41 protein-coding genes (2 of these 41 running past the window's edge) are annotated in these 57,671 nt (G+C 38.7%); 25 read left to right on the top strand and 16 right to left on the bottom strand.

Features of this window, described 5'->3' with window-relative positions:
* Positions 1–6,388 carry the 5' portion of a hypothetical protein gene (locus HXT24_RS05935; RefSeq protein WP_422119347.1) on the bottom strand. Its footprint begins 2,081 nt before the window's first position, so 6,388 of the gene's 8,469 nt are visible here — the first part of the coding sequence; it begins with the start codon at positions 6,386–6,388; its stop codon lies beyond the left edge, outside the window.
* 471 nt (positions 6,389–6,859) lie between these two features.
* Positions 6,860–6,991 carry a hypothetical protein gene (locus HXT24_RS05930; RefSeq protein ID WP_415698512.1) on the bottom strand — a complete coding sequence of 44 codons (132 nt, stop codon included), beginning with the start codon at positions 6,989–6,991 and terminating at the stop codon, positions 6,860–6,862.
* Positions 6,992–7,321: 330 nt separating this feature from the next.
* Here HXT24_RS05930 and HXT24_RS05925 point away from each other — a divergent pair, with 330 nt between their 5' ends.
* The 11 genes from HXT24_RS05925 (at position 7,322) to HXT24_RS05875 (ending at position 24,361) form a co-directional block, all read left to right on the top strand.
* Positions 7,322–7,897, top strand: coding sequence for a hypothetical protein (locus HXT24_RS05925; RefSeq protein ID WP_422119346.1), 576 nt, complete (start codon positions 7,322–7,324; stop codon positions 7,895–7,897).
* 282 nt (positions 7,898–8,179) lie between these two features.
* A complete protein-coding gene (locus HXT24_RS05920) occupies positions 8,180–11,827 on the top strand; it encodes a BspA family leucine-rich repeat surface protein (RefSeq protein WP_422119345.1) in 3,648 nt (1,215 codons plus the stop codon).
* 586 nt (positions 11,828–12,413) lie between these two features.
* Positions 12,414–14,957: a hypothetical protein gene (locus HXT24_RS05915; RefSeq protein ID WP_422119344.1), complete on the top strand. Its 2,544-nt coding sequence runs from the start codon at positions 12,414–12,416 to the stop codon at positions 14,955–14,957.
* Positions 14,958–15,201: 244 nt separating this feature from the next.
* Positions 15,202–17,148 carry a SpaH/EbpB family LPXTG-anchored major pilin gene (locus tag HXT24_RS05910; protein WP_422119343.1) on the top strand — a complete coding sequence of 649 codons (1,947 nt, stop codon included), beginning with the start codon at positions 15,202–15,204 and terminating at the stop codon, positions 17,146–17,148.
* A 603-nt stretch (positions 17,149–17,751) separates the two neighbouring features.
* Complete coding sequence (locus tag HXT24_RS05905; protein ID WP_415681023.1) at positions 17,752–18,651, top strand: class C sortase; 900 nt, start codon at positions 17,752–17,754, stop codon at positions 18,649–18,651.
* A 453-nt stretch (positions 18,652–19,104) separates the two neighbouring features.
* Positions 19,105–19,275: a hypothetical protein gene (locus HXT24_RS05900; protein ID WP_422119342.1), complete on the top strand. Its 171-nt coding sequence runs from the start codon at positions 19,105–19,107 to the stop codon at positions 19,273–19,275.
* The gene (locus HXT24_RS05895) at positions 19,268–19,531 is read left to right on the top strand and encodes a hypothetical protein (protein ID WP_422119341.1); all 264 of its coding nucleotides are present in this window, start codon (positions 19,268–19,270) and stop codon (positions 19,529–19,531) included. The genes HXT24_RS05900 and HXT24_RS05895 overlap by 8 nt, the downstream gene beginning before the upstream one ends.
* Before the next feature lie 963 nt (positions 19,532–20,494).
* On the top strand, positions 20,495–21,598 hold the full coding sequence (locus HXT24_RS05890) for an ABC transporter ATP-binding protein (protein WP_410311805.1): 1,104 nt from the start codon (positions 20,495–20,497) through the stop codon (positions 21,596–21,598).
* A gap of 10 nt (positions 21,599–21,608) precedes the next feature.
* Positions 21,609–22,388, top strand: coding sequence for an ABC transporter (locus HXT24_RS05885; RefSeq protein ID WP_410311804.1), 780 nt, complete (start codon positions 21,609–21,611; stop codon positions 22,386–22,388).
* Complete coding sequence (locus HXT24_RS05880) at positions 22,385–23,323, top strand: ABC transporter permease (protein ID WP_422119340.1); 939 nt, start codon at positions 22,385–22,387, stop codon at positions 23,321–23,323. The genes HXT24_RS05885 and HXT24_RS05880 overlap by 4 nt, the downstream gene beginning before the upstream one ends.
* 405 nt (positions 23,324–23,728) lie before the next feature.
* Complete coding sequence (locus HXT24_RS05875) at positions 23,729–24,361, top strand: helix-turn-helix domain-containing protein (protein WP_410311802.1); 633 nt, start codon at positions 23,729–23,731, stop codon at positions 24,359–24,361.
* Between the two features lie 780 nt (positions 24,362–25,141).
* On the opposite strand, the gene HXT24_RS05870 is transcribed toward HXT24_RS05875, so the two are convergent.
* The 3 genes from HXT24_RS05870 to HXT24_RS05860 form a co-directional block, all read right to left on the bottom strand.
* Positions 25,142–27,115, bottom strand: a complete 1,974-nt coding sequence (locus tag HXT24_RS05870) for a DUF2075 domain-containing protein (protein WP_422119339.1) — start codon at positions 27,113–27,115, stop codon at positions 25,142–25,144.
* 330 nt (positions 27,116–27,445) lie between these two features.
* Positions 27,446–27,583: a hypothetical protein gene (locus tag HXT24_RS05865; RefSeq protein ID WP_422119338.1), complete on the bottom strand. Its 138-nt coding sequence runs from the start codon at positions 27,581–27,583 to the stop codon at positions 27,446–27,448.
* 240 nt (positions 27,584–27,823) lie between these two features.
* The gene (locus HXT24_RS05860; RefSeq protein WP_422119337.1) at positions 27,824–28,156 is read right to left on the bottom strand and encodes a hypothetical protein; all 333 of its coding nucleotides are present in this window, start codon (positions 28,154–28,156) and stop codon (positions 27,824–27,826) included.
* A gap of 922 nt (positions 28,157–29,078) precedes the next feature.
* Here HXT24_RS05860 and HXT24_RS05855 point away from each other — a divergent pair.
* From HXT24_RS05855 to HXT24_RS05840, 4 genes are all read left to right on the top strand, one after another.
* Positions 29,079–29,870 (top strand): DUF3800 domain-containing protein, encoded by a 792-nt coding sequence (locus tag HXT24_RS05855; RefSeq protein ID WP_422119336.1) that lies wholly within the window; start codon positions 29,079–29,081, stop codon positions 29,868–29,870.
* A gap of 750 nt (positions 29,871–30,620) precedes the next feature.
* Positions 30,621–31,880, top strand: a complete 1,260-nt coding sequence (locus HXT24_RS05850) for an MFS transporter (protein WP_422119335.1) — start codon at positions 30,621–30,623, stop codon at positions 31,878–31,880.
* Between the two features lie 209 nt (positions 31,881–32,089).
* Positions 32,090–33,346, top strand: coding sequence for a serine/threonine transporter SstT (gene sstT / locus HXT24_RS05845; protein ID WP_410311795.1), 1,257 nt, complete (start codon positions 32,090–32,092; stop codon positions 33,344–33,346).
* 100 nt (positions 33,347–33,446) lie between these two features.
* Entirely contained in the window at positions 33,447–33,869 is a 423-nt protein-coding gene (locus HXT24_RS05840; RefSeq protein WP_004138275.1) for a GNAT family N-acetyltransferase, read from the top strand.
* Positions 33,870–33,876: 7 nt separating this feature from the next.
* On the opposite strand, the gene epsC is transcribed toward HXT24_RS05840, so the two are convergent.
* Both epsC and cysK read right to left on the bottom strand, forming a co-directional pair.
* On the bottom strand, positions 33,877–34,734 hold the full coding sequence (epsC, locus tag HXT24_RS05835) for a serine O-acetyltransferase EpsC (protein WP_422119334.1): 858 nt from the start codon (positions 34,732–34,734) through the stop codon (positions 33,877–33,879).
* A 140-nt stretch (positions 34,735–34,874) separates the two neighbouring features.
* Positions 34,875–35,807 (bottom strand): cysteine synthase A, encoded by a 933-nt coding sequence (gene cysK / locus HXT24_RS05830; RefSeq protein WP_020761107.1) that lies wholly within the window; start codon positions 35,805–35,807, stop codon positions 34,875–34,877.
* Between the two features lie 632 nt (positions 35,808–36,439).
* Between cysK and HXT24_RS05825 the strand changes: the two genes are divergently transcribed.
* Together HXT24_RS05825 and HXT24_RS05820 are read left to right on the top strand one after the other, a co-directional pair.
* Positions 36,440–37,249, top strand: coding sequence for a nucleoside phosphorylase (locus tag HXT24_RS05825; RefSeq protein WP_020761106.1), 810 nt, complete (start codon positions 36,440–36,442; stop codon positions 37,247–37,249).
* Between the two features lie 272 nt (positions 37,250–37,521).
* Positions 37,522–39,306, top strand: coding sequence for an ABC transporter ATP-binding protein (locus HXT24_RS05820; protein ID WP_422119333.1), 1,785 nt, complete (start codon positions 37,522–37,524; stop codon positions 39,304–39,306).
* A gap of 159 nt (positions 39,307–39,465) precedes the next feature.
* Here the strand turns inward: HXT24_RS05820 and HXT24_RS05815 are convergent, their stop codons facing one another.
* From HXT24_RS05815 to HXT24_RS05800, 4 genes are all read right to left on the bottom strand, one after another.
* Positions 39,466–40,281, bottom strand: coding sequence for an energy-coupling factor ABC transporter ATP-binding protein (locus HXT24_RS05815; RefSeq protein WP_422119332.1), 816 nt, complete (start codon positions 40,279–40,281; stop codon positions 39,466–39,468).
* Positions 40,278–41,132 (bottom strand): energy-coupling factor ABC transporter ATP-binding protein, encoded by an 855-nt coding sequence (locus HXT24_RS05810; protein ID WP_422119331.1) that lies wholly within the window; start codon positions 41,130–41,132, stop codon positions 40,278–40,280. Before HXT24_RS05810 ends, HXT24_RS05815 begins: the two co-directional genes overlap by 4 nt.
* The gene (locus tag HXT24_RS05805; protein ID WP_422119330.1) at positions 41,114–41,914 is read right to left on the bottom strand and encodes an energy-coupling factor transporter transmembrane component T family protein; all 801 of its coding nucleotides are present in this window, start codon (positions 41,912–41,914) and stop codon (positions 41,114–41,116) included. Before HXT24_RS05805 ends, HXT24_RS05810 begins: the two co-directional genes overlap by 19 nt.
* 77 nt (positions 41,915–41,991) lie before the next feature.
* Positions 41,992–42,591: a sensor histidine kinase gene (locus tag HXT24_RS05800; protein ID WP_004114802.1), complete on the bottom strand. Its 600-nt coding sequence runs from the start codon at positions 42,589–42,591 to the stop codon at positions 41,992–41,994.
* A gap of 381 nt (positions 42,592–42,972) precedes the next feature.
* Here HXT24_RS05800 and HXT24_RS05795 point away from each other — a divergent pair, with 381 nt between their 5' ends.
* The 4 genes from HXT24_RS05795 (at position 42,973) to HXT24_RS05780 (ending at position 46,376) form a co-directional block, all read left to right on the top strand.
* Entirely contained in the window at positions 42,973–43,959 is a 987-nt protein-coding gene (locus HXT24_RS05795) for a DUF3137 domain-containing protein (RefSeq protein WP_004114803.1), read from the top strand.
* A 112-nt stretch (positions 43,960–44,071) separates the two neighbouring features.
* Positions 44,072–44,650 (top strand): LemA family protein, encoded by a 579-nt coding sequence (locus tag HXT24_RS05790; RefSeq protein WP_004123027.1) that lies wholly within the window; start codon positions 44,072–44,074, stop codon positions 44,648–44,650.
* A 280-nt stretch (positions 44,651–44,930) separates the two neighbouring features.
* Complete coding sequence (locus HXT24_RS05785) at positions 44,931–45,536, top strand: type IV toxin-antitoxin system AbiEi family antitoxin domain-containing protein (RefSeq protein WP_116691979.1); 606 nt, start codon at positions 44,931–44,933, stop codon at positions 45,534–45,536.
* Positions 45,537–46,376, top strand: coding sequence for a nucleotidyl transferase AbiEii/AbiGii toxin family protein (locus HXT24_RS05780; RefSeq protein ID WP_415685716.1), 840 nt, complete (start codon positions 45,537–45,539; stop codon positions 46,374–46,376).
* A gap of 205 nt (positions 46,377–46,581) precedes the next feature.
* On the opposite strand, the gene HXT24_RS05775 is transcribed toward HXT24_RS05780, so the two are convergent.
* The 3 genes from HXT24_RS05775 to HXT24_RS05765 all read right to left on the bottom strand — a co-directional run bounded on the left by HXT24_RS05775 (position 46,582) and on the right by HXT24_RS05765 (position 50,770).
* Entirely contained in the window at positions 46,582–48,750 is a 2,169-nt protein-coding gene (locus HXT24_RS05775) for a hypothetical protein (RefSeq protein WP_422119329.1), read from the bottom strand.
* Positions 48,751–48,998: 248 nt separating this feature from the next.
* Complete coding sequence (locus HXT24_RS05770) at positions 48,999–49,205, bottom strand: hypothetical protein (RefSeq protein WP_101887927.1); 207 nt, start codon at positions 49,203–49,205, stop codon at positions 48,999–49,001.
* Positions 49,206–49,438: 233 nt separating this feature from the next.
* A complete protein-coding gene (locus HXT24_RS05765) occupies positions 49,439–50,770 on the bottom strand; it encodes a Na+/H+ antiporter family protein (RefSeq protein WP_004138216.1) in 1,332 nt (443 codons plus the stop codon).
* A 278-nt stretch (positions 50,771–51,048) separates the two neighbouring features.
* Between HXT24_RS05765 and HXT24_RS05760 the strand changes: the two genes are divergently transcribed.
* From HXT24_RS05760 to HXT24_RS05745, 4 genes are all read left to right on the top strand, one after another.
* Positions 51,049–51,801: an SDR family NAD(P)-dependent oxidoreductase gene (locus HXT24_RS05760; RefSeq protein WP_410312869.1), complete on the top strand. Its 753-nt coding sequence runs from the start codon at positions 51,049–51,051 to the stop codon at positions 51,799–51,801.
* Positions 51,802–51,812: 11 nt separating this feature from the next.
* On the top strand, positions 51,813–52,775 hold the full coding sequence (locus HXT24_RS05755; protein WP_020761270.1) for a 2-keto-3-deoxygluconate permease: 963 nt from the start codon (positions 51,813–51,815) through the stop codon (positions 52,773–52,775).
* Positions 52,776–53,385: 610 nt separating this feature from the next.
* Positions 53,386–54,153, top strand: a complete 768-nt coding sequence (locus HXT24_RS05750) for an ATP-binding cassette domain-containing protein (protein ID WP_020761271.1) — start codon at positions 53,386–53,388, stop codon at positions 54,151–54,153.
* The gene (locus HXT24_RS05745; protein ID WP_032836538.1) at positions 54,143–56,221 is read left to right on the top strand and encodes a YhgE/Pip domain-containing protein; all 2,079 of its coding nucleotides are present in this window, start codon (positions 54,143–54,145) and stop codon (positions 56,219–56,221) included. Before HXT24_RS05750 ends, HXT24_RS05745 begins: the two co-directional genes overlap by 11 nt.
* A gap of 108 nt (positions 56,222–56,329) precedes the next feature.
* Here HXT24_RS05745 and HXT24_RS05740 read toward each other — a convergent pair whose 3' ends face one another.
* Both HXT24_RS05740 and nox read right to left on the bottom strand, forming a co-directional pair.
* The gene (locus HXT24_RS05740) at positions 56,330–57,460 is read right to left on the bottom strand and encodes a 4-hydroxybutyrate dehydrogenase (protein ID WP_103013178.1); all 1,131 of its coding nucleotides are present in this window, start codon (positions 57,458–57,460) and stop codon (positions 56,330–56,332) included.
* A 185-nt stretch (positions 57,461–57,645) separates the two neighbouring features.
* Positions 57,646–57,671 carry the final stretch of a H2O-forming NADH oxidase gene (gene nox / locus HXT24_RS05735; protein ID WP_422119328.1) on the bottom strand. It continues 1,315 nt past the right edge of the window, so 26 of the gene's 1,341 nt are visible here — the last part of the coding sequence; its start codon lies beyond the right edge, outside the window; the stop codon is at positions 57,646–57,648.

The raw sequence follows: 57,671 nt of genomic DNA, 5'->3' as shown, positions 1-57,671 counted from the left end.
CTGCTGGTGTTACGTCAACGGAACCATTATCTTGAGGCGTGACGGTTGGAGCAGCTGGTGTAGTTGCTGGAGTAGTTGGGTTTTTCTTGGCTTTACCAGTGGTTTCGCTGGAAGTGTTGTTACCCTTCTTATCTTTAGCTTTTACATCACTACCGTCTTTGACTTTGTTTGCTGGAATAGTGACTTTACCAGTTCCTTCATCAACGGTTACGCCATCTGGAGTGTTTCCATCAATCTTCCACTTGTTGTCATTGCCTTTATTGACAGTGATGGTCTTCTCGCCGGTTCCATCTTCTGGCGTATAAGTGATTACCAGACTATCAGTATCGGCTGCTGGTGTTACGTCAACGGAACCATTATCTTGAGGCGTGACGGTTGGAGCAGCTGGTGTAGTTGCTGGAGTAGTTGGGTTTTTCTTGGCTTTACCAGTGGTTTCGCTGGAAGTGTTGTTACCCTTCTTATCTTTAGCTTTTACATCACTACCGTCTTTGACTTTGTTTGCTGGAATAGTGACTTTACCAGTTCCTTCATCAACGGTTACGCCATCTGGAGTGTTTCCATCAATCTTCCACTTGTTGTCATTGCCTTTATTGACAGTGATGGTCTTCTCGCCGGTTCCATCTTCTGGCGTATAAGTGATTACCAGACTATCAGTATCGGCTGCTGGTGTTACGTCAACGGAACCATTATCTTGAGGCGTGACGGTTGGAGCAGCTGGTGTAGTTGCTGGAGTAGTTGGGTTTTTCTTGGCTTTACCAGTGGTTTCGCTGGAAGTGTTGTTACCCTTCTTATCTTTAGCTTTTACATCACTACCGTCTTTGACTTTGTTTGCTGGAATAGTGACTTTACCAGTTCCTTCATCAACGGTTACGCCATCTGGAGTGTTTCCATCAATCTTCCACTTGTTGTCATTGCCTTTATTGACAGTGATGGTCTTCTCGCCGGTTCCATCTTCTGGCGTATAAGTGATTACCAGACTATCAGTATCGGCTGCTGGTGTTACGTCAACGGAACCATTATCTTGAGGCGTGACGGTTGGAGCAGCTGGTGTAGTTGCTGGAGTAGTTGGGTTTTTCTTGGCTTTACCAGTGGTTTCGCTGGAAGTGTTGTTACCCTTCTTATCTTTAGCTTTTACATCACTACCGTCTTTGACTTTGTTTGCTGGAATAGTGACTTTACCAGTTCCTTCATCAACGGTTACGCCATCTGGAGTGTTTCCATCAATCTTCCACTTGTTGTCATTGCCTTTATTGACAGTGATGGTCTTCTCGCCGGTTCCATCTTCTGGCGTATAAGTGATTACCAGACTATCAGTATCGGCTGCTGGTGTTACGTCAACGGAACCATTATCTTGAGGCGTGACGGTTGGAGCAGCTGGTGTAGTTGCTGGAGTAGTTGGGTTTTTCTTGGCTTTACCAGTGGTTTCGCTGGAAGTGTTGTTACCCTTCTTATCTTTAGCTTTTACATCACTACCGTCTTTGACTTTGTTTGCTGGAATAGTGACTTTACCAGTTCCTTCATCAACGGTTACGCCATCTGGAGTGTTTCCATCAATCTTCCACTTGTTGTCATTGCCTTTATTGACAGTGATGGTCTTCTCGCCGGTTCCATCTTCTGGCGTATAAGTGATTACCAGACTATCAGTATCGGCTGCTGGTGTTACGTCAACGGAACCATTATCTTGAGGCGTGACGGTTGGAGCAGCTGGTGTAGTTGCTGGAGTAGTTGGGTTTTTCTTGGCTTTACCAGTGGTTTCGCTGGAAGTGTTGTTACCCTTCTTATCTTTAGCTTTTACATCACTACCGTCTTTGACTTTGTTTGCTGGAATAGTGACTTTACCAGTTCCTTCATCAACGGTTACGCCATCTGGAGTGTTTCCATCAATCTTCCACTTGTTGTCATTGCCTTTATTGACAGTGATGGTCTTCTCGCCGGTTCCATCTTCTGGCGTATAAGTGATTACCAGACTATCAGTATCGGCTGCTGGTGTTACGTCAACGGAACCATTATCTTGAGGCGTGACGGTTGGAGCAGCTGGTGTAGTTGCTGGAGTAGTTGGGTTTTTCTTGGCTTTACCAGTGGTTTCGCTGGAAGTGTTGTTACCCTTCTTATCTTTAGCTTTTACATCACTACCGTCTTTGACTTTGTTTGCTGGAATAGTGACTTTACCAGTTCCTTCATCAACGGTTACGCCATCTGGAGTGTTTCCATCAATCTTCCACTTGTTGTCATTGCCTTTATTGACAGTGATGGTCTTCTCGCCGGTTCCATCTTCTGGCGTATAAGTGATTACCAGACTATCAGTATCGGCTGCTGGTGTTACGTCAACGGAACCATTATCTTGAGGCGTGACGGTTGGAGCAGCTGGTGTAGTTGCTGGAGTAGTTGGGTTTTTCTTGGCTTTACCAGTGGTTTCGCTGGAAGTGTTGTTACCCTTCTTATCTTTAGCTTTTACATCACTACCGTCTTTGACTTTGTTTGCTGGAATAGTGACTTTACCAGTTCCTTCATCAACGGTTACGCCATCTGGAGTGTTTCCATCAATCTTCCACTTGTTGTCATTGCCTTTATTGACAGTGATGGTCTTCTCGCCGGTTCCATCTTCTGGCGTATAAGTGATTACCAGACTATCAGTATCGGCTGCTGGTGTTACGTCAACGGAACCATTATCTTGAGGCGTGACGGTTGGAGCAGCTGGTGTAGTTGCTGGAGTAGTTGGGTTTTTCTTGGCTTTACCAGTGGTTTCGCTGGAAGTGTTGTTACCCTTCTTATCTTTAGCTTTTACATCACTACCGTCTTTGACTTTGTTTGCTGGAATAGTGACTTTACCAGTTCCTTCATCAACGGTTACGCCATCTGGAGTGTTTCCATCAATCTTCCACTTGTTGTCATTGCCTTTATTGACAGTGATGGTCTTCTCGCCGGTTCCATCTTCTGGCGTATAAGTGATTACCAGACTATCAGTATCGGCTGCTGGTGTTACGTCAACGGAACCATTATCTTGAGGCGTGACGGTTGGAGCAGCTGGTGTAGTTGCTGGAGTAGTTGGGTTTTTCTTGGCTTTACCAGTGGTTTCGCTGGAAGTGTTGTTACCCTTCTTATCTTTAGCTTTTACATCACTACCGTCTTTGACTTTGTTTGCTGGAATAGTGACTTTACCAGTTCCTTCATCAACGGTTACGCCATCTGGAGTGTTTCCATCAATCTTCCACTTGTTGTCATTGCCTTTATTGACAGTGATGGTCTTCTCGCCGGTTCCATCTTCTGGCGTATAAGTGATTACCAGACTATCAGTATCGGCTGCTGGTGTTACGTCAACGGAACCATTATCTTGAGGCGTGACGGTTGGAGCAGCTGGTGTAGTTGCTGGAGTAGTTGGGTTTTTCTTGGCTTTACCAGTGGTTTCGCTGGAAGTGTTGTTACCCTTCTTATCTTTAGCTTTTACATCACTACCGTCTTTGACTTTGTTTGCTGGAATAGTGACTTTACCAGTTCCTTCATCAACGGTTACGCCATCTGGAGTGTTTCCATCAATCTTCCACTTGTTGTCATTGCCTTTATTGACAGTGATGGTCTTCTCGCCGGTTCCATCTTCTGGCGTATAAGTGATTACCAGACTATCAGTATCGGCTGCTGGTGTTACGTCAACGGAACCATTATCTTGAGGCGTGACGGTTGGAGCAGCTGGTGTAGTTGCTGGAGTAGTTGGGTTTTTCTTGGCTTTACCAGTGGTTTCGCTGGAAGTGTTGTTACCCTTCTTATCTTTAGCTTTTACATCACTACCGTCTTTGACTTTGTTTGCTGGAATAGTGACTTTACCAGTTCCTTCATCAACGGTTACGCCATCTGGAGTGTTTCCATCAATCTTCCACTTGTTGTCATTGCCTTTATTGACAGTGATGGTCTTCTCGCCGGTTCCATCTTCTGGCGTATAAGTGATTACCAGACTATCAGTATCGGCTGCTGGTGTTACGTCAACGGAACCATTATCTTGAGGTGTGACGGTTGGAGCAGCTGGCTTCACGGTTATGGTTAGAGTTACGTTGCCGGTTTTTCCTGCCGAGTCGGTTACAGTGAGGGTTAGAGTATGTGTACCGACTTCCTTCGGCTGCATCTTCGTAACAGTGAGATCCAACACTTGTTCCTGATCGCTGTCTTTGGTTTTTGAAACACTCGCACGACCACTAAGGATATCAGCTTGTTGAAGCAGATTGGCGCCCATTAGCGCGTCTATATAGTTGATTTTTTCAACCTTCACATCATCTGTAGCAACAATGTGAATCTTCAGATCTTGCCCAACTGTTACAGACGATGACTCGGCAGTAGCAATAATTGTTGGGTCTTGAGCATCCTTAGGCGCAGTAGCTTTCTTTTTCTCACTGTTTTTTGAAGTTAGTTCAAATCCTGGAATTGGTATTTTGCCGCCAGGTGTCGTTCCAGGCTGCTTCGTGACAGTCGTTGTTGCATACACGTCGCCTTCAGGGATTCCATCCTTAACAGTAATCTCCGCTTTACCATTGTTAATCGTTGTAGTAGAGCCGATCTCGTTGTTATCTTTATCAAACAGTTTAACTGTTGTAGTAGTGCCTTCAGGAATGCCGCTTCCAACAGATACTGTTACTTTCTGCTCTTTCCTTCCAGCAAGATTAGTCAGATCAGTGTCGATAACTGGCTTCTGTGGTTTAACCTTGATGGTTACATCTGTTGTTTTCGTGGAGCCATCGGAGTATGTTCCCTTAATACTATGGGTAATTACGCCAACTGTCTCAGTGTTTGGAGCAGGAGATTTGCCATTCCACATTAATGTTGGCTTCTTTTCAAGCTTGTCTCCGTCTGTAATATCAACAAATTTGTCAATGTCTGTCAATTCCGGTAATTGTTCACCAACGGTAATTTCAATGGTTTTACCGGTAATAGGATGTTCTTTAGAAAGTTTTGGTCTTGTAGTAACTGTGACTTTAACTTTGCGCGTTGTGACGTTGCCAGAGCCATCCTCGGAAGTAATAGTTACTTCCTTGTTTTTCATGTTTTTATTAACAGGGATGTCACCTGATGGAAGTGGTTTGTCTTTGCTTCCAGCGCCTTTCGTGACTGTAGGATCTTTTGCTAAACCAGAAATGCTAAACTTCTCAATATAACCCTTGTTATCGGTGGTAGTGAAGCTTAGTGTATCGCCTTTATAAAGATTAATGGTCTGGCTGTCGTCGGTTATTTCATTGCCATTGTAATAAATTTTTGGCGCTATTCTGTCAGTTTTATTGCGCTTTAACTTATCATCTTTGTCTGCATCGTTTTCTGGGTCTCTACCAGAAATAACCGTGTATGCAGAACTTGTAGTTTTTCCCCAAGAACCGCTATTTGCCCATGTCCATGCGTTTTGAATGTTTGCATACTTTTCGTTATAATTGTCTGCGTTTTTATTAATGGCTCCTGGACGAAGCTTTAATTCTGCATGCATATGATACGCAACATCGTCATACGGTTTAGCAACTGTTATACCCAAACCGTAATTTTTGTTATACTGCTTACCATTATAATAAGCATACGTTGCTTGATCTCCAGCCATTCGACTAATGAGTGGGTCATTTGCGTTTCCATGGAAGATTTGACCTAAATCAGTATTAAGTTTATTACCAGGATTAAGTCCTATACCTACCTGATAAAGAGCATAATCATCTTTGCCAAAATGCTGATCAGTTGTTTTCATGTTAGGCACAGAGAATGATAGGGAATCATCTTTCTCAAAAGCTTCCGGATCTTGCGAAAGAATGTGATCTTCTTTTTCTTTTTTCGGTCTGTACGCATCGTATTTAAGATTAGTAACTGTATCAGATTTATATAGCCCATTTTGATCCAAGTCTGCAACTGCATATGGTACCTGCCATAAGTACCATTGCTTGTTAGATTTATCTATCATTGACTTAGCATTGTTGTTGAAGAAAACATCGAAAACAAGATAGTCAGAGTTGTCACGCGTTTCCACATGCGCATACATAGCTGTTTTATCATTAACAGCTTTCCAATTCTTATCAGACCCTTCCTCGTCTGATGTTATTCCTGTCGCATCGCTGTTTCTACCGCGTAATCTTCTAAATTCAAGAATATTTGGATGCTGCAACCAAGGTTTCTTTTCGCCTAGTGGAACATATTCACGATTTTGAGACTCAGGATCGGCGGCTTTCGTAAGACTTTTAGCTGTTGCAGTGTACGTTGGTGTAGGAAGTGGTGTGCGCGCCGTAACAGCCATTGCAGGCTGGCTGCCTAAGCAGGTTGCTGCTGTCAGTAAAGCAGCCATTGTTGCTAACGGAAGCGTGTGTACTTTGTGTGCAGAACGCTTTTTAGAAGATTTTGATGATGATGTATGTTTCGAAGGATTAGCGGTAGTCATAACAATCTCCTTAATTTTTCCTAATCTTTAACGAATTTTTAAACAAATAAATAGAACGAATTCTATGACAAATCTCTCCAATGCCAGTAATAAAACTCTCTATTTAAACGGGTCTATTTAAAATTCTATCATTTTTGTTATTTTTTATAATATTTTTCAGTTTGAAATTAGTTTAGACTGTAAAATTTCCTACGGGGGGGGGGGGTGCTCTAAATGAAAATTTCTTGCAAAATGTTATAACAATATAACTTTTTATAAAATTTCTTATTATTTTCGTAATCTGTTATACGTCTTATGGTGTGTCGCAGATTTGTGATTGGGTAATCACTAAACAAATGTTTGTAGTTCATTACCTCACTATAATTTTGATACTAAATCGTTTAGTACTTTGTCGAATACAGACATTCTGTTTTCTTGATTAAAGAATGGAAGACCTATAATCTTGTATCCTCTTCCTAGAATATCGTTAATCTAGTTGTTCTCGATTCGCCCTAAGAATTTTTCTTTCCACTCATCTTCAAATAAAAGTTGACTACCTTTAGGCTCAACATATGCTTGATATGTTTTAACATCCTCATACTCTTTCTCACGAATAAAGAGCAAGAAATCAGGCTATCAAGCCAATCTTAAACCTTTTTAACGTTGCTCGCTTCTATCGTTAAAGCGTGTACTCATTTTGCCACACATCTGTTTATGTATGGAAATAAAATCCTGTGGATTATCGGATGATTTTTAGTTACAATTATTTTATAGGCTGCAGATCTGCATTCTTTGTCCATAATTTACATCCCGTCAGTTTTATTAAACTCAAAGATGATTTGTACTACGAGATGAATGAATATTGGGCAGATGATAGTGAATAACAGAGTGAAGATTGAACATGATAATCGTATCTGCAATTAGGTAAAGATTAAGTTGTAGGTGGAGGTATAAATGAAGCATATCAAGCATTATGCTTTTTTGACTATTGTAGTTTGCCTTATGTCACTTATTTCAGGTTGTAAGAATCAGAATAGTTTTAGTGATAATAATAGAGAGCAAAAAACAGAAAATCAAAAGTCTGCAAAAAATGAAGGAAATTCAGAAAATAATGAAAATGTTGACTGGAAAGAGGTAAGTAAAAATGGTGTTGATGAAACTTTGCTTATAAAAAACATAGATAAAAAGGTTCTCACGTATGTGGCTAAACAATTACAAAATCTATGCGATGAGATTGGTGAAAAGGGGCGCAGAGATAAATTCTATTGGCTGACAGGACAATGGTATAACGATGTAATGTATTCTAAACAATATATTAGTGTCATATTATTAGGTAAAAAAGCAATGAAACCATTGTTCCTAATAATATATAAAAGCAAACAGGCTGGAATGTATGAATGGGTTTGTAGTAAAGCTTTAGATGAAATATCTGGTTTTGATTTCTCGGGATTAAACAATGGCGTAGGCTGGAGCAATTCTAAAGAATTTTTACAGGCATTTACCGATAAAATTATTGAACAAAAAAATTAACAACTCTCTGTTTCTAATTGTCTTGGAGTATAAACCAAAAATATTAATCATCCTAGCTTTACATACTTTTGGACCTATAACCCACATATCAATTGGTAATGTCAAACAAATTCGCGCATAGTTTGTGGATATTTACTGATTAGTGTTATAGGAGTATACTATGAAATGTATAGCGAACGCAAATAGTGTGGTTCACGGTAGAACTTCATCAGTGCGCAAAATAAGGAATATGTGCCATTTTACGTGAATTAACGATTATTGCGTATCACGAGGGTGAGGGATATGAAGAAAAATATGAAGCATCGTGTGTTAGCAGTGTCTAGTGCTGTTTTGTGTGTTGTAGCTATGACCTTGAGCGTGACCGTGCTGCCTGGACTGGCTTATGCAAAAATAACGAAGAATCCATTGTTTGCTGCTGTTTTGGCTGCTGCTGCCGAGAATAATAGGGGTCAAAGTAAATCGGGTGAAGGGGGAGCTAAGGGGGGAGCTGGTAAAGAAGGAGCCGGTAAAGAAGTTAAAGGGGATAAGACTAAAGAGGTAGATAAAAAAGAAGGAAACAGGGCAGCTAAAGGGGAAGCTGCTAAAGATAGTGAAGGAGTAGACAATAAAGGTAGTAAGGGGAATAGTGAAAATCCTAATGGGGTGGGGTCTGTAAGTAACAGCAATAGTAATGGCAATGGCGCTGGCGATACTACTGTGAATGGCACTGGCGATGCTGCTGGGAATGGCGCAAAATCTGGCAAAGATGCCAATGGTGAAAATAAAAAGCCTAATGTTCCTGCGAATGCTCCTAAGAATAAATCAACAGAAAAAGACAAGCAGGCAGATAAGAACAAGAAAAATAACGAAGCTAATGGCAAAGACGCAAAAGAGAAGGCTAAGAAAAAGACTGAGGAAAAGGCTAAGTCTAAAAAAGAAAAAGAAAAAGCTAAAAAGGAAAAGGCTAAAAAAACTAAGGGTCAAGATCGTGATGCAGATACTCTTGAGAAATTAAACCTAGACCAAGTTAAAAAGCTTCCTGCTTGCGTGGCTAAAATTAACGAGGATAATACTAAAGTTACGATTACGTCTCCATCAGGGGAAGATAAATGTGCTATCAGTGCCGAACGGAGTGAGGCATTTGATGCTATTCGTGAAGAAATTAAGAATCTCTCTGCTGATGGTAGCGAAATCGATTTTGTAGACGGTGTTAAAGCGTATGGCTACGGTAGTTTGTCAAAAGATAAGGAAGGTCTTTTTTCAGGGGAAAATATTAGTAGCATTGGCAACGACGACAGGTTTGATGTAAGTAACGTTACAGACATGTCCTATCTATTTAAGGATTCCTCATTAACTGATTTTAGTTTTTTGAGTGAGTGGGATGTGAGCAAGGTTACGAATATGGAGAGCATGTTCGAGGGGTGCGCTGGTTTAAGTGATATTAGCGGTTTGGCTAATTGGAAGGTTGACAATGTTACGAACATGAGTGGCATGTTCAGTGGTTGTGCTAGGCGTATCTACGATGATGATGGCAAGATCACTGGTGTAACAGGATTGACTGATATAAGTGCGTTGAGTAACTGGAATGTCGGCAATGTTAGAAATATGTCTGGAATGTTCGCGTCTGTTATTAAGGACCAAGATAAACATGATGCTTTGAATCCAGTAGAAGGGTATGCAAGTGAGATGGCGATTACTTCGGTTGAACCTCTAAGTAAGTGGAATGTTAGCAAGGTTATGAACATGAACAGAATGTTTGAGGGTTGCACCGAGATAAAAGATTTTGACGGTTTGAAAGAATGGAATACTAAAAGCGTTTCGGCAATGAGCGGTATGTTCGAATATTGCAAGAGTATGAGTTCGCTTAAATTTTTGGAAAAGTGGAATGTAAAGAACGTTGAATACATGATGGTAATGTTTGCGCTGTGCGGCAACATCGAAAGTACTGAAGGCTTAGGAAATTGGGGTGTAAGTAACGTTAAAAAAATGGATGGCATGTTTGCATATTGCTCTAAGCTCAATAGTATCAGTGGATTATCTAATTGGAATAAAACAGGTAAGAGCAGTACAGACCAATTAGCTAGCACGTTTAGAATGTTCTATGGCTGCAGTTTTCTTACTAGTCTTCAACCTTTGAGAGGCTGGAATGTTGGCAGTGTTGAGAACATGAGCAGCATGTTTGACGGTTGTGGCAGTCTTACTAGTCTTGAACCTTTGGAAAAGTGGAATGTTGACAATGTTACGAAAATGAGTAGCATGTTCAGCAGTTGTAATAGCTTAACCAGTCTTCAACCTTTGAGCGGTTGGAATGTTGGCAGTGTTACGGACATGAGCAGCATGTTCAACGGTTGTAATGGCTTAACCAGTCTTCAACCTTTGAGCGGTTGGAATGTTGGCAGTGTTACGAAAATGAGTAGCATGTTCAGCGGTTGTCATAGCTTGAGTAATCTTAAAGGTCTAGAAAAGTGGAATGTTGGCAGTGTTGAGAACATGGGCAGCATGTTCTCCGATTGCTACTTTGAGCATACAAACAAAAAAGGTGATGTAGTAAAAATAACAGGATTGACTGATATAAGTGCATTGAGTGGCTGGAATGTTGGCAGTGTAACGAATATGTTTAACATGTTCAGTGGTTGTACTCGCTTGGGTAATCTTAAAGGTCTAGAAGGGTGGAATGTTAGCAATGTTACGAATATGTCTAGCATGTTTTCTGATTGCAAAAAACTTACCGGCGCTGCGGATTTAAGCAAGTGGGATATTTCAAAAGTTACGGATTTTACTTTGATGTTTTCCAATGCAGGAGCAGAAAGCGGCGACAGTCTTATATTAGATTTCAGCAATAAGAACTTTACAAAACCTACTAATTCTGAGTCTACTACTGTTTCTGTTGATGGTATGTTTGGTGGTTTTAAAGGCACGTTGATTGCGAATGGATGGGAGTCTCAAGGTTTTGATGATCATCCTGATGATGATCCTATCAAAAGTAATTTTGCTACGGGTGGAATATTCTCCCTCGATGAGAATTATCACAGCAATAATATAGTCGTAACTAATAATGTTACGATTTTAGATACAATTTCAAACGATGATGATTTTAAAAATATTGCATACTACATTCCTGTTAAAGCCAAGCTAATGGAGCCTGGCGATATAAAAAATGACAATATGACATGTGATTGCAATATAGACTCGGGTGGCACTACTTATACTTACTATGTTCCTGCACTTTATAATTCGAGTAATTTAGAGAAGGAGCAGGATGAAAAATCGCAGGATTATGCGTACAGAATTGTAAAAAATAGTTTCGCTTCAAAGTTGCGGTATGCTATAGATAATAATCAAAAGGAAGAGCCTCCTGAGACTGAGTCGCGTAGTGCAAAGCTGGAGTCGCGATCTGTAAAAGAAATGCGATCTGTAAAAGATGGCGATTCCGGAGATACCGGAGATAGCGGAGAACAGGGCAATACTTATAAAATCATGTTTAAGAAGCCAAGCGAAGGTGGTTGCACCTGGACAGAACTTGGCGAAGGTGAAGGTGGTGCTGTGCCTGTTAGTAATCCAAAGTCGCCTTTAGTGTTCTTCACTACAATGTACTATTTGGAGACCTTTGTTCAGCCAGTGCCTTTGCCGCATACTGGCGGCCAGTCGGCTGTTATGTTTACGTTCTTGTCTATTGGACTGTTCTCAATGTTCGCTGTTGCTGGCGCGTTCGGTCGTCATGGATGGGTCGCGTCTGTGCTTCCAAGCACCGCTTTGGCTGGGTTTGCAAAAGTTTTTAGCGGCGGTGCGCTCGATGTTGCCTCTGGTGCTAAACACTGCTTTGCACATTCTGTTGCACATTCTGTTGTAAGTGGTTCTATGCTTAAAACCGCTGTAAGTGCAGCAATCGGCTTCTTTGCTCGGTTCCGAGGCGACGGATCCACCTTCTGCAAGCATGCTAAGCAGCTTTAATATCGCTGCGCTCCTACCTGCTTGAGAGCGCAGAGCACAAGAGCGTAGCGCGCGCGAAAGCAACTCGGAGCGCCGAGCTTGCTCAGGGTTGAAAGCACACTGTGCTTTCAACGCAAGCGAGGTCTGCCTTCGTCTCGATTGACGAAGGCAGGGCTGAGTCGTAGGGTGGCGCTTTAGAAATTAGTTTTTGTGGTTGGTGTGCGCATGGCTGCGTGAATACTAACCAGCATATATCCAGCATATATTGTGGTTGTGCTTATTTTAAATGACTGTATATTGTGGTTATGACACGCCCGAAGTTTGCGACAATAAAATTGTTTGTAGCAAAATATTCTAAAAATGTGTGTTATTTTGAATATTTTAAAGTATTTAGCGATTATTTTCATAAAATATAAGAATTTTTAAAAATGTTATCAAATTCGTATATTTGACTTGAAATCCAGCATGGGGGGGGGGGTATGCTTACAGCTGTGCATTACGAAAGGGGTTACATTCTGCCTGATTGTTAATGTGAGCCTTTGTGTTTCGTTAATTTTTAGGCCATTAAGTTTAAAAATTGTTTACGATGATATAAGGCGAGTATGCTATGACTGCTCCGGAATCTAATACATTTTTAAAGCGTGTACGTGCAATTCGAGATTTTGTTGCTCGTCACATTGACTCTGGCGTTGCAAGAGAGTCTAAAAAGGCTTCTTGCGCCGCTTTGCGCTCAAACGCGTCCAAAAACGCGTCTAAAAATGTATCCAAAAGCTCGTTCGTAAAATCATCTAAAAATTCGTCTCGAAAAGCGTGTGGTTCGTGCACGAGTCGAGCGTTACTTTCGTTATTTGTAGCATCTGCAACGTTGCTTGCTACTTTTGTGATTGCTCCAACTTCTGCTTTAAGCGCTGGTGAGAATACTGGTGAGAAAGTTAGCACTGGGGAGACTGTTGGTGCTAAGTCTGATTCTGCTAAGAGTGAGGGAGAGAATAAGCAGCAGCCTAAGCAGAGTGAATCTAATAATACTGAACTTGATAAGAAAGATACTGGCTCTTCAAGCACTTTAACTAATAATAAGGAATCGAATCCTGTTGAAAAGCAGCAGAATGCTGGTAACAAGGTTGATGATAAGGCTAAGTCGACTGATTCTGATGTAAAGAAAAACGCTAAAGATGCCCAAAAGAAAGCTGCTTCTGCGGATGCTGTTAACGGCACTGACAGAAGTGTGAAAGACGCTGGTCTCTCGGAAGAGTGTGGTAGTAAGCCTTTTAAAAGATGCTATGTTGTTAGCTACTATAATGATAAGATTGTTGTCGATAATAATCATCCTGTTTTAATACAGCCTGGTAACACTATAACTATTAAGCCAAAGTTCAAAATTAAAAGTACAAATAAACAAGCTGATATGCCGAGCGGCGTGTGGTTTAAATTAGAACAATATCTTAAATATCCTGTACCAAGTTGGGCGAATTTTGAAAAAGATAATGGTGCCACTAAAGTTAAGGATACTAGTAAAGATAAAACAGGCTTTGATGGTTCTGTTAAGTTGCGCCCAGGCAAATGGGATCGCGGTAGTTATAAATTTAGAGTTTATGCATATTACGAAAGCGAAAAAATATACGCTACAATAAGTGTAAAAGTTGATGTATCTGACGTGCAGAATGATTTAAAGCTGAGCTTATATGATTTTGTGAATAAGCAAGCTGGTGCTCAGATAAAAGATAATAAAATTATTATAGAGCCAAAGTCTAATAGTCAAGGTGCTGGCGTTACTGACAAGAAAGATACTTACGATTCTATTAATAAGCTTTTTATTGATTCGCGATCGAAAGATAAGCTTGGTTTTATTTATCATCGTATGATTTGCCATGAAACTGGTAGTGATGATAATGCCAGTTATACGTTAGACAGTGTTAATGGTTTGAGTCTAGGTACGCAGACTCAGTTCGAGCATAAGGAAAATCAGAATCGAACTGATGAAAATTCAGAGAATTCTGCTGTGTATGAAAATGATGATTATATTGAGCGCTCTCAAAGTTGGATTACTGGCACGCCTACAAAGGCTGGGACTTTTGTGTGCGAAGTGTTTGCTTTGAAGCCTTCTGAATTAAAAATAGAAGAATATATTTCTGGTGCTAAATTCCCTAAAGTTAAAGAAACGTCTACAATGATAAAAGAGTTTGACGAAAGAGTCAAAACTAATAAAGATATGAAGTTATTGTTCGATGATCCAAAACAAAACATAGTTGAAGATAAGTGGACTAATAAGGCGGATATTCAACAAGGCATTGACTGGGATTATAAGTCAGTTACGATTGAGGTGAAGTCGAGTGAGCCGCCAAAACCAACAATTGGTGATAATGATCTTACGCTGAAAGTGTATCCGTTTAATGGTTCTAAAACAGCGTTGACTAGCGACAATAACAAGATTTCTGCGATACTCGGTATGAGTCTTAAGCCGTTTGTTGATGCTACTTCTGCGGCGGATAGCGCGAATAAGATTACGTTGCGCGTGCTCTGCTCGAAGGGCGAGAAGAAGGATTCTGGCTCGCAACCAACTCAGCCTTCTGGATCATCGCAACCTGCTAAACCGTCGCAAGCTGAGGAGCCTCTTGAATACAAGACTTGGAGCAGTAATCTTGCTGAGCTTGGGTTGAGTGTGCCTGCGGATGATAATCAAAATACGTGCCACTCTAATAAAGAAGGCGAGAAGACTTGCGAGTCGGTTGATCCAAATAAAAAAGTGGCTGCGCGAACTGATATGGAAGTGAGTATAAAGCCGACTGATGTTGGCAATTACCAGTGCGTTGTGTTTGCGCTGAAGCCTAAAGCGCTCACTACGTTTGATGATGCAATAAACAAATTAGCTCAATCTGGCAGTTTAACTCCTGATTCAATAAAATCTGCGCTAACTACTGCTAAGCCAACGGCTTTTAAAGAAAATAAGGATTTTGCTGCTTTTAAGCTCAATATTGATTCGGTGAGTAATTTTACTTTGCCGCACACGGGCGGTCAGAGTTGGAATTTGCAGCTTGGTATTCTTGCCGCATTATTGGTGAATCTGTTGGCTGCTGGCTTTGTGGTAAGTCAAAGTGAGCGCGGTCGCAAATTAATTTTGGGAAGGTGGCGAGGCTTATGCAATCACGTATAAAGCAGTTGTATATGCATTTACTCGCGGTGCTTCGCATAAGGCGACTACGTACGCATTTGCGCATAAAGCCTTCCTGTTTAGCGCATTGTTTTATTGCGTATTGTTTTATTGCGCAGTCTTTCGGGATTCGGGAGCGTGATAACACAAGGTAAATGCCAAAAATTTTAAAACTTTACTCGTATGAGCATGATAAATGCAAACTAACTCTCTACTTGCCGTAAAACGGCAAATGAAAGGAGTGAACATGAAAAAGTTCACTAATAAATTCGTGGCGGCGGTTGCGTCGCTTGCGATGGCTGGCACGCTGTGCGTAGCCGGCGCTGTAACCGTATCTAGTGTTGCGTGGGCGAAGGGTAATAACTTGATTTCAGGAGGGCCGAGTGGACCTGCTCCGGCTCCGTGGGAGAAGGTTGCTCCTAAGAAAGGTACTATAACCATTCTTAAGTGCGTGAAGGATAAGGACGCTAAAACTCCTTCTACTCCTTCTTCTACTACTTCTGCTACTTCTACTAGAGGTGGTGGGAAGCATGTTCCTCAGGGATCAACGGTTTCTTGCATTGCTGGTTTTAAGCCACTTCAAGGTGCTGAGTTCAAATTGACTAAGGTCACTTCTGTTAAAGAAGGCGGTAAAGATGTTACTTTAGATCTTAAGTCGTTTGAGTCTTGGCAGAAGATTGCGAAACTTGTTACTAAGCTTAACGATCACACTATCGCAGATAGTGGTGAAAACGCTGAAATTACACTCGGTACCGTGACTGAAGGTACTGGTAAAAATGTGTTCACTGCCACAACTAGCGATAAGGGTATAGCCAAGTTTGGTACTAAGGATTCTCCTATTGATCTTGGCTTGTATAAGGTTGAGGAAACTAGCGCGCCTAAGGGCTATGGTGTTTCTGACTTGCAATCCTTCTATATGACGCTTCCTTTGCCAGAGTACACCACGACTGGCAAGGATGCTAAAACCAAGACGACTGTGTCGTACAACTATAATCCTACTGTGACGCCGAAGAACAAGGATCTATCGTCTACTATTCAGAAGGTTTACGATAAGACTAAGTTCGCTAGCGTGAAGGATAAAGTGCCTTTCACGATTACTGCGGAAGTGAACAAGGCTAAGCCTAAAGATGGTAAGTTGACTGCTGCTAATCTTCAGGGCTATAAGGTCTTCGATGATGCTCCAACCGCTGCCTTGACAGTACAAAAGCCTGCTGGATCAGCAACTACTCCAACTCTTGCTGATGCTGTGAAGACTGTGAAGATTGGTAAAACGACTCTTGAAAAGGGTACTGCAGCTGAAGAGAAAGATTACAAAGTCACTTTAGTCACTGATAGTAATACAGATGAAGGTAAGGATCTTGCTGCTGGTCACACTCGTATTCTTGTAACGTTTACTAATGGTGGCTTAGGTAAGATTGCTGATGCTTTGAATAATGTTCAGGATGGTCAAGAAGTTCCTAAGGTTACGGTAGATCTTGAGTTTGAGATTGATCCTAATTACCAGACTGCTTCTGTTTCTGAAACTGGCACTGCTACCGACACCACTAAGGATCAGATTATAAACAAGTCTGGCTTCTTCCAGGCTCATGAGAAGAATGAGAGTGACCTGCCACCAATCATTCCTGATAATGAGCATTCTAAAGCGACTATTGACTTTGGATTCCTTCAGGTTAATAAGTACTACATGAAGGATGGTAAGCAAGAACCGCTTAAAGATGCTGAGTTCAGGATTTTCGCTGATGAGAAAAAGGCAACTGCTTGCGCTCAAGGTCTTAAGGAAAATAAGGAACTTGACAAGATTAACGCTTGCAAGGCTGCGTCAACTATTGGTGATGCTGCTGGCGCTACTACTGACGTACAGACTGCTACAACAAATGATAGCGGTAACTTCGCGACTGTATACAAGACTCGCGCTGGCGTGCCTGTTTATCTTGTTGAGGTTAAAGCTCCTAAGGGTTATGCGATTTCTCCTGTAGTCCACGCTGTGACTGTTACGAAGGATCAAACTACGACTGAGCCGTTTGAGGACTTCCCACTTAAGGGTGGCGAAGACGGCAAGAGCTTCTGGTTCAACCTTCCTGCAACCGGTGCTTACGGCGTGCTGATTTTCGCATTGGCTGGTATTGGTTTGATCGTTGCTAGTGTGATCCTTTACGTGCGTAATCGTAAGGAAGAAGAACAGCAGAACGCTTGATTAATGCGTTAGCCGATGTTGATTAGATGACGTTCGGCTTAGCGTTCAAAAGATTTAGGCACTTTGTACCAGGACACGCCAGCGTAGAAACAAAATGCTAAATGCATTTTGTTTTAAACGCTGCGGCGTGTCTTCTGGTACAAAGTGCTCTAATCTTTTGCGCACTACATGGTTGAATGCATTACGCCAAGTAAGGTGGAGATTCGAGATTTTTCGCAGCGGATGAAGCGAACCTCAGCATGAAATGGTGATTCGCTGAAGTAGCAAGAAAAATCGAGAATCTCGGTGATGAAAGATACGCAAAAGTTTTAGATATTCAGAAGGTTTGATGTATTTCTCTACGAGCAATAAATAGCGCCAACCTGAAGCCTTAGAATATTAACGTTCATAAGCTATCCGTAAAGGTGCGCGTCACTTGCGAGGAGAGAAATACTCAAACCTCGCGCAACAGTAAATAGAGAATGTCGCTCGCGCGGTCTAAGCGCGCTCGTGTCTTCGCCGCACGTAAAGTCCACTGGACTTTACGTTTGAGCGGCTCAGCGAATCGAGGTGACTTCTCGCGCGCTATGCAGCTCGAAGTCGTCGATTCGCATTGGAGTAGGAATGAAGCCTAATAAGAAGGAAAAGCAAGCAAAACGCAAGAAATCGCATTTGCGCCGCATCTTAGAGCCAATCGTCCTAGCGCTTGCAGCAATCCTGTGCTTCACGTATCCGGTGGCGTCAACGCTGTGGAATAACAAGGTGTCGAAAGAGATTTCTGTAGCTTATGATCGGTTGAGTCGTAAGCAAACTGCTAGCGCTAGAGAGAAGATTTTGAACGCGGCTCGTCGTTATAATGCGCGTCACAAGTCGATTATTACGGCTGATCCTTACGATGGCACAACGGATTATATGAAGACGCCGGAGTATAAGGAGTATGCGAAGCAGCTGGATGAGCCAATGGGGATTATGGGAATCGTAAAAATCCCAAAGATTGGCGTTAAGCTGCCGATTTATCACGGTAGTTCGCAGGATGTTTTGGCATATGGAGCTGGCCATTTGTATGGCACGGATTTGCCGGTTGGTGGAAAAACTCGTCACGCTGTTGTGACGGCGCATACTGGTTTGCCGAATGCGACCATGTTTGATGATTTAGTGGAGTTGAAGAAGGGTGATTTCTTCTACTTTGACGTACAAGGGGAGACGCTACGTTACAAGGTGTTCCGTATTAGCGTTGTTGATCCGCATGATATTAGGTTGTTGCAGCGCGAAAAGGGGCGCGATTTGGCGACGCTGCTTACTTGTACGCCGTATGGTGTGAATACGCAGAGGCTGCTGGTTACGGGCTATCGCGTGCTACCGGATCCAGTTTCAGTGCCGGGCGATAAGCTGCAGTGGCCGCTTTGGATGACGCTGTTCGTGCTCGCGCTTATTGGATGTTTCGTGATTCTTGCCACGATGATTATTGCCGCGGTTCGCAGGCATCGTAAGAATATTGCGCCGCATGGAAGGCATTTAAACTAACGCTGGCTATAGCGCGGTTTGTGATGCGAGGTTTGTATTTTGTGACCGAGCGTTAGCGTGCTTTCTGCGTATGTGCCGCGGTTTGTAGAATACGCTTGCGTGTAACGCGCGTATATGTAACGTGTGTATATGAAACGCGGTTAAAAAATTTTTAATAGTTTTATTGTAGTGAGTTAGTGTAGTTGATTACTTTGAGCGTATTTTAGGCGTAAACTCACGGTTTTACATACTCTATCGGGGTATGTTTTTATATTTCTTGATTTCGTAAATAGTATTTTTTAGCTGTCTTAATTTTAATGAATTTTTGGTGTTTTTCTTGATTTTTGCCTACGGGGGTCTTAAGAGTTAACTAGCCATTTAGTGGCTATGACTGTATCAGGATTACGTGGTTATTCTGGCAGTCATATTCTTCGCACGCGTAAACGTTAGAAGGAAGAAGAAAGGAAAAAGATTATGTTAAATAAGAAAGCGATTGCCGCATTCGCTGCCGGTGCCACACTCGTCTCCGGTTTAGCAATTGCCGCGCCAAGCATAGCCAACGCTGATAGTAGTAATAGTGCTAATCAGAATCAAAATGTAAACACGCAAACTGACAAATTAGCTCAAGAGAGAGGCTTTGGCTAAGAAGGCTGATGCTGAAGGCTTCACTTTCGTTGCTAAGCAGATTCGTAAGGCTAAGACTGTTGAAGGTGCTCGTAAGGCTTTAGCTAATGCTAAGGCTCGTGCTGGCGAGGCTACTGGTGATAGTGGTAAGAAGAATAAGCTTGGTAATACTGGTAGCGCAGTGTCCTTGGTTGGCATGTTTGCTGCTGTTGTTGCTGCTGGTGTAACACTTTTTGCTGGTAAGCGTCGTGGTGTTTCTCGTCATTGCAACAAGTAGTAGCATGTTAAGACTGGACTTTTAGTCTGGTTTTTATTGTGACTGATTGCCTCACTTCGTGATATTTTTCGCGGAGTGAGGCTTTCTGATATTAATACGGTTGGGATTGTGGTTATATGCCAAAAAGTTTACTGATAATGGGATTTCAAGAGGACAGACATTGGCTGATCTGAGGAAAGTTCCGAAGCACAAAGATAATGTGTTTGTGCTCAAACAGGTAGACAGGAAAAAATTTGTAGAGACCCTAGTTGAAGGATTGGAAAAGTTAGATAAAGAAGTGTAAAGATGATGTAATGCATATTGCTGAAATATAGAAGTTATATAGCAATGGACCAAATAAAGATAGAGACTTATGTTTGCTATCGGCTTTACCTTTGCATTCTGCTTCATAGCTACTTGAATGGGATGTTGTGTTGCGCTCGCAAACTAATTGTGATGTATTTGATAAGGTGATTGATTTTGATGAATATTAAAAATTGCAAAGTAAGATGCTTCAATAGAGTATAAATGTTATTTTCTATGTGTTAACGTGATAATTGTTACTCAGCAATAGCTCTTTTAGAGTTTTAAGCGTGCTTATGTTTGAGTTTTTGACGTAATGCTCGTATAATTTTACACGTAAAGCACATTTAAGTTTATGAGGTGTTGCGCTATGACTGCCCAAATAATCGCTAGTCTTAAGAACGGTTTGAAAGGCATATAAAAGCATATAAAACAGCTTAAGATACGTATTCTTTAGCAGTATTAAACACGCATTGCATATGATGTTTGTCATTATGTTTGCACATGCGTGCTAGTTTTTCTGTGGTTTTTGCACGTTTTTTGCATGTTTTTGCGCGTTCTTATCGTTCTTGTAAGCAGGCGTTATCTTTTCTTATCTAACTAACTTATTTTCATTGTTGAAATTTATTCAATAATAGTAAGAATTAAGGTTTAATAACAAGTAAGAACGAAGCAATAATAATGAATAATAATATAGAAAACGCAACTAATAGTCACGATAACAATAATAAGCAGTCAACTAGCAACTTAATATTGCGTATTGATAATATAACAAGATCTTATTCTCGTGGATTTGGTCGTAAGAAGACAACTCGCCAAGTTTTACATAACGTATCTTTTGATATTCATTCTGGTGAAATATTTTGCTTGCTTGGTCCGAATGGTGCAGGTAAAACAACTACTGTGAAAATTGTTGGTACGTTGTTAGCTCCTGATAGTGGTAGTGTTCGTATTGCCAATATTGATGCTGTGAGTAATCCTCGAGAAGCGCGTAAGCACGTGTCGTTACTTCTTGGAGGTGAGCGAGGATTTTATCAAAGGTTAAGTGCATTAGATAATCTTCGTTATTTTGCTGATCTTTCTGCTGTTCCATATAGGGAGCAAGGTAATCGTATTCACGATGCTCTTGAGCAAGTTGATTTACTTGATAAAGCTCATGATGCTGTTCAAACTTTTTCAAGGGGAATGTGGCAGCGGTTGCATATTGCTCGATCGCTGGTTGCTAGAACGGATCTTATGCTTTTAGATGAGCCTACCACTGGTTTGGATCCTGAAAATGCTAGGAAAGTACGTGAAATTATTCATGCTTTACGAGATCAAGGAATAGCGATTTTGCTAACTACGCATGAGATGAGTGAGGCTGAAAAATTAGCTGATACTGTTGCTGTAATAAATCACGGTAATATTATCGCTCAGGGAAGTGTTCAGCAGTTGGCTTCTTTGCAGCATATTGATCATGTAACAATGTACGCGTATGACGGTGAACTATCAAGCGGAACTCCTAGTGTTAAGGAAGAATTGCAAAAACTTGATGGAGTGTTGTGGTGTGATGTTTTTGAATCGCATGGAGTGTTAAATATTACTATCGCGTGGAGCAAAACATTATCTCAAGAACGAAATATTAAAATTCCTGTTGATGGGATTACGCGTTTAGGTGATCGCGATGCAAGTTTGGAAGAAACGTATCTTGCTATTGTGCAAAATGATAATATTTCTGCATCAAATACTTCTACTTCTACTGCTACGCCGTCTTCTTCGTCTTCTTCACTTTCATTGAGTAAGTAGGAGGCTTAATATGAATACTTCTACTCATTCATACGCTTCTGTGATTCGTGGCATGTGGTTTCAGCTTAAAAGCTTAGCAAAAACAACGTTTTTCTTGCAAAATGCGATACTTGCTCCAGTATGTTTTGCGTTGATGAAAATTGTTGCCTACTATGGTTTTTCTCATAATTGTGCTAATTGTCTTAATAATATTTGGGTTGATTCTTCTATAGCTGGATTATGGTCTGCTACAACTACTGCTGTTGGAATTATTGGATACCAGCGTTATTTAGGAACATTGCAATATTTAACTTTAAGTGTTATTTCACCTTCTGCAGTGTTTCTTCCTATTGTAGGATCCGCAGCTTTACTTGGGTGCATTGGTATGCCGCTCGCGATTATTACCGTTGCTGTTTTCTGCCATGGGTTCTTTATGATAACATTCACGCAGTTAGTTGGATACTTACTTTCTATGCTTGCTTGCGTAGCTTCTGCTGCATTATTATCTGGAATTTTTGTATTATGCCGTAAAGCTACAGTTTATGAAGGTTTGATTTTAATTCCTGTATGGATGCTTTGTGGAATAGTGGTCCCTGTAGAATCAATGCCATTGCCTGCTCGCATTATTGCGTTTATTCATCCGCTTACGTCTGCAGTGTGGGTGGCTCATGCGCAATCGTTTAATGCTACTACTGTGTTAGCAATTGTGTTATGTGTTGTATTATCCAGCGTTCTGCTTGTTATTGCAAGCTTTATGTTACGTCATGCTATTCGACTTGCAACGCTTAATGGAAGTTTGAACATAATATGATACGAAATAATAATCAGGTTGAAACTATGCAAAATAAAATTATTCAAAATAGTAAGTGCGTTAGATTGCATCAATATAATCAATATTCACAGTATGGTCACGTGAGCGTGTTATCTAGTATACGAACTGGCGCAAGAGTGAGTATACAGAGTATACCTAGCTTAAATAGTTGGAATACTGCTGTTATACGTATGATTATTGAGCCTCTTTTATCCACGTTCTTATACGTTTTTCTAGCTGGAGCTGTAAGTGGAGGATTCAATGGAGCAGCTAGTGCTGCAACTAGCGCGGGTTTTAATCATAGTTTGATTGCTTCAACTCTTGCTGCTGTTATGGGAGCGTGTTCTATTTCCACAAGTATGACTGTGTCAGAGGCGCTAGCATGGGATCGTTTTGAAGGCACAACACCATTCGTGCTTACAAGCGCAAAAGTTGCATTACCATTATGGTTCGGTCGTATTATTGCGCTCGTGACTATTTCTTTGGTGAGTGATGCTGTGACTTTGTTTATAACAATGCTTGTAGTAAGCCCGAGTGCTTTCTTGACGATTAATATGAGTGCGTTGATGCTGTTGTTCCTCATTGTTCCTGTTGCTTCTATGGGATTTGGTATTGCTATAGCTGCTATGAGCATGATGATGAATGATGTTTATACTATTTCTAACGCGCTTAGTGCAATACTTCCTATTGTTTGTGGTGTGATTGCTCCAATTAGCGTATTTACTAAGATGATGCAATACGTGTTATATGTGATTCCAGTAACTCATGTTACTCAAGCATCGCGTAGTATAGTTGATGGTTCTGTAAATGTTGGCGTATTGCTACTTGTGATTCTTGTTGTTGGCGTGTTATGGGCAATTGTTGGTGTGATCATATGGAATGTTGGTGTGGCGGTTCAACAGCGTAAAGGTACTTTAACAAATATAGGGTTTTAGCTGATAAATATGGGATTTAGTTAATTATATAAGGATTTTATTAGTGGATATAGTGGCGGGTGGGTGGTACTAGAAGCATATTGATTATTGGCATGAATGAGAGCAGAGCAATGAGGTGGATATCGGTCTTCGGCGCGTTGTGTTGTATGGCGCATCCACCTTGGATTTTGTACGTTCTCTGTTAGTTTTTTATAAATTTGAAACAGCTATTTTCACATAATTATGTGCGCGTGTACTAAGAAATGCCATGTTACGATTCGTAACGCTTGTGTTCTCGTTCGTTCCTTTTCTATTCATATGTTGTTCGTTAGCATGTAATTACGCAGAGCGATTATTAATTGCATTACGAGCAAAACAAATAATCGTCAAGGACGAAAACTCATAGCCAATGAAAGGAGTTATACGATGTTGTTAGGAGAAAAAATCAGAAATGCGCGCGTGGAAGCGGGTTTAACTCAGGAAGAACTTGCTGAAATGATTATGGTTTCGCGTGCTGCGATAGCGAAGTGGGAAGGTGGTCGCGGTCTGCCGGATGTTGCAAATTTGAAGGTGATTGCGGATGCGTTGGGTGTTACTGTCGACTATTTGTTGGATAAAGACAATGCTATTGATTTGTCAATCATTAAGAAGCCTATTGATTTAGCGAAGTATGGTCTTAATGCAAAATTGGGTGTTCGTAAGAAGATCAAGATAAAGGAACAAATTATTCGCGATGAATATGCAGACGCTGAAATTATTATGCTCACGGTGACGAAGTTTATTCCAAATTCGTCTGAAAAGTTTATGGATAATTTTATCGGGTGTATTACTACTTTGTTCGATGGTATTCCTTTGTTTGATACGTTTGCATTCAGTAAAGCGGTAGAGAGTATTGGCAGTGAACAGTATTACTTGGTGAATAAAAAAGAAAAGCAATTTTTTGTGCTGATAACGGATGAGTATATTATTAGCAGAATGATGCGAGTAAAGTTCACTGATAAGAAGATGTGTGTTGGGGATAAGGAATTTACGCAAGTTGGTAAGTTGCGTGATAAGTAAGAACCAGGAACCGGTAGTTGGTTGGGAATTGGTCAGGAGAATGTGGTTTTCAGTTTTGATTTCCGCATTCTCCTGATTTTTATTTTCCGGGTTTTGTACATGCTTTTAGTGTTTTTACATGACAGTTGATCATAAGAAATGAAATTCGATTTTTGCACACATATAAAAATGCATATTCTTTGCATCTAGCTAGTCTACTGAAATTATTTGACCTATGCGTCAAAAAGTTCATTGGCACCAAGTCATGATTTTGACCATATAAAACGTTACATTGGGCTTTTAGAAAGATATGTCACATATTGTCTAATTTCCATTATTTGTTGTTGATAATATTTTCTATGTTTCTGCCTGCATTTTACAAATGATAGCAAGCGATTGCAAGCAAATGAAAGCAAAAGTTTAATCACTATTTAAATTAGGATGAATGAAGTGAAGTCATTGCAAACAGAATTGAGAGCATTACCATTTTTTTAAATACGATATTAGCGTGAATGTTGAAAGAGTGTAGATCACTATAACGCGCATTATAAACAGCATAACAAATCTTATAAATGGTCGTGTGTTTATATATGTGTTATAAGCTAAGCCTGTCTGATTCGATTCTTAATAAAAATGCTGCTAATTCTTTATTTGAATAAGCAGCATAAGTATCATTATTATTTTTTAAAAAGTGACATGTACAAACATACCTGACAATATTAATGAATCATAAAATCAATCTTTTTACTTAAGACGATACTAATGTACCAACCTGTACGTCTTAAATGTTCGTAGATGTTTTTATATTTCCTCTATGCCTATATTTTTCAGATAGTTATATGTCCCATCATAAAAATCAGTTTTTCTTGTAATATCTTCATCATATCCTTTTGGTATGAAGATTATCATTCCTTGTCTTGCTCTTGTAAGAAGTACTCTATACGTATTTTTAAGATATAATTTATCTTCATCTCTTAAAATATTCATCCATTCAGAGCCACGAAACTTCTTATAACTCCACTTACCATCTGTAATTCTAAAGTCAGCATCCCAGCAAACTATAGAATAATCAACTTCGAGTCCTTGTACATCAAATTCTGTCACAACATCTTCAAGAGCATAACACGATCTTACATCTTCTTTATCGTTTAAAAACCAATTGCAAACGTCAATTTTATTTTTAACGAATATACCCTCAGGCTTCAATCTTAATGCTCCGCTTGATGCAAGCAAACCGTATTTTTGTGATCCCATTGATTCGTTTTTGACCCAATTTTTAGCCTTTATAATATCTCTAGTAATCTTAATTGGGTATTTATATTTGATTTTTTCATAAATTTGTTTTGCAGTGGCAACATCCAAATCTAATGTAGCTTTTATAAAATCTGATAGGTCTGGAGTTCTAAATGATCTTAAAGATACAGAAAGATGCAAATCCTCTATTTCCTTTACCTCTAGGCCATTTATCATGCGCTCCCATTCGTTGTTTATCAAATATTCTTCTTTTAACTTATCAGATACATAAACGTCCCATCCTAGGAACTTTGATCTTAATGCATTAAACCATTCTGGAAGCCCACCTTCTCCATCGTTTATTTCTTGTCCACTACCTATAAGGCAAACTATAACTGCCCAGTCTTTATGCCGATCCATTGTACTAATTAAAAACTCAGGTTCACTATAATTAAAATTAGGTATACCTTTTTTAGTTTTCATAAACTGTGCTATCTTTTTATGATTCCAAGACCTTTGAGCTTCATCAAAAATTATTATGTGCTCTGGGGGAATATTCTCGTTATTTATAAATGAATCCCTATATTTATGAATAATCTGTATAAATGCATTTGTTTTCCTTCTCTGCTCAGATTTCTTTAAATCTGAACGAGTCTCTTTTTCCCTCTTTACACTATCTCGTACAAGAGCTTCTTGTAAAACCTCAACAAGAGGAAAATTCCCAGATAAAAATACTGCATGCTCTCCTTTTTCTGCATCAGCTTTTTGAATTCCAAGATTAAGGCCTACAAGTGTCTTTCCAGCACCTGGCACACCCGTTACAAAGCATATTGACTTTTTATTATGAGTTTTACTATATTCGATTATCTTATTAATCGAATCAGTTGTTTTAGAAATATTTCTTGCGCCAGCATCGCTTCTTGTTATATCTTCGACTTTGTTGCCTGTATATAGTGCGCGCGCAGCCTCTACAATAGTTGGGGTTGGTAAATATTCGCTATTAATCCAATTGTCATAGGAAAATTCTGGCATATTATAGTTGTCTGAAACCTGTGAAATTAATTTTCTAATTCCAAATCTATTGCACTCTAAAGGTTCTATAACATTTTCTTTAATTGGCAATTCATTATAATCTTTTGCAGGAGCATCTGTTGCAATCAAAATAGGAACAATGAGCTTGTCAAAACTTTCTTTATGGAAATTTTTTAAGTCTAATGCATAATCGTAAACCTGGTCATAATCGGAGCTGTTATATTTCTTGCTACCACATTTAAATTCAAGAACAAAAACAATATTATTATATAGGACTATATTATCAACTCTTTTTCCCATTCGAGGAATAGTGTATTCAAAAATAACTTTCCCATCAAACCCTTTAAGCTCTCTTTTTAAAATATTAATCTCTTGAATCCAAGTGTTTTTTTGCTGAATCGTAGTATCTGCAGATGAATCATTACTGCTAATTATGCCCAAAATATTATCGACATCTTTGCTCAAAAATTCACTAATACTATCTTCGTAATATGAGTTTAATCTAGACATGTTTACTCCTTTTATTTGAAATTAATTTAGTCATGACACTAGATTATGCAATTTACGATCTATAGTATCTTATCTACAAGCATTACTTATGAAAAGAGTACAGTTCTAATGTTTTCTTTATAAATTTTCTTCTTACTTAAAAGTTTCATTTTGAATGAATAATCCTAAATATGTTTTATCGATGGATACAATGAATTTTTCGCAAGAAGGTATTACACACAAATATTTACCAGATTTCCTACTGGAAGATAATGCGTAATCTGCTTGATTTTGTTTTTATGAATTAGATGTTTCTAGTAATGCTATTTTCAATTAAGTAGTAGATTTGTTTTAATCTTCGTCGACTTCATATTGTGCAGATGTAGCTAATTCCATCATTCTTTGTGCATAAGTATTTCCATCGATTTCTTCATTGTCATACTGACGCATTAATTCGTCAACCTGTGCTTTTATTTCTTTTCTGTTCATATTTCAACCTACATATTGCTGTTTTGATTAAACGAGCTTTTTAAATAATTAAAGTTTTTTATTATTTAGATTTTTTCGTTAGACGTTAAAAATAAAAGGATTTATGGTAAACGCTAGCATGAATAGTCAGATGCAGGTTGTCATGTTGCATGTGACTGCATGGATGATGTTCATACTATTAGTTGTTTTTATGGTATCAAAGAATTTTTGTCAGTTGTATTGTACGTAATGTCAATCTATCTATGAGAGTTTTTCCTTATTTTCGTCATCGTTTTTTTCGTCATTTACAATGGTCTGTTCTGAATGAGTGGAATCATATTCGTTGATTCTGTCGATTATTTCTTTTTTAGCAGATTCCAGTTCTTCAGGTGATACTGACTTTTTATTTAAACATTGAATTAATTTTTGAATGCAAGCATATCCAAGAATACCTACTCCTAGTGCAGCAAAAGTAAGTGGTAACATTTCTTTATGTCCCGCATTTTTTCCAGCATTAATAAGTTGATCTACAAATTTTTCAGGACCGCCTGCGTTTTTAGCTGCTTTTGAGAGATCTGCGTATTCCCAAGTCATAATTTACCTTTCATAATTTTGTGTTATAGCGCATTAGTATGATAACGATTGGTGTTAATACTCTATCTGATGGTGTGATGAGAAAGCAAGTTTTAATACAAATCAAATTTTAAAATTAAATATTTTCTTTTTTGTGGTATTCTGATTTGTTTTTCTAAAAGTTCTCTAAAACGTTTTTCTTGTGTAGTGTTTGAATAACATTAAGATTTTTAAGGAGCTAATAATGTGCTTATGTAATATTTTAATTAAGCGCTCCCAATATTCATAGTGTGCACACAAAAAAGTGTAGAAAAGCTATAAGTGTATCAACAAGCATAAAGTACTACTTTCTCTTACAATGTAAAAAGGGTGCGTAGCAATCGTCAGACACTGTTACTATCTCGGTTAGTTATCTGAGTTATTAACGGTGTTTGGCTTTGGAGTATAAACCAAAATATTAATTAGATTAGCTTTACACAATTTTGGACTTATAACAAAAATGAAGCTTATTAACTCAAAAATACAAGCAATGGTCTCTACGCAATTGTGGATAAAAGGTGTTAGAAGAATCTATAATTCAGCTGTGCATTGTTTTGGAAAAGTAAATATGCTAGGGGGTCACGCAAAACTGGTGACCCCCTGCTAACAGCAATCAGCACTTCCTATAGTGAAATGAGCTTGTCGTACATACAAGCATATACAAATTTGGTTATTTTTACAAATTTTATGACTATGTGTTGTATATTAATAATTTTTCAATATAAAAAACATGTTATAAACACAATTATTAAATTTAGAAGAATATACTTGCAATATCTTATCACAAATATGAAGTTGTTTTTTTAATATTGCTACCATTTTGCGCAATAATTTATAGTAAATAAAGGCTTAATTTATATGAGTTATGCACATTATTTCTTCTAGTTTGATGGTTGAAATACTCATGTGCAATAATAATGCTATGTTAACTGCTTATATTGATGAATCTCATTCTCCTGTAGATAGGAAAATTGGCGGAGATATATATTATATCGGTGCGCTAATTGTTGACGAGCAGCAAAAAGAATTTATAGAACAGGGTCTTGAAGAATTAAAAGAAAGCGTCATACAAAAATTTAATGTTCCAAGTAATGTTGAATTTCATGGTCATTGTATGTTCCAGTTTAAGGGTGATTGGAAATGCATGAATGGACTATATACACAATCCACTGGTATTTATAGATCTGCAATGCGCATTTTGGCAAAATCATGTGCAAAAGTTATTATTCGCGGTGTTGCTGCTGCTGAATTAAAACAACGATATAAAGAATATGCTCATACACCGCATGATGTTGCGCTTCAATATTGTCTTGAACGAGTTAATTTTATTGCTGAATCATATAAAACTGATATAACTATTGTTGCTGATAAAGTGGCTGATCCTGAGGCGCATGAAGGTCGTATTAAGCAATACCAAAAGAATGGAAATACAGAGGGGTTTTATAATTCAAATCTTTCTCATATTGTGATGCCATTCCATTGGGAAGACTCAAGACAATACTTTGGATTACAAATGATTGATATGGCATTATTTATCTCTTCGCGTGCTGCGATGATTGATAAATCGTTGGAGTCATCTCAACTTTCTCGTGGTGATAAAGCAGTATTAAAAACAGCTCATATAATTGATGATATTATTTGTAACAGTGGCGTATATTTTCCAATGAAGCATCGTATACAAAATGACATTTTTTAATGTAAATATGAGGTAGGTAGCAAAAAAGAAACCCCAAATTTGAGCACTGTTAGCTGCATAGAAGGGTGAGAAATAAAACAAACAATATTTGTGCTAAGTACTCATATTAATGCTAGTGTGTATCTTCTATATTGTGTTTACTCAAAATGAACATATGATTGGGAAGTGCGGTGTGCGAAATGCATGTTATCAACTCATAAAGGGCAAGATATTTAGTGCGCGGAGCAATTCTTTCGCTGCATGTTTTTTACATGTAAAAGGTAAGTTGACCATTTTTGACGTAATTTTAAAGTTGAACTTGAAATTTACGCCCATTATTAGAACACCACGGATTCCAATCAACAAGCTGATATCGCATGGGTATGGTGTTAATAGAATGGGTATCATGCCTAGAATCAAGCTATTGGGCTAATCTTAAACCTTTTTGCGATATTTTCTATCGTTAAAAAGTGCACCCAATATTCATAGTGTGCACACAAAAAAGTGTAGAAATACTCATGTGCAATAATAACGCAATTTTTGCTTTTTTTTTAAACAAGAGTATAGTGATATCAAATTTGCTAAATAAGCTATTGGATTTGTGTAATTTGTAGTGAATTATTTAAGTTTGATAGCGATTTGAAGGTAGTTGTGTAAGTTTGCCTGTAAGTTTGCGTAAACTTGCATTATGATTTGCGATTTTGAAAGAGTTTTAGAGGAGAGTTGGTTGCTGTGAAGTCAATATTTAGCAAGAATAATATTTTTATTCGTATGAGATCTATTAGTCCAGCATTGCGATGGGCGCTGGTTGGCTTCTGTTTTTCTATGCTCGGCAATCAAGCGTATGAAGGCTCGGTTTTGCCTTCTATTATTATTGTGGGCTTGCCGGCTTGGGTGATTGGTTTTCGTAAGACTTTTATGACGGTTGCCGATTTTCTTTCGCCATGCTCTGGTTGGATTGTTGATAAGCTTGGCGGTTTTCGCGCTCTTGCTATGACTGAAGGCGTAGAAGGCGTGCTCAGTTTGCTGCCGCTTCTTATGTTTGGCTCTCCTGCGTGGAAGTGGTCGCTTGTTGCTCTTTCTTGCGCATTGTTGATTACTGGTCAAGTGATTGATATTGCTAGCGAAGTTTTCGAGGTTGATGCTGCCGGCGGCGATGACGGCATGATTGTCAACTACAGCGGCATTGTGAGCGTTTTGGCGAGTATTACAGGAACGTTGCTTGGCTCTCCGCTTGGATCTTGGATTGCAAGCTGGTCGATTCCTGCAGTTTTGATTTTCTCGTCCGTGACTTCTTTTGCGGCTTGTGCTACGCGATTTATTATGAAGCAAGACATTGCGCAAGCGTCTTGTGCAGAAGAGGAAGCGTCGCAAGATGTAGAGAATGAATCGCAAGCGATTAGTGAAGAAGGAGAAGTATCGCAAGAATCGCAAGAAAATGACGTTGTAAACAAATCTGCATCTAATAAATATGCGAATCCATTACTCAAGAGTAAAATCATGCTTCTTGCTGGATCTCTTTTGGTTGCTTTTATTCCTGCATGCTCTGTTTCCTATATTCTTCTTGGTCTTGGTAAGCAATATGGCTCTAAATCTTTAACAATACTGTATATTTTCACTGGTATAGGAAGCGTGCTCGCATCCGTTTTGTATGCGCACTCTTCTCAAAAACTCGGTTTAAGAAAAGTTGCGATTTTAGGTATTGCTGTGAGCTTGCTTGCTTATTGCCTTATGTTTATTAATCTTTTGCCAATGATGTGCTTTGCATTCTTACTTGAAGCGATTGGCGGAATGCTACTAGTAGAGCCGATTATTGTTGCGCGTCAGATTCTGTTTAAGGGGAGTGCGCTCGCTAAGTTTTCTGGTTGGGCGCGCCTCGCGTTTGCGATTGGTGCTACTACTGGTTCTTGGATTGGATTTGCATTCTCATCGGCGTTCCAATGGCAGCTTTTGCCTATACTCGCGCTGATTTTCACAGCAGGATTGCTTGTTGTTTTGCCTCAATTACCCAATACGAGTTATGCGGATTAGACGATTTGCGCTGCAGAATATATGAAGTTTATATGTGATTAATAAGTGTTATCTTCTAAGCAAAAGGCATTGTTAAATCGATAAAACTTAACGATTTGCATATGTATGCATATCTGTGTATAATATGTAAAAATAGAAAATCTTGCGAGTATGAATACAAATAAAAGAGTATAAAATATTCTGCACAAACTAAATTACAGGAGACTCTCATGCACAAGATTATTCAAAAGTGGAATAGCATTGACCTTATTTTGCGTATTGTCATTGGTCTTTTTCTTGGCGCTGCACTTGGTCTTTTTGTTCCAGCTCACGTCTACGTGTTAGATCTTATTGGAAAGCTGTTTGTGAGCGCACTTAAATCCGTTGCGCCTATCTTGGTATTTTGCCTTGTGATTGGAGCGCTCGCAAAAGCAAAAAGTGTTGGAAACATGAAGCTTGTAATCGTGTTGTATGCGATTTCTACTTTCACTGCAAGCCTTATAGCTGTATGTGCAGCTATGATTTTCCCTGTTGACTTCACTTTTGCGCATGTTGAAGCAGCATCTTCGCCATCTCCTCAAGGAATCGGTGAAGTTCTTAATTCTCTTGTGTTAAATATTGTGGTAAACCCTGTAGATGCTCTTGCTAAGGGAAACTTTATTGGTATTTTATTCTGGGCAATTGCCTTCGGTGTAGCGCTTCGTTTGGCTGAGCCTTCCACTAAAGCATTCTTTGACAACGTTTCGTCTGCTATTGGAAAAATTGTTCACTGGATTATTAACGCAGCGCCTTTCGGCATTATGGGTCTTGTTTATACAACAGTGGCAAGCAATGGTCTTCGTATTTTTAGTGAATACGGTTCCGTTATTGCCTTGTTAGTATGCACTATGGCTGTTGTTGCTTTGATTGTTAATCCAATTTTGGTTTTTGCTCTCACTGGCAAGAATCCGTATCCTCTTGTATTGCGAACGTTGCGCGATTCGGGAGTTACAGCGTTCTTTATGCGTTCTTCTGCTGCAAATATCCCTGTAAACATGAATTTGTGCGAAAAACTCGGTTTTAACAAAGACAATTACTCAGTTTCTATATCGCTTGGATCAACCATTAATATGAGTGGTGCTGCTATAACGATTTCGATTATGGCTTTGTGTGCTGCTCACACTCTTGGGATTTACGTTGATATTCCAACAGCTGTGATTTTGTCTGTGCTTTCTGCGGTTAGCGCTGCAGGCGCATCTGGTGTTGCTGGTGGCTCGCTTTTGCTTATACCTCTTGCGTGCTCATCGTTTGGTATTTCAAACGATATTGCTATGCAAGTAGTTGCTATTGGTCTTATTATTGGCGTGATTCAAGATTCGTGCGAAACTGCGCTTAACTCTTCCACAGATGTTCTCTTTACGGCAGTTGGCGAATATCGCATGTGGCAGCGTGCAGGTCTTAAGTTTAAGATGGGCAAAGACCACGAACCAGTGCAACTTAAAAAGTAGCTGTTGTAGCTTTTGTTAAGTATTATTATTAGTGCGCGTTCTTCCGTTTTTACGTTTTAGATCGCGCACTTTTGTTATATTTTGCGAGGTGTTATTGTAAATGAATCTAGCAGATGTTCAAATAAAAGAGTACGAAAAATATAATAGCAAAGATATTTTAAGACTATATGATTCTGTTGGTTGGTCTTCGTATACAGATGATTTAGTTGCTTTAGAAAATGGCTTTAACAATTCACTCAAGGTTTTAGCTGCGTATAAAAATGATGAGCTAGTTGGCATTGTTAGAGCTGTTGGTGACGGACATACGGTTGTTCTTATTCAGGATATTCTTGTTTTGCCGGAGTATCAAAGGCAGGGGATAGGCTCTGCTTTGTTAAATGCGATTGTGGATTTTTACCCTAATGTTCGTCAAATTCAATTAACAACGGATTGTACTGAAAAAACTATTGCTTTTTATAAATCTGCTGGTTTTATTGAGTTATCAGAAATCGAGTGCTGCGGTTTTATAAAAGACAGAGCATGATTGCGTATTAGGCTTTAGGGAAGTGGTAGGTTGTGTTTGCAGGAATACTGCGGTTAATCCACGCGTTTGCTGCGATTATACTTCCGCTTCCTATTGTGGTTTCTCCGCCTAAGATTGTTGCGTTTGCGTAAATTACAACATTATTTCCAATATTTGGATGCCGCTTTCCGCCTTTTATAGGATTTCCATCCTCGTCTAGCGCAAAACTTTTTGCACCCAGCGTTACGCCTTGGTAAAGCTTAACATGCTCGCCGATTACAGTTGTTTCGCCAATTACAATGCCAGTTCCGTGATCAATGCAAAAATATGCGCCAATTTTTGCTCCTGGATGAATGTCGATTCCAGTTTTTCTGTGTGCATATTCGCTCATAAGTCTAGGAATTAGCGGCACGTTAAGTTCGTAGAGTGCGTGCGCTGTGCGATGAATAAGCATTGCATAAAAACCAGGGTATGCGAGTGTGACTTCTACTTTGCTTGTGCAAGCAGGATCGCCTTCATATATGGCTTGAATATCTGTTAAAAGTAACTTTTTAATTGTAGGAAGAGTATTTATAAATTGATTGCAAGTTTCTTGAATTTTAATTGTGTTGCTTGTGTAGCATTGAAGTTCGTGGAATATAATGCGTTCTATAGTGTCTAATGCGTTTGAAGTAACGGTATTCAAACTAGCGTTAGTATTCAAACTAGCATTGAGTTGAGTAGTCTCGTTGATTTCATTGCGCACATGCAACTCAGGCAAAAGTAGAGCCTGAGTTGCATGTATGAGTGCAATAATATTGCGGTAATTAGGTATGAATGTAGCTTGCCTTATGTCTGAATCGTGAATTGAGTTTAGTTGACTTATAAGATCAAGGCGATCACTCATACATTTCTCCCGTTATTTTTATTATTTTTCTTTATTTTATAGTTTTGATCATTATCTAATAATGTTATTTATTATCCATATATTATCCATATATTATTTAATCAAAACTTGCGTATTTACAGTAGCGCTCCTAAATGTAGTTAGTCTTCAAATAATGCTGTAGACAAGTATCGATCTCCTGAATCGGGAAGTATTGCAACAATGGTTTTACCACTGTTTTCTTCTCTTTTTGCTTCTTGGATTGCTGCCCAGATTGCAGCTCCAGAAGAAATACCCACGAGAACGCCTTCTTTTTTGCTTATAAGCTTGCCGTTTTCAATTGCGTCTTCATTTGTTACGTGAACAATGCGATTGTAAATGTTTTGGTTGAGCACATCTGGCACGAATCCTGCGCCGATCCCTTGAATCTTGTGCGCTCCTGGCTTGCCGCCTGCGAGTACAGGGGAGTCGGATGGTTCTACTGCGATTACTTCCAGATGCGGATTTTGTTCCTTTAAATATGTGCCAGTGCCCGTGATTGTGCCGCCTGTTCCAACGCCTGCAATTAGAATATCCACGTTTCCGTTAGTGTCTTGCCAAATTTCTGGACCTGTTGTTTTGTAGTGCGCGTGCACATTTGCTTGATTGGTAAACTGTCCCGGAGTCCACGCGTTTGGCGTGTTTTCAACGATTTCCTTCGCTTTGGCAATTGCGCCTTTCATTCCTTCTGCAGCAGGAGTGAGTACGAGTTCGGCGCCGTATGCTTTCATAAGTTTTCTGCGTTCAATAGACATGCTTTCTGGCATAACAATAATGCTTTTGTATCCTTTTGTTTGAGCAATCATTGAAAGACCAATGCCAGTATTTCCAGAGGTTGGCTCAACAATTACTGAGCCTGGTTTAAGCGTGCCTTCGGCTTCTGCTTCTTCAATCATCTGCTTTGCAATTCGGTCTTTTACGGAGCCTGCTGGGTTGAAGTATTCGAGTTTTACAAGGATTTTTGCTGCTAGATTATACTCTTTTTCAATGTGCGTAAGCTCCATAAGTGGAGTGTGGCCTACGAGTTCTTGCACGGACTTGTAAATATTAGACATAATATTTCCCCTTACTTGTTTGTTGTTTTACTTGTTTGTTTTTGTTTTGTTTGATTTGTTTTTAATTTTTAAAAAATGATTTTATTAATAAAGCGACTATTGCTTTATTAGTTGTTTCTAAAGATGCCATTTATCTGTTTAATATCTAATCCGTATTAAATTGTTATCTTTTCAACGTCTTATATTCGATTTTTGGCATAAAAAAAGAAACAGCGCGCTGTTTCTTGAATCGTAATTTGCTGTGTTTTAACGTAAATGCTTTTAACACAGGCTAGATGATGCATACTTAGTGCTTGCAAACATCATTTCGATTAAGAAATGCGCAACAGCATACGTTACAACAACAATTTGTCATCATATTTGTATGATACATGCGCACTCCTTTACTAGTCGAAATGGTGATAAGTGAAGACTATAGCGAATGGATTTGTGTTTGTCAAACTTGATTTGTGTTTGTCAAACTTTGATATGTATTCCTTCTTATGCGTGAGTGTCTCTGTTTGGAGATAGTAGCCAATCGTTGCGAATTTGTTATGTTTGGCTGATTTGTGATTTTTGGCGATAATGTGCGTGCTGGTATATAGGATTGAATGGCTTGTAGAATTAGTTGATTGTATGACGGAGTTGATTGTATGACAGAATATGATTTGCCGATTTTAGAGTATGATTCCGATAAAAGTGCAGTTTTAATGCCAAATCACGATAATATTTCTGTTCATCTGCCATCTAAAGCGGTTTTTGCTTTCTTAGGCGATGAAATTGATCAGTATGCTTTAAGTAGGAAAGCTACGATTGTAGCAAATTTTGAATCTGCAACTAAAAAATATCCGATATATGTTTTGGAAGAGAAAGTAGGAGATACAGTAAGAGAAAATACAGGCAGCGAAGTAGAAGAAGAAACGCAAAAAATCTGCTTAGTGCAGGCTCCAGTTGGAGCTCCTGCCGCTGTTCAGATCTTAGACTGGCTGATTTCTTACGGTGTTAGTGAAGTTGTTAGTGCTGGTTCTTGCGGATCGCTAGTTGATTATGCGGAAAATGTTTTCCTGGTTCCGTATAAAGCTTTAAGGGATGAGGGGACTTCTTATCATTATTTGCCTCCAAGTCGTTATGTTGACGTTTCAGATCGTTCAAGGCATGCTATTTTACAAACTTTGCAGGCGCATAATTTGCCTTATCATGAAGTTAAAACGTGGACTACGGATGGGTTTTTCCGTGAAACTAAGACGAAAGTTGCTAATCGTAAGCAGGAGGGATGCGCGGTTGTTGAGATGGAGTGTTCTGCTTTAGCGGCTTGTGCACAAATGCGTGGGATTGTTTGGGGTGAGATTCTTTACACTGCAGATACTTTGCACGATGTTGAAAATTATGATGAGCGAAATTGGGGTGGAGACTCTAAAGCGTATGCGCTTGAGCTTTGTATTGAAGCAGTGTTGCGCATTTGACACGTTTACACTGATATTACATATGTAATCAGTGTTTTAATTTGATTTTTTTTTTTAACTCTATGCTTATTATTTCTAGCAAGCATTACGTATAAATGCGTTTAAGTATTACGTTAAGTGTTAATAATCATGATAAGTATGATAGTGTAGCTTTCAATGCTTTGTAGCGAGTGAATAAGCAAATAGCTTATGAAAATGCTGCTTACGAAAATGATATTATAGAAGAGATAGTAGAAATAGTATAGATATAAAGGAAGTGAGAGGTAGCGAGAATGAGTAAAACTGACGACGCGGCAAATCAGCAATCGCCCGCAGATCAAAATACTGCGGCAAATAAGCAATCATCCACACTGCATCCCGACGTAAAAAATTACGTAAAACTATTTTTCAAAGAAAACAAACTTGTAGCTTTTCTTTCGATGATAGTTTTTATTGCCTTGTCTATGATTTTCACTGCTATTTCTTGGCTTTTGCAAATTATTTTCGACTATATGTCTGGCAAAGGAGACTTCTCTTTAACTACTATTTTGCTGCTTGTCGCTTCCTTTATGCTGGTAATCTCACTGATTTTTGCGTTGAAGCGCAGTGCGTATCCTCGCTTTCTTGAAAAAGCAATGAATCAGTATAAAGAGTCTGTTATTAAGAAGCTTTTAAAAAAGAGTTATAGTGATTTTTCGCTTGCGAATTCTGGCACGTATCTTTCTGTACTTACTAATGATTGCGAGCGTATTCAAGAAAAGTATTTGAAGAAGATTTTTGATTTTGTTCAAGACGTTCTTATGCTTGTAAGCTCGCTAGCTCTTATGATTTACTACAGTCCGTTTCTCACTGTTATTGCTCTTATTATTTCTGTGCTTCCAATGGCATGCTCGATTCTTACAGCTAATGGAATTGCCACTCGAGAGGAGCAGGTTTCTAAATTGAATGAGTCTTATACGGCCCTGACGAAGGATGTTTTGAACGGCGTTTCGGTTATTAAGAGTTTTAAGGCGGAGCAGGAGGTTATTAACCGTTATCAGAATCAGTCGATGGAGCTTGAGCATACTAAGAATCTTCGCGAAAAAACGATGACTACTGTTTCTGCTCTTGGAACGATTTCAAGCCTTGCAACTCAGCTTGGCGTGATGCTTGTTGGCGCTTGGATGGTTAACGCTCACGTTGGTGTTATTACTGCTGGAATGGTTTTAGCTTTTACTAATTTGATGAATGGCGTACTTCAGCCTATTGCAAGTCTTCCACAAATGCTTGGCGAGATGAAGGGCGCTAAGAAGCTTATTAGTAAGATGGCTGATTATATGAGTAACGCTAAGGAAGATTCTGGCGAGATTATTGACGATTCTATTAAAAACGTTGTTTTGCGAGATGTTTCGTATTCTTATGATGCGGATCATAAAGTCTTGAAAAACGTAAATCTAACTTTGCAATCTGGAAAATCTTACGCGATAGTGGGGCCTTCTGGCGCTGGTAAAAGTAGTTTGATTAATCTGCTTATGGGCTACTACAAGGATTATAAGGGTAGCGTGCAGCTGAATAATCACGAACTTAGCAATGTGAGCAAGAGTTCGCTTTATGATAAGACGACTCTTATGCAGCAGTCTGTGTTTATGTTTGATGCTTCGATTTTAGATAATATTACGCTTTTTAAGCCATTCCCGGACGCAGAGGTAGATCGCGTGATTCACTTGGCTGGTTTGGATGATTTGATTGCTGCTAAAGGCAAGGATTATCAGTGCGGCGAGAATGGTAGTCATCTTTCTGGTGGTGAAAAGCAGCGTATTGCTATTGCGCGAAGCTTGCTTAAAAAGTCCGAGATTCTGCTGGTTGATGAGGCAACGAGTGCGTTAGATAACGAGACGAGTGCGAACGTAACTCAGTCTATTTTGGATTTGCAAGGAATCATTCGACTTGTGGTAACTCACCGTTTGGATGCTAATTCACTTAAGCAATATGATGATATTCTTGTGATGAAAAGTGGCGAGCTTATTGAGCGCGGAAGCTTTGAGGACCTTATGAATCAGAAAGCTTACTTCTACTCGCTTTACACTGTGTCTATGTGAGTATGTTGATTTGGCTTGGGCTTGGGTTTGGCTTGCGCCGTGCAATTTATCGCAAGCGATCCTGAACTAGTGTTAGTAGCCATTAAGTGCAAAATTGCAGCGATTGGCTACTTCGGTATTGGATATTTTGTAATTAGCACTCTGATTATTCCGTTTCTGCTATCTGCAATTATTTCGTTCACGATAAGTGTTCACAAATTCTTCAACAGATAGGAACGTATCTTCATAACCCAGTTTCTCACACAGCTTCACAACATCTGGCTTATCAAGATGTGCGCTAGAAAGTATGTCGTCTCGCCTAAAAGCGTCGCGCGCAGTGCCGTCAAAAAGAACCTTGCCATTTGAAAGCACAACAACGCGATTAAATACTCGAGCCACAAAATCCATATCGTGAAGAACAGCTATAACAATTTTCCCCTGAGAAACAAGGTGCTTAATAATTGATTCAATACAACGTTTTCCGCGATCGTCCTGAGCAATCGTAGGCTCATCTAAAATAACAACTTGAGTATCCATTGCTAAAATTGACGCAATAGAAACCATTTTCCTTTCACAAAGACTTAAATCGTAAGGATTTAAGTCGCTTTTATCTAAAAGTCCTACGAGTTTTAGACTTTCTTTTGCTTGGATCAATGCTTGACTCTTATCAATTCCAATTTTCAAAAGTCCAAACATTACTTCGCGTATAACAGTTGATTCAAAAATCTGGTCATCTGGATTCTGGAATACGAATCCAATATCTTTAGCAAGAGAGGGAACAGTACATTCTGCAATATCTTTACCATTTAATAAAACGCTTCCAGATTTCGGCGTAAGAAGTCCTCTAAGGATTTTAAGTAAAGTTGTTTTTCCAGTGCCATTTTGACCAACAATAGCACATGCTCCAGGTGCAAAAGACAAATTTAGATTATTGAATATTTGTGATGTTGGAGTATGAGAAAAAGACACATTTCGTATTTGAATAGTAGGAGTCATGATAAGCGATTCCCTTCATTTGATTTTAAAATGTGTGACGTTTGTTCAAGAGTTATTGGATACAAGCCATTATTGTTTTTTAACGAAAGTTTTTTGCAAATTTGAGTATAAACAGGAGGATTTACGCCATATTCTTCTAAGTCTTCGCGAGAAAAGATTTTTTGCGGAGTATCAAAATCAATGAGTTTTCCTTCGCTTAAAAGCATTACGCGGTCGCTATATTGCGCGATTTTTTCCATTTTGTGCTCAACCATAATAATAGTTTGACCCTGATTTTTTAAGGATTCTACCGACTTAAAAACCTCTTCAGAACCTTTAGGATCAAGCTGCGAAGTTGGCTCGTCTAAAATTATTATTTCTGGTTGCATAACTAAAATAGCGGCAATAGACATTCGCTGCATTTGACCGCCAGATAAATCGTATGGAGAGCAATCTTTAAGATGGGCAATGTTGAGCATTTCCATAATTTTCTCTACGCGACTTTGCATTTCGTTTTGCTCAATTCCAAGATTTTCAAGCCCAAACGCAATCTCCTCATACACAGTAAGTTTAGATCCAGTAATTTGATTAAAAGGATTTTGAAAAACTAAACCAACTTTTTTACAAAGACTGTCTATTGGCGTAGTTTTTGCATTAAGACCGTCTACCTCAACTTTGCCGCCGTATGCTCCGTGGTAAAGATTAGGAACAAGACCTAAAATAGCTTGCGATAATGTTGATTTTCCAGCTCCATTAGCACCTATTATTCCAATAAATTCGCCTTTATTAATGTCGCAAGAAATGTCATTGAGTGCAAGAGTTTTACTATAGGGATAGCGATATTTTAAGTGCTCTATATGAATAGCTGCCATGCTATATATCCTAAATTATTAAGTAACGCATAAATAATAGATGCGATTATTACAATTAAACAAGCGCATAAAAATAGCGTATTGTATTTGTTTGGCTTAAATGGTTTTATGAATGTTTTTTGATTATTGCACGAAAATCCGCGAACTTCTAAAGCTATAGTTCTTTCTTTAGAACTCATAAATGAAGACATTATAATCGGGGATATTAAAGGCAAAAAAGCTTTGAAACGTGTTATAAGAGAACCTTTTGTTTTCAATCCTCTGCTTCTTTGTGCGTCAACAATAGTCGAAGTTTGCTGTGTTATTTGAGGAATGATTTGGAATAGAGATACAAAAACATAACCCATCTTAGGTGGTAAACCAGCTTGTATCATCTCTTGCATCATATTGGAAGGTTTAGTTGTAAGCGTTAAAACACAGAACGCGAACGAAATATTTAATATATTTAGCACAATCTTCATTGCTACTTCAAAACCTTCTTTGCGAGCAATCAAAGGTCCTAGTTTGAATAAAATCGTGTAATTTCCTGATCTAAAGAAAGTCTGAACTATAAAAATAGTTACAATAATAAAACCGGTAACTTGTATTACGATTTTTATTTTTGCTAGGACCCTTGATGTTGCAAGTAAGATTAGGCTCAAAATAATAAAGATAGCGAAAGAACTATAGCCTCCAAGTAAGCTTGGTGTGCTTGTAGCGCATATTACGTATGCAAGTTTGGTTTTTGCAGATAGTCCGTTTAGAAACGAATGCTTATCTTCAAATAGGCTGATGCTTTTCATGCTATCTCGTCTTATTGTGCTTATATTAAAACTTGTAGAACTTAGCGTTTATGCGATTTATTTTTTGTGATAAACGTTTATTTATCAAGATCTTCGTCATCTGATTGATAGATGGCTATTAAACTCTTAGGAAGAACTTTATAGATTCCAGCTGCAAGGAACAAAACAACAATCTTGTCTGGTATATCTACAACAAGCTCATCTACGAATGATGCAAAGAAGCCTTTGGATCCCATTGCTGCAAAAACAGCGTCGCCCCAAACGTTTCCAGTGGTTCCGCCCCAATAAATCATGTTTAGAGGTGTAGAGATGATTATTGCGATTGCTGCAACAATAAGGCTTGTTATAAAAATGTGTAGGCCTTTGTCCATATATTTTAATCGTGCAGCGATTCCAACGCTTACTCCAATTGCTGCAGCTGTAATGCTATAGACTGTAGAAATTGGATCAATTGTTAAGCCGTAGACAATATTTGTTAAAAATCCAGCAATTCCGCCTACAACAGGTCCTGCTAAGCATGCTGAAATGCAAGTGCCTAGTGTGCCAAGCCAAAGTGGTAGTTTTAGCATGCTAGCGAATAGTTTTGCAACATAATTTATGCCGATTGCGGCTGGTATTAGTACGAGTGAAGCGGTAGTTAATTTAACGCTCCAAATATTTTTTAGTTTCTTTACCATTTTTGAACTTCCTATCAGTTAAGGAATAAATTCAAGTTCATTATACGCTTTGAGAAATGTTATTAAAGTAGTTGAAAATTAATGTGTTATAAATTGTAATCTTGTTTATTTTGTGTTATTTTGTTCTTTGTTATTTGTTTTGTATTAAGTCTTTATTGAAAATAATCACATTTAAGATACTTTTCTAGCAAAATCAAAGTTGTTATTATTTTGTTATTTGACTATTTCACTATTCCAAATTTTGCTATCACAAATTTAACTATTCAAAAATTCTAGTATTCCAAATAATGATTATTTATGATAAAAAAATATAAGAGATTTTTATGCCTTTTATAAAAATGTTGTTACGAAAATATTGACGATTATAAGAGGGAGATGACGATGAATGTAAAACATAGTGGTGTGTTTACAAATCCCGAAGTTTTAGAAAGACTTAATAAATTAGAAAAATCTCCCCAAATGCAAGGGAAACTAAATGAGTTAAAAGAAGGCGTAAAAAATAACGCTTTTGACCCAATGCGTTTAATCCCATTAATACCAGTAGTGCTGATTATTGGTGCTGTTGGCAATTATCTGCCTTCTCTTGATTACTCTACTTATAAATATCCCTTACTCATAATAATTGCCTTTGTTGTTTGCTTTGCTGGCAAGTTTTTTGTAACAAATAAGGTTGATGTAAATACTCTATATGCGAATAATGTCTTAACGCCGATTCTAAATGCGATTCTGCCTGGAACGGTATTAGAAAATTCTGAAGGAATTGACGACAGTATTTTTAATAATCTTCTGCCAATATCTAGTATTTATTATTCAAATAAACACATAATTTTTGGCGATGAATTCAAAACTGAATTTTCAAACATGCAAGCAATGCACACTTCTAGAAGTGAAAGTGGAAAAACTGTTAAAAAAACGGATTTTATTGGGCAAGTCTTATTAATAAACGCAAAAACCAATATAAATGGTCACATTAGAATAGTTCCCGTTACTGGAAAGAACTTTATGGGGCAAAAACTAAGTGGATACTATGGCAAAAAAACAAAAGAGGAGAGTGAAGTTCAAACAGAATCCATTGAATTTAACAACTCGTATTCAATCTTTTCTACAGACGATTTTTATACAAAGCTTGTATTAGATCCAAGTTTTATAGAAATATTGAATAATTTGCAAAAAAGAATGAGAGTTTGCATATATCTAGATAGCGAGCATATTATTGCAGCTTTTGATTCTGGTCGGTATATATTAGGTAATCCTGGAAAATCTGGAATAGAAAACCTATCTTTAACAAGAGAATATGCAAGATTTAGAGATGTTTTGGCTGAATATTACGAAATAATCAGCGTAATTAGAGAAAAATTGCAAAATTAGAAGCTAGAAAATTTCAATATTATATATTGCAATACTAGCGAATTGCAAAAGTAGAAAAACTAAGACTATAGAAAACTAAGACTAGAGAAAGACTAGAACTAAAGGAGACATTATGAGTGACATTATGGATGGCATTATGGATAGGGACACCATTTTAATAGTTATTGCAATAGTGCTTGTGATGATTATTGGTTGGTTTATTGGCACTTTAAATAGATTAAGAAAATATAGAGTGATTATAAAAGAGTCGCAGAAAAACGTTGATATTGCGCTCGCTAAAAGATATGACACGATTTGCCAAATGTTCAAAGTTGCACAGTCATTTGCAAAATATGAAAAAACAACATTAGTGGATTTAGTTAGTCTAAGAGAAGGCTTAAACTCTGATGATTCTAGTGCGGTAATAAAAAATCAGAATCATGCGATAGGGAAGATTTATGCTTTAGCAGAAGCTTACCCAGAATTAAAATCTTCTGAACAATTTTTGAATTTGCAAGAGGAAATAAACGATGAAAACGAGCAGCTGGCGGCAGCAAAAAGAATAGTAAATAGTAACATCAGCACTCTTAATCAAGATATCGTTACATTTCCAGTATCGATTATTGCAAGTTTAAGCGGAATAAAGCAGATGGATTTTCTTAGTGAAGATGATTTAAGCAATAAGAAGAATATTGATAGCATACTGAGCTAGCGAACATGTTTAGCTAGACGGTATATCTAATGTAGCCAATCGCCCGCGAATCTGCAGTGATTGGCTACTTGTGATTGATTGCCTTTGGTTTGGTTTGCACATTTGATACGTTTATGCTGATGCTACATATGGAATCAGCGTAAACGTGTCATTAAGTATTGCTGTGAGGTAATCGCAGAATACTATTAGCGTAATCGTAATCGTGATAGTAAATCGTGATAGTAATAGGGTGGTGAAATTTATATAATTCATCCAATCGTGCTAATATGATTTACAATATATGCACGAAAGGACGGTGGCTGTTATCAATACACTATTAGATGCTAATGGCCGCAATATGCTTACTTTAAAAGAAGCAAAATCTTGCGGACTGTCAAAATATAAGTTTTATAAATTTGTTAAAGATAATGAACTAGAACAGTTAAGCGGTGGAATATACGCTTCTAAAGACTCGTGGGTAGATGAGTTGCTTCTTATTCATAAGCGTTCACCATCCGCTGTTTTTTCTCACGACGAAGCTTTCTTTTATCATGGATTAGTTGATATGGAGCCAATTACTCACACTATTACTGTTTATAGTGGTTTTAATGCTCACCGGTTGAAAGCATCGTGCAATGTGAAAGTTTATAGCGTAAAAAAGGAATTACTTGAAGTTGGAAAGATTTTAGTCACGGATAATCTCGGTAATAAAGTGCCAATGTATGATCTTGAAAGAAGTGTCTGTGACGCGTTTAGAAGCAGAAATTTAATTGAAATTCAAGAATTTAATACAATCTTGAAATCCTATATTTCTAGACCAGACAAAGATCTTAATTTGTTAATGGAGTATGCGAAACTTTTTAGAGTAAACAATGTTGTTCGCAAGTATTTTGAGGTGTTACTATAAGTGAATTTAACTGATGCGCAAATAAGAGGTAGAATCAAAAACCTCGCTGAGCAGAATAACGCAGATTCTCGAGTTCTAATGCGTCTTTACATGATGGAACGCTACTTAGAGCGTGTTTCCGTTTCAAAATATCGCAACAATTTTATTGTAAAAGGCGGTGTTCTAGTAACGTCTTTGCTTGGTATTTCTATGCGATCCACTATGGATATAGATACGACTATTCAAAATTATGATTTGTCTCTTGAGAATACGAAAAAAATGATTGAGGATATATCTCGCATAGACATAGACGATGGAGTTGATTTTACTATTAAAAGCGTTATGAAGATTATGGATGATATGGAATATCCAGGTATTCGTTTTGCGCTTGATTCACGAATTGGAAGAATGATAACTCCCATAAAGATTGATGTTTCTACAGGAGCTACTATTACACCACGTGCAATTGAATATGACTATAAGCTGATGCTGGAAAACCGTTCTATTTCTATTCTTTCTTACAATATTGAAACAGTGTTTGCAGAAAAATTACAAACAATATTATCGCGCGGAATTCTTAATACGCGTATGAGAGATTTTTATGATGTCCACGTGCTGCTTGTTTCGCATAAAAGAGATGTAGATAGGGAAATTCTTAAGCGTGCTTTTCATGCAACTTGCAAAAATCGTAAAACTGAAAATATTATAGATAATCTTAAATCTATTTATGAAAGTATTGCTTGTGATGAAAAGCTTTCTTTATTGTGGTTGTCATATCAGCGTAAATATTCTTATGCTAAAGACATTGATTTTTGCAGTGTACTACTGAGTTTGGATGCATTATTGAAATTGCTTGAATAGAATTTTGGATTAAAATCCTTTAGGCGAGTGCTGGCTTTTCTAAATCATTGGGGGAGACATGCAATAGTAGCCAATCGTTGCGAAGTTGCAGTGATTGGCTACTTGTGTATTGGTTGATTGGTGTTTTTAAAAATAAACGCCAGTTAGTTTAGTTCAACTTGACTGGCGTTTATTAGCTATTTGCGTTATTGGCTATCTGTACTTGTTATTTGCCGTGTTTGCCAATGCGCGTGCGTTTAAGCGAAAGTGTACCGAACGCTGACAGTAAGAAAGCTAATCCAGTACCTGCAACAGTTGAGGTTGTAGAACCTGTATGTGCAAGAATTTCAGGAGAATTTGGTGCTGTAATTTCTTTAGATGGCTCAGCCTCGGTTACTTGTGTCGGTTCCTGTGCTTGTTCTGGTTTAGGAACAGATTCTTGAACTGGAACAGTTTCTGGTTTTGGTTCAAGAATTGGAATCTGAGTAGGTTCTAGTTCTGGTGTTGGCGGAACAGGTGTTGGCGGAACAGGTGTTGGCGGAACAGGTGTTGGCGGAACAGGTGTTGGCGGAACAGGTGTTGGCGGAACAGGTGTTGGTGGAACAGGTGTTGGTGGAACAGGTGTTGGTGGAACAGGTGTTGGTGGAACAGGTGTTGGCGGAACAGGTGTTGGCGGAACTACAGGTGGTTTCGGTTTAGGAGGTTCTGGATTAGGATTTGGATTAGGTGTTGCTTTTATCACGTCAAAGAATGCATTGATAAAAGCAACATGTCCTGGTTTATTCTTCTCATGCAATGTTATACCTGGCTCATAGGTATAATTTGGCGTTTCTGCTGGATTAAGAACCATTGGAAGATTATCCAACTTAGAGCCATCTGTGTTGTAAGAATCCCCAACCTGAGCATCTTTATTCGCGGTAAATGTAATTGAATAATCCGTATGCAGCACATACGACACATTCATATCCATCAAAGACGTCTGCCGATTTCGAGTAAATAGAACCTTTTTTATTTCCACTTCCTTTGGTTCTGGATTCAATACCTTCATAAATTCATCAGTAATATCCTTAATTGGCTTACGATTTTCATCTACCAGATAAAACTTGAGTGGCACCGTTTTTGTTTCTCCTGGCTTAAGATAAATAGGGCCATTAGCATACATGGCAGTTACTGTTCTAGTAACATTATTGTCGCCAAGATCACTAAATTTATACTGCTGCTTTGTTAGAGGATTAGTTCCAGGTTCGCCTTCAAAAATATCATTCCTATTTTTATACGCCTTGAATTTCTTAAATTCACCTACCGTCATATAGTCTGAGCCATCTTTACCTTTATGGATCGTTGCTATATACACAGGAATTTCGCGGCTTATTTCGCCATTCTTCCAGGCAATCGTAGGAGCGCCATCAAAATTCTTATTCAGAAAGTCGTAGGTCAAACCTTCCAGCCCTACGCCACCGACTTTTTGTTCAAGATTGTGTTTTGCAAAGCTATACGTGCCTATTGTTGTCTGGTTAATTGAGTCCCACATCTTCTGTGAATTTTGATCTTTGAAGAACCATGGCGTTTCTTTGATGTTTTCTTCTGTTGTTTTTCCGTCCTTCGTGATTTTTAGCGTAACGTTGCTGAGTTTTCTTGCGGAAATAGCTTTACCGTCTTCTGTAAACGCTGCAACATCTGTCATTGTCAACGCGTTTGTATTGGGATTGTAACTGAGATACTGAGCGTACGCCCTTATTTGTTCAGTATTAGTATTTTTATCGTTATTTATTACTTGCCACTGAACCTGTTTGTCGTTACTGTCCGTTGCAGTTCCAGATGCCAATACATTAGTAGCAGACTCAGGTGGCTTTGGGACTGGTGGTGTAACAGGTGGCTTTGGCTGTGGTGTTGGTGGAACAACGGGTGTCTGTGGCTTATTTACAGTAATGTTTTGCAATATGCCCAACGTTATATAGTCTGAATCTTTGCCCGTATGGGTTGTTGCCATGTATACAGGAATTATGCGGCTTGTTTCACCTTCCTGCCAGTCTGTTATTATTGGCGTGCCCTCAACTTTGCGCGCACTAAAGTTGTATTTCAAACCGCTAAGGTGTTTGCCGCCAACTTTTTGTTCTTGATTGTATCTCGTAAAGTTGTACGAACCGATTGTTGTTTTATCAATTTCATCCAAAATATTCTTTAAATATTGACTTTTGTAGAACCATGGTGTTTCTTTAATATTGCTAATGATTGTAGGCGTCGTTTCATTGTTGTTTGTAACTTTTAAGGTAATTTCGTTATATTTTCTTGCAACAACATTTGCTGCTTCATTCTTGAATGGCAAATTGCTCATAGTTGCGATTAGCTTATTATTATTAGAATCATAATTGAGCTGTTTGCCATATTCGCTCATCTTTGCCGCGTCAGTGGCTTTGATATTACTGGAATTATCCGTTACTTGCCATTTGACTTGTGTGCCGTTCTTATCGGTCGCTGTCCCCGATGCTAATTCATTGCTTGTTGAATCAGCGTGTGATGTGTTTTGCTGAACATCATTATCTGTTGTTACGCCTTTGGAATCAACAGTTGTTTGAACCGTATTTGTATCGTAGTCGCGATCTTCACTGGTAGTGTTGTTGTGGTTAGTAGATTTATCATTTTTTAAATTATGCTGATTAGTGGAATCGGTATGTGGTGGGGGGGGGTATTTGTTTTTGTGCTACTATTTGCACTCTCAACATTATTTCCATTGACACTACTTGCAATAGCATTAGAAGCATAAGCGGTTTGGCTCATGCATACTGCGCAAGCTGCGGTCGCAATACCCATCATGGTTGAGGTCAGAATGATTTTCGTTGTCTTATTCATAAAATACCCAATTAATTAACTAAACCTTTGTTACTTTATTTCATAAAATATAACAAATACATAATTGCATATTACATTATAACGATTTTGATAAAAAATATAAGTGTTTATTGATAATTTTATCAATAAACACTTATATGCGTTTTGAAATACTTAATCTCTATTGAATATTTAACTAAATATTTAGCTAAATAATATAAGATATTTAGTATCTAATCTTAAGAAATAATCTGCTAAATAAACTGAGATATTACAATACCTGCAACCATAAGTGGAATGTTGAAGATAAGGAATGTTGGAATGCAAGTATCCCAAATGTGGCTATGCTGACCATCTGCATTTAGGCCAGAAGTAGGGCCAAGCGTTGTATCGGAAGCAGGGGAGCCTGCGTCTCCAAGAGCTGCAGCAGAAGACATAAGAAGAATTGTTGCAGGAGTGCTAAAACCAATGCTTTGGCAAAGAGGCACGAACAAAACTGCAAGAATAGGAACCGTGCCAAACGAAGTGCCTATGCCCATAGTTACAAGCAAACCAATAATCGTAATAACGAATGCAGCGATTAGCTTGTTTTGGCCCATAGAAGCAACGCCAAAGTGTACAAGCTCATTAACTCCGCCCGTGGCTTGAATCACGTTAGCGTAGCCGCCAGCAATGAGCATAATAAATGCAATAAGACCCATGAGTTTTACGCCGCCCATAAGCTGCTTATCGATATCTTTCCATGCAACGGCTCTAAAAATAATCATGGTTGCAAGACCTGCAAGAGAAGAAAGCGAAAGATCCTTACTAATAACTTGAACTACTACAACAACAATAATCGCAAGCATGGTTACATAGTGTGCTTTAGTAAGCGGGCCAACAACAGCGTCCGCAGCGCGAGTATCTGCTTCGGTTGTTTTATATTCGCGAGGCTTTCTGTATAGCACAAACACGGCGAATAGGAGGGCTGCAAGCATTGCAGCACCCAAATACCAGTTCACAGCGCTAACGTCTGAAACGCTAACTTTCATACCATTTTTAGAAAGATTAGTTGCAATAACTGTTTGGAAAATTAAGCCAAATCCAAATGGAATAGCAATGTATGGCACTTCTAGTCCGAACGCAGTGCAGCATGCGGCGGCGCGGCGATCTAGCTTAAGCTTGTTCATAATGGAAAGAATTGGCGGAATAAGAATAGGAATGTAAGCAATATGAACAGGCACAATATTTTGAGACATGCATGCAATAATTGTTAGAACTGCAAGAAGAATAAATTTGTTTGTGCCAATAAGTTTACTGATTTTTTTAGAAATGATTTGAGCTAGGCCAGTTGCTGTAATTGCCTCTGCAAAAGTACCAAGAAGAATGTAGGCGAGCGCAGTTTGCGCATTTGTGGAAAAACCATCACAGAGCAAAGCCATAATAGTGTGACTTCCATCTCCAAAAAGAGGGAGATGCCCAGCTATGCCTCCTGCAACGCATGCAACAATCATTGCGAGTAAAACATTGAGTTTAGCGAGACTTAACGCGCATAACACTACAACCGATACGATTACCGGATTGCATAGAATGTTTAAAATCTGCATACTGTTTCACCTCTTTTTAAAGTTATCTTCATTTTGATGTTTGCAAATAATATATTTTTCAATTTTGATAATTTTTAAATTTTAATAATTAAAGACAATATCATAAAGACTTACGTAAAGTTTTATTTGCAAAGTAAAACTTAAATTACTTTTTTATAAATTACTCTTTAAAAGTTAAATACACTAATTAAATACATTAATACAAATTTGTTAACAATAGCATTTAAGAGTAGACTCAGCCGTGTTATTATCTCTTTTTCAGAAAGAAGGTAAAAACAATGAATTTCACAAATGACGTGGTCATTGTAACAGGAGGCGCCCAAGGAATCGGCAGAGAAGTCGTGCGAGGCGTACTAGATGGAGGCGGAAAGGTAATTATCGCCGATATCAATGAAGAAAAAGCAAACCAAACAAAATCTGAATTAGGTTCAGATAATATCTTTGTCTATAAGATAAATCTTGGTGATGTTCAAAATGTTAACGACGTTTTTGCGCAGATCATCAAAGATTTTGGCAAAGTGGATGTTTTGGTAAATTGCGGAGGCGTTGTATCAACTGTCCCATTTGAACAGTTAACAGACGTTGAATTCGATAGAACAGTAAAGATTAACCTTTACGGCACTTACGCAACAAACCATGCTTTATTCGAGCATTTTAAGGAAAATGGTGGCGGAAGAATCGTAAACGTTAGCTCTGTTGCTGGAAAAATTGGTGGCGGTTTACTAGGAACAGCAGCATACGCAACATCTAAAGCTGGTGTGAATGGTTTAACAAAAGCCGTTGCAAAAGAAGGCGGCAAGTATGGCATTCGTTGCAATGCAGTATGCCCATCTTATACTGAAACACCAATGACTCAAGCTTTGAAGGAAGATAAGGAAAAGGAAGCGAAAATTATTAACGCGATTCCTTTGCGACGCAAAGCACAACCTGTGGAAATTGCGCAAATGATTCTATTCTTTGCATCTAAAGAAGCCTCCTTCGTTAACGGAGAGATTGGCGATGTTGATGGCGGAATCGTATTAGACGGCTGACGGAGAAAATCATGTTCGCAAACCTAAAAAGCCAAATCACAAAAATAGACTTAAAGAAAATAAAAATTCCAGGAGCTACAATCGTTGTTCCTCTATTTATAGGATGCTTAGTAAACTCATGTTTCCCAGCATCCTTAAAAATAGGTGGTTTTACAACAGCTGTAATTAACGGAACTGGTCCTTTAGTTGGCGCATTCATGCTTTGCATTGGAGCAAGTCTTTCATTTAAGAACGCTCCTAAAGCTTTGTGGCGCGGTGCTGTGATTATTAGCGTAAAAATCCTAACTGCTATTGTTATTGCTCTGCTTGTTTCCAAGTTCTGCAACAATAATCTGCTTGGATTGTCAATGTTATCTATTTTGGGCGCAATGACTGTAGCTAATAATGCACTTTATTCTGGTATTACAGCAAACTATGGCACTGAAGTAGATCGTGGAGCTGTTGCTATGACAACCATAAGCGTTGGTCCAACAGTAACAATGATTGTTATGAACTCTTCTGGGCAAGCCGTAATACCATTCTGGCAGATTGTTGGATCAATTTTGCCTCTTGTTTTAGGAATGATTCTAGGAAATTGTTTCCCTTACATGAAGAAGCAACTGGTTAATGGCATAATCCCTATAACCATGATTCTGGGCTTTGTTCTAGGAGCAAACATGAACTTTGCTCAACTAGTTGAAGGCGGACTTTCTGGTGTGCTGCTTGGCATTATAGTGCTTTCTGGATTTGTATTTACAGTATTAGCAGATCGCTTCTTAACTAGAGGCTCTGGTATTGCTGGTGCTGCAATAAGTAGTACTGCAGCAAGTGCTGTTGCAACACCAGCTGCAATGATGGCTATAGATCCAAATTTGGCAAAAGCCGCATTAATAGCAACTCCTCAGATTGCTGCTGCAGTAATTATTACTGCTTTGGCTACGCCATGGTTAACTGCACTAGTGAGTAAAAAATTTGCTAAAAAATCTAGTAAGTAATCAATAGATAATAAATAAATAAAAAATAGATAATAAATAAAATAAGTAGTTCAGCCCTGCAAAATAAAATTTGTGGGGCTGAATTACTATTGCGATTGGTTTTAGAAAAACGTAAACAGCATTAAAGCTTGCCAATAGTGATTTAGAAAAGCCAGAACTCGTCTCAAGTGGTTTAACTTTTATAAATAGATTTAAGATTATCTATGATATTTGGAAGTAACATGATTAAATCAAAAATGTGAGATTTTGTTATATATAGCGTATTTTTATGGCTAAAATATAGACAAATGAACAAAATGTTTAAAAATAAGTTAGTATTTGTTCACCTTGAAGAGTACGATGAAAGTACTTTCAGGAGATTGACGTCAATAATTGGTCTCTTGACTTATAACATTTTGTTGCAGCATAGCAATATGAGGTAGTCGCCAAAATTATTACAGGCGATATCAGAATTAAATATTGAGTCTGAAGTTAGAAAAATCAAAAAATTAAAAATTGAAAATTGAAAAAGTTAGATGCAAAGGAGGAATGCATAGCAATTTCGATAGCAACATTAAAAATGTGTACCATTTAAAAATGTATGCCATCGGTATTTTGCCGCAGACAAATTATGCAAGAAGAACAAACACTTTTAGAAGCTAAAGAATTAGGCTTACAAATATTTAGAAGAACACCATTTTGGGACGTATCGTTAAAAGTAGAGCCTCATCAAATCGTTGCAATATCAGGTGAACACGGCTCTGGAAAATCAGCTTTGCTGCTTGCACTGTCTGGTTATATGAAATTTACGAACGGAACTCTTACTATTGCGGACTCAACTCTTCCTAACGATTTTAAAGAATCACGTAAATATGTGGGATTGGGATTATTCAACGGAATTAACGAATTCTACAAAATGCAAACAATAGAAGAAGTTTTGATGAGTGAGCTAAAACTCGCATCATCTTCGCCACTATTTCGCGAACAGTATAAAAATGATGTAAAAAATCGCGAAGCATTGCGCCAATACGCGTACAATCTTCTTGCTCAATGGAAAGTATTTTCTCCTCACAAAACAGCAATAGGAGAGTTGACTCCGTGCGAGCGCATGCGCTTGGCAATTGCGTTGGCATTATTAAAGCAACCGTGGTTGCTATTTGTTGATGGAGTTGAAACAGAGCTTACTAGCGAGCAAAGCGAATGCTTACTTTCCGATATTCGCGAATATGTTAGCAAAAACTACTGCTCCTGCCTTGTTGGAGTTTTGCAAAGTGAGTTAGAAAAGCAAGCGGATCAAGTCTTAAGACTTATGCCAAATAATGAGAAAGCAGAAAATTCTCATACTGATTCTCAACTTGCTACAAGTGAAGTAAATGGTGGTGAAAACAATGCACGTTAGTACTATTGCTCTTGCATTTCGTGAGATTAACAATACGATGAAAGGAAAAGCTCGAAAGCTTGTTATTGGAACCGTAGCTTTGATTCCACTTTTATACGGATCGCTTTACTTATGGGCATTTACAAATCCTTATAAGACTTTGGATACTGTGCCTGTGGCTGTTGTTGTTGAAGACAATGGCGCTATGATTAACGGCAAAATGCGAAACATTGGAAACGAAATCAAAACTCGTTTAAAGAATCAAAAAGACGGTAGTGAAGGTTTCCAATGGAATTTTGTAAATAGTGCTGAAGCAAATAAGGGCCTTAAAAATGGCAACTATTTTATGGTAGCAACTATTCCAGCTTCCTTCAGTAAGTGCATTGCTTCCGCGCAATACGATACTCCAACTAAAGCAAAACTTCACGTAAAGTACGATCAAGCAAGCAATATGCTGGCTTCACAAATTGGTAAAACTGCTTTCCGCACTATGCGTACTGAGATTAGCGAGGCGATTGCTCAAGAGTATTGGGAGCACATGTTTGCGAAAGTTAATTCAGCTTCCGATTCTCTTGGTGCTGCTGCAAACGGTGCTGGAGCATTGCATGAAGGTTCAAAGTCTTTGCAAGGCGGAATAAATAAGCTTGCAGATGGGTCGAATAAACTTTCGCAATCTTTGCAAAAACTTCAAGGCGGATTAGGGGAGCTTCAAAAAGGCGCGAATACGCTAACTGAAGCCAATGCTCGCAGCAAAGAAGGAGCTCAATATCTTGCACAAAAAACGCAAGATTTAGCAAACGGAGCCCAACAGTTAAGCGAAGGAACGCAAAGGCTATCGGCAGCGACAAGCGAATTCTATGAAGGAGCTCAAAAGCTTGCAGCTTCAAGCAACGAATTAGAAGAACATGTTAAAGCTGGAAACGCTGAAACAAAAGCACAAATTACTGGTCTTCTTATGCAAGCGCAAAACCCAGCAGTAACAAAGGAAGACGTGCTTGCTAATTTGCAAAGTTTGGCAGAAGGATTAGGTGAAAATTCTAATCTTCTCGAAACAAATCTTTCTGCTTTAAGCGCTGGAGCAGACAAGCTTTCTGATGGAAGCTTGCAAATAAAGGGCGGCGCTGACGCAATATCTCAAGGTTTTGAGGCTGTTAATACTGGCTCAAATAAACTTGCTGCTGGAGCGAATAGTCTTGCTGAAGGTTTGGCTCAAGTAAGTAACGGTAGCGAGAAACTAAATAATGGTGTGAATGCAGCAGCTCAAGGTTCAGCGAAAATAGTGAACGGTTCTGATCAGCTTAATTCCGGTGTTAAAAAGCTTTCGGATAATACTCCAAAGCTGGTTGAAGGCGCAAAAAAGTTGCATGACGGGCTTAAGGATGCTCAAAAGTCTGGAAAAATCAACAATATTAAGCAAAAAAGCAAGATGATGAGTGCGCCAGTTTCCTTGGAAGAGCACGAGTATTCGCACGTTGAAAACTATGGAACTGGTTTTGCTCCTTACTTTATTTCTATCGCCCTTTGGGTTGGTGCTCTTATGACAACATTCGTTTTGAGAGTTATGGATAGGCGAGCGATACTAAACGGCATGAATCCGCTTAAAAGCGCGCTTATTAGCTTGACGCCGTTTGTGATTATGGGCGTTGCGCAAGCGATTATTCTTATGGGCGTTGTTCAAGGAGCGTTGAAGTTCCAAATCGATAATGTTGGTGCATTCTACGCGCTGGGGATTATAGCGTCAATAGTCTTTATGGCTATAATGCAAATGATTATGGTGGTGTTCCGCATGCCAGGGCGAATAGTTGCGATTGTGCTACTTATGTTGCAAATCACAAGCTCTGCAGGAACGTTCCCAGTACAAATGACGCCGGCATTCTTTAGAGCTGTTCACCCATATTTGCCAATGACGTACTCGATTATGGGGTTGCGTCAAGCAATGTCTGGAAAGAACAGTGGTGAAATAGTTTCAGGCATTGGAATGCTTGTGCTTTTCGGCGTTATTGCGATTGCTATAACAAGTATTGCCTTCCGCATGAAGCGTACTGTAAAAATGTTTGATTTGCATCCTGTAATAACGCTTGATGCATAAGCGTTCATGTAGGCGCGATAATTAAAATCCCCGCAGCTCTTGTTGGTTGCGGGGATTTTTTAGTGAATTTTGTTTAATTTAGTTACTTTATAAATACGTTATCCGACTTTAGAAAGTAGACGCGTAGACTTCAGCAATTGCAGATTCGTCCATATGCATATAGGAGTTCTTCAAAAGTCGCTGCTGTTCTTTGACAACGCTTGCAGCCCAGCTTTGAATCATATCCTCGGTCATGCCATACTCGTGAAGCTTGTGCTTAGGAAGAATCGTGTTAAGAACTTCGTCGAGCTTGTCTAGTACGTCTTCTTTTTGGCATTCAAGAATATTTGCCATGAAGCCGAAAAGCTTAGGAAGCTCAGTGTTTTCTGTGTTATTCTCGTTTGCGTCGTGCTTAGCATAGTATCGCAAAACGCTTGTAAGAAGCGCAGCATTTGTTTCGCCGTGAGCCACGTGGAAAGTTCCACCAAGCGGATAAGCCATCGCGTGAACGCAACCGCAGCCAGCGTTACCAAACGCAATACCAGCGTAAAGACTTGCCGAAACCAAGTCGCTTACAACTTGGCTTTTTGCGCTGCTGCCTTCTTTAACAACTCGCATATAACTTTGCAAAATAAGTCCGCAAGCCTTGTAACTAAACATTTTTGTAAGCTCGGTTGCAATAGGAGAAAGTGCGGACTCAATCGAATGCGTAAGAGCGTCAATAGAGCTGGTTGCAAAAACGTAATCAGGCAGGCTCTTTAACAATTCTGGAATAAGAACAGCGTCCGTAGCATAGCAAGCATCGTTCGCCAAACCCTTCTTGGTATTGCGCTTAGTAAGCGAGAACACCGCAACGTTCGTAACTTCGGAGCCAGTGCCGCAAGTAGTTGGAACAAGAATAAGATCCGCGCCTTTTTGTGCAGGAATCTTGCCGTCGACCAAATCTTCAAGTGGACTTGTTTGCTTCAACGCGCAAACCTTCGAAATATCCAAAACAGTGCCGCCGCCAATTCCAATCACGCGCTTTGGAGTAGTGTGAATGTCACTAACGATTGCATCAACCATTGCATCGCTCGGCTCGCCCTTGCCGTACTTTTCTTGGAAAATCACGTCGCAATCAAGATTCAAATCGCCAAAATAAGGCTCCCAAATATACTGGTTTGTAATAACCAAATCGCCCTTGCTGAGCTTGAATTCTTGCGCGAAGTCGCGTGCGTTCTCGAACTTATGAATAGTTGGTTTAATAGAAAGCTGCTTCATCCTAGACTCCTTTGTTTTAATCTGCATGTCTTACGCTAATATGCGCGTTTTGCGCGCGTTTTTGTGCGCGGATGATTAAAAAACCAAGCAACTGCTCCATTATAGAACAGATTGCTTGGTTTAATAAATGCGATTTAAGCTAATCAGAAAAAGTGATTCAGCCTAAGCTAATCAGCAAAGTCTAATCATCCCTTCAACAAAGCCGTGTAAG

The sequence above is a fragment of the Gardnerella sp. DNF00354 genome (assembly GCF_049262755.1).
GTDB lineage: Bacteria > Actinomycetota > Actinomycetes > Actinomycetales > Bifidobacteriaceae > Bifidobacterium > Bifidobacterium vaginale.
Note: the sequence above shows the minus strand (reverse complement) of the source record. Positions and strands in the feature narration are given on the sequence as shown.

Excerpts from the sequence above, each read along its gene's own strand:
- HXT24_RS05850 (WP_422119335.1), top strand. The coding sequence starts at position 30,621 with ATGAGATCTATTAGTCCAGCATTGCGATGGGCGCTGGTTGGCTTCTGT.
- HXT24_RS05910 (WP_422119343.1), top strand. The coding sequence starts at position 15,202 with ATGAAAAAGTTCACTAATAAATTCGTGGCGGCGGTTGCGTCGCTTGCG.
- HXT24_RS05755 (WP_020761270.1), top strand. The coding sequence starts at position 51,813 with ATGTTCGCAAACCTAAAAAGCCAAATCACAAAAATAGACTTAAAGAAA.
- HXT24_RS05820 (WP_422119333.1), top strand. The coding sequence starts at position 37,522 with ATGAGTAAAACTGACGACGCGGCAAATCAGCAATCGCCCGCAGATCAA.
- epsC (WP_422119334.1), bottom strand. The coding sequence starts at position 34,734 with ATGAGTGATCGCCTTGATCTTATAAGTCAACTAAACTCAATTCACGAT.
- HXT24_RS05840 (WP_004138275.1), top strand. The coding sequence starts at position 33,447 with ATGAATCTAGCAGATGTTCAAATAAAAGAGTACGAAAAATATAATAGC.
- HXT24_RS05860 (WP_422119337.1), bottom strand. The coding sequence starts at position 28,156 with ATGACTTGGGAATACGCAGATCTCTCAAAAGCAGCTAAAAACGCAGGC.
- HXT24_RS05785 (WP_116691979.1), top strand. The coding sequence starts at position 44,931 with ATGCACGAAAGGACGGTGGCTGTTATCAATACACTATTAGATGCTAAT.
- HXT24_RS05865 (WP_422119338.1), bottom strand. The coding sequence starts at position 27,583 with ATGAACAGAAAAGAAATAAAAGCACAGGTTGACGAATTAATGCGTCAG.
- HXT24_RS05825 (WP_020761106.1), top strand. The coding sequence starts at position 36,440 with ATGACAGAATATGATTTGCCGATTTTAGAGTATGATTCCGATAAAAGT.
- HXT24_RS05815 (WP_422119332.1), bottom strand. The coding sequence starts at position 40,281 with ATGACTCCTACTATTCAAATACGAAATGTGTCTTTTTCTCATACTCCA.
- HXT24_RS05890 (WP_410311805.1), top strand. The coding sequence starts at position 20,495 with ATGAATAATAATATAGAAAACGCAACTAATAGTCACGATAACAATAAT.
- sstT (WP_410311795.1), top strand. The coding sequence starts at position 32,090 with ATGCACAAGATTATTCAAAAGTGGAATAGCATTGACCTTATTTTGCGT.
- HXT24_RS05855 (WP_422119336.1), top strand. The coding sequence starts at position 29,079 with ATGTGCAATAATAATGCTATGTTAACTGCTTATATTGATGAATCTCAT.
- HXT24_RS05915 (WP_422119344.1), top strand. The coding sequence starts at position 12,414 with ATGACTGCTCCGGAATCTAATACATTTTTAAAGCGTGTACGTGCAATT.
- HXT24_RS05870 (WP_422119339.1), bottom strand. The coding sequence starts at position 27,115 with ATGTCTAGATTAAACTCATATTACGAAGATAGTATTAGTGAATTTTTG.
- HXT24_RS05800 (WP_004114802.1), bottom strand. The coding sequence starts at position 42,591 with ATGGTAAAGAAACTAAAAAATATTTGGAGCGTTAAATTAACTACCGCT.
- HXT24_RS05920 (WP_422119345.1), top strand. The coding sequence starts at position 8,180 with ATGAAGAAAAATATGAAGCATCGTGTGTTAGCAGTGTCTAGTGCTGTT.
- HXT24_RS05900 (WP_422119342.1), top strand. The coding sequence starts at position 19,105 with ATGTTAAATAAGAAAGCGATTGCCGCATTCGCTGCCGGTGCCACACTC.
- HXT24_RS05880 (WP_422119340.1), top strand. The coding sequence starts at position 22,385 with ATGATACGAAATAATAATCAGGTTGAAACTATGCAAAATAAAATTATT.
- HXT24_RS05810 (WP_422119331.1), bottom strand. The coding sequence starts at position 41,132 with ATGGCAGCTATTCATATAGAGCACTTAAAATATCGCTATCCCTATAGT.
- HXT24_RS05765 (WP_004138216.1), bottom strand. The coding sequence starts at position 50,770 with ATGCAGATTTTAAACATTCTATGCAATCCGGTAATCGTATCGGTTGTA.
- HXT24_RS05760 (WP_410312869.1), top strand. The coding sequence starts at position 51,049 with ATGAATTTCACAAATGACGTGGTCATTGTAACAGGAGGCGCCCAAGGA.
- HXT24_RS05750 (WP_020761271.1), top strand. The coding sequence starts at position 53,386 with ATGCAAGAAGAACAAACACTTTTAGAAGCTAAAGAATTAGGCTTACAA.
- HXT24_RS05905 (WP_415681023.1), top strand. The coding sequence starts at position 17,752 with ATGAAGCCTAATAAGAAGGAAAAGCAAGCAAAACGCAAGAAATCGCAT.
- HXT24_RS05925 (WP_422119346.1), top strand. The coding sequence starts at position 7,322 with ATGAAGCATATCAAGCATTATGCTTTTTTGACTATTGTAGTTTGCCTT.
- HXT24_RS05885 (WP_410311804.1), top strand. The coding sequence starts at position 21,609 with ATGAATACTTCTACTCATTCATACGCTTCTGTGATTCGTGGCATGTGG.
- HXT24_RS05805 (WP_422119330.1), bottom strand. The coding sequence starts at position 41,914 with ATGAAAAGCATCAGCCTATTTGAAGATAAGCATTCGTTTCTAAACGGA.
- HXT24_RS05790 (WP_004123027.1), top strand. The coding sequence starts at position 44,072 with ATGAGTGACATTATGGATGGCATTATGGATAGGGACACCATTTTAATA.
- HXT24_RS05740 (WP_103013178.1), bottom strand. The coding sequence starts at position 57,460 with ATGAAGCAGCTTTCTATTAAACCAACTATTCATAAGTTCGAGAACGCA.
- HXT24_RS05875 (WP_410311802.1), top strand. The coding sequence starts at position 23,729 with ATGTTGTTAGGAGAAAAAATCAGAAATGCGCGCGTGGAAGCGGGTTTA.
- HXT24_RS05795 (WP_004114803.1), top strand. The coding sequence starts at position 42,973 with ATGAATGTAAAACATAGTGGTGTGTTTACAAATCCCGAAGTTTTAGAA.
- HXT24_RS05775 (WP_422119329.1), bottom strand. The coding sequence starts at position 48,750 with ATGAGCGAATATGGCAAACAGCTCAATTATGATTCTAATAATAATAAG.
- HXT24_RS05770 (WP_101887927.1), bottom strand. The coding sequence starts at position 49,205 with ATGAATAAGACAACGAAAATCATTCTGACCTCAACCATGATGGGTATT.
- HXT24_RS05745 (WP_032836538.1), top strand. The coding sequence starts at position 54,143 with ATGCACGTTAGTACTATTGCTCTTGCATTTCGTGAGATTAACAATACG.
- cysK (WP_020761107.1), bottom strand. The coding sequence starts at position 35,807 with ATGTCTAATATTTACAAGTCCGTGCAAGAACTCGTAGGCCACACTCCA.